Annotated in this window: 55 protein-coding genes (1 of these 55 running past the window's edge); 12 read left to right on the top strand and 43 right to left on the bottom strand. The window is 72.2% G+C overall.

The features are described 5' to 3' along the window. From pheT to infC, 7 genes are all read right to left on the bottom strand, one after another. Positions 1 to 683, bottom strand: partial view of a phenylalanine--tRNA ligase subunit beta gene (pheT, locus tag AC07FV_RS22400; protein WP_479089093.1) — the 5' portion only. 1,831 nt of this gene lie to the left of the window's left edge; the window shows 683 of its 2,514 coding nt (coding positions 1–683); the start codon lies at positions 681 to 683; the stop codon falls past the left edge of the window. After that, the gene (gene pheS, locus AC07FV_RS22395) at positions 683 to 1,804 is read right to left on the bottom strand and encodes a phenylalanine--tRNA ligase subunit alpha (RefSeq protein WP_479089092.1); all 1,122 of its coding nucleotides are present in this window, start codon (positions 1,802 to 1,804) and stop codon (positions 683 to 685) included. The genes pheT and pheS overlap by 1 nt, the downstream gene beginning before the upstream one ends. A 137-nt stretch (positions 1,805 to 1,941) precedes the next feature. Further along, entirely contained in the window at positions 1,942 to 3,081 is a 1,140-nt protein-coding gene (locus AC07FV_RS22390; RefSeq protein WP_479089091.1) for a sensor histidine kinase, read from the bottom strand. A gap of 50 nt (positions 3,082 to 3,131) precedes the next feature. Further along, complete coding sequence (locus AC07FV_RS22385) at positions 3,132 to 3,980, bottom strand: TrmH family RNA methyltransferase (protein WP_366768237.1); 849 nt, start codon at positions 3,978 to 3,980, stop codon at positions 3,132 to 3,134. Positions 3,981 to 4,162: 182 nt separating this feature from the next. Next, entirely contained in the window at positions 4,163 to 4,546 is a 384-nt protein-coding gene (gene rplT, locus AC07FV_RS22380; RefSeq protein ID WP_053128232.1) for a 50S ribosomal protein L20, read from the bottom strand. Between the two features lie 100 nt (positions 4,547 to 4,646). Continuing rightward, a complete protein-coding gene (gene rpmI, locus AC07FV_RS22375; protein ID WP_003977225.1) occupies positions 4,647 to 4,841 on the bottom strand; it encodes a 50S ribosomal protein L35 in 195 nt (64 codons plus the stop codon). Positions 4,842 to 4,949: 108 nt separating this feature from the next. Next, a complete protein-coding gene (gene infC / locus AC07FV_RS22370; RefSeq protein WP_356606209.1) occupies positions 4,950 to 5,612 on the bottom strand; it encodes a translation initiation factor IF-3 in 663 nt (220 codons plus the stop codon). A gap of 382 nt (positions 5,613 to 5,994) precedes the next feature. Between infC and AC07FV_RS22365 the strand changes: the two genes are divergently transcribed. Beyond that, the gene (locus AC07FV_RS22365) at positions 5,995 to 6,351 is read left to right on the top strand and encodes a DUF1844 domain-containing protein (RefSeq protein WP_053128235.1); all 357 of its coding nucleotides are present in this window, start codon (positions 5,995 to 5,997) and stop codon (positions 6,349 to 6,351) included. Between the two features lie 41 nt (positions 6,352 to 6,392). Here AC07FV_RS22365 and AC07FV_RS22360 read toward each other — a convergent pair whose 3' ends face one another. After that, positions 6,393 to 7,172 carry an SseB family protein gene (locus AC07FV_RS22360; RefSeq protein WP_479089090.1) on the bottom strand — a complete coding sequence of 260 codons (780 nt, stop codon included), beginning with the start codon at positions 7,170 to 7,172 and terminating at the stop codon, positions 6,393 to 6,395. Positions 7,173 to 7,267: 95 nt separating this feature from the next. Here AC07FV_RS22360 and AC07FV_RS22355 point away from each other — a divergent pair, with 95 nt between their 5' ends. Both AC07FV_RS22355 and AC07FV_RS22350 read left to right on the top strand, forming a co-directional pair. Further along, entirely contained in the window at positions 7,268 to 7,714 is a 447-nt protein-coding gene (locus tag AC07FV_RS22355; protein ID WP_479089089.1) for a TIGR03618 family F420-dependent PPOX class oxidoreductase, read from the top strand. Positions 7,715 to 7,773: 59 nt separating this feature from the next. Next, positions 7,774 to 8,520 carry a serine hydrolase gene (locus AC07FV_RS22350; protein ID WP_479089256.1) on the top strand — a complete coding sequence of 249 codons (747 nt, stop codon included), beginning with the start codon at positions 7,774 to 7,776 and terminating at the stop codon, positions 8,518 to 8,520. Here the strand turns inward: AC07FV_RS22350 and mycP are convergent. Together mycP and AC07FV_RS22340 are read right to left on the bottom strand one after the other, a co-directional pair. Next, a complete protein-coding gene (gene mycP / locus AC07FV_RS22345) occupies positions 8,505 to 9,722 on the bottom strand; it encodes a type VII secretion-associated serine protease mycosin (RefSeq protein WP_479089088.1) in 1,218 nt (405 codons plus the stop codon). The two genes, AC07FV_RS22350 and mycP, sit on opposite strands and share 16 nt — an antisense overlap. Continuing rightward, complete coding sequence (locus AC07FV_RS22340) at positions 9,719 to 11,584, bottom strand: hypothetical protein (protein ID WP_479089087.1); 1,866 nt, start codon at positions 11,582 to 11,584, stop codon at positions 9,719 to 9,721. Before AC07FV_RS22340 ends, mycP begins: the two co-directional genes overlap by 4 nt. 285 nt (positions 11,585 to 11,869) lie before the next feature. On the opposite strand from AC07FV_RS22340, the gene AC07FV_RS22335 reads away from it, so the two are divergent. Continuing rightward, positions 11,870 to 13,072, top strand: a complete 1,203-nt coding sequence (locus AC07FV_RS22335; protein ID WP_479089086.1) for an amino acid deaminase/aldolase — start codon at positions 11,870 to 11,872, stop codon at positions 13,070 to 13,072. Between the two features lie 10 nt (positions 13,073 to 13,082). Here AC07FV_RS22335 and AC07FV_RS22330 read toward each other — a convergent pair whose 3' ends face one another. The 4 genes from AC07FV_RS22330 to AC07FV_RS22315 are packed head-to-tail and all read right to left on the bottom strand — an operon-like array spanning position 13,083 to position 17,675. Beyond that, positions 13,083 to 14,051, bottom strand: a complete 969-nt coding sequence (locus tag AC07FV_RS22330; RefSeq protein ID WP_479089255.1) for a DUF2510 domain-containing protein — start codon at positions 14,049 to 14,051, stop codon at positions 13,083 to 13,085. A 37-nt stretch (positions 14,052 to 14,088) separates the two neighbouring features. After that, on the bottom strand, positions 14,089 to 14,871 hold the full coding sequence (locus AC07FV_RS22325) for a 3-oxoacyl-ACP reductase (RefSeq protein WP_479089085.1): 783 nt from the start codon (positions 14,869 to 14,871) through the stop codon (positions 14,089 to 14,091). 30 nt (positions 14,872 to 14,901) lie between these two features. After that, positions 14,902 to 16,302 (bottom strand): aldehyde dehydrogenase family protein, encoded by a 1,401-nt coding sequence (locus AC07FV_RS22320; RefSeq protein WP_479089084.1) that lies wholly within the window; start codon positions 16,300 to 16,302, stop codon positions 14,902 to 14,904. A gap of 8 nt (positions 16,303 to 16,310) precedes the next feature. Next, on the bottom strand, positions 16,311 to 17,675 hold the full coding sequence (locus tag AC07FV_RS22315) for a glutamine synthetase family protein (RefSeq protein WP_479089083.1): 1,365 nt from the start codon (positions 17,673 to 17,675) through the stop codon (positions 16,311 to 16,313). Between the two features lie 74 nt (positions 17,676 to 17,749). Between AC07FV_RS22315 and AC07FV_RS22310 the strand changes: the two genes are divergently transcribed. After that, positions 17,750 to 18,484 (top strand): FadR/GntR family transcriptional regulator, encoded by a 735-nt coding sequence (locus tag AC07FV_RS22310; RefSeq protein WP_479089082.1) that lies wholly within the window; start codon positions 17,750 to 17,752, stop codon positions 18,482 to 18,484. A 110-nt stretch (positions 18,485 to 18,594) separates the two neighbouring features. Beyond that, positions 18,595 to 19,287 carry a gamma-glutamyl-gamma-aminobutyrate hydrolase family protein gene (locus AC07FV_RS22305; protein WP_479089081.1) on the top strand — a complete coding sequence of 231 codons (693 nt, stop codon included), beginning with the start codon at positions 18,595 to 18,597 and terminating at the stop codon, positions 19,285 to 19,287. 119 nt (positions 19,288 to 19,406) lie between these two features. Here AC07FV_RS22305 and AC07FV_RS22300 read toward each other — a convergent pair whose 3' ends face one another. After that, the gene (locus AC07FV_RS22300) at positions 19,407 to 20,375 is read right to left on the bottom strand and encodes a LysR family transcriptional regulator (RefSeq protein ID WP_479089080.1); all 969 of its coding nucleotides are present in this window, start codon (positions 20,373 to 20,375) and stop codon (positions 19,407 to 19,409) included. A gap of 70 nt (positions 20,376 to 20,445) precedes the next feature. Between AC07FV_RS22300 and AC07FV_RS22295 the strand changes: the two genes are divergently transcribed. After that, entirely contained in the window at positions 20,446 to 21,624 is a 1,179-nt protein-coding gene (locus tag AC07FV_RS22295) for a TDT family transporter (protein ID WP_479089079.1), read from the top strand. Here the strand turns inward: AC07FV_RS22295 and AC07FV_RS22290 are convergent. From AC07FV_RS22290 to AC07FV_RS22275, 4 genes are all read right to left on the bottom strand, one after another. Then, entirely contained in the window at positions 21,551 to 22,276 is a 726-nt protein-coding gene (locus tag AC07FV_RS22290; RefSeq protein ID WP_479089254.1) for a helical backbone metal receptor, read from the bottom strand. The two genes, AC07FV_RS22295 and AC07FV_RS22290, sit on opposite strands and share 74 nt — an antisense overlap. A 24-nt stretch (positions 22,277 to 22,300) precedes the next feature. After that, on the bottom strand, positions 22,301 to 22,870 hold the full coding sequence (locus AC07FV_RS22285) for a helix-turn-helix domain-containing protein (RefSeq protein WP_356605885.1): 570 nt from the start codon (positions 22,868 to 22,870) through the stop codon (positions 22,301 to 22,303). Positions 22,871 to 23,298: 428 nt separating this feature from the next. Then, positions 23,299 to 25,914: an ABC transporter permease/substrate binding protein gene (locus AC07FV_RS22280; RefSeq protein WP_479089078.1), complete on the bottom strand. Its 2,616-nt coding sequence runs from the start codon at positions 25,912 to 25,914 to the stop codon at positions 23,299 to 23,301. Next, entirely contained in the window at positions 25,907 to 26,992 is a 1,086-nt protein-coding gene (locus AC07FV_RS22275) for a quaternary amine ABC transporter ATP-binding protein (RefSeq protein WP_479089077.1), read from the bottom strand. The genes AC07FV_RS22280 and AC07FV_RS22275 overlap by 8 nt, the downstream gene beginning before the upstream one ends. 274 nt (positions 26,993 to 27,266) lie before the next feature. On the opposite strand from AC07FV_RS22275, the gene AC07FV_RS22270 reads away from it, so the two are divergent. Next, the gene (locus tag AC07FV_RS22270) at positions 27,267 to 28,172 is read left to right on the top strand and encodes a 5'-3' exonuclease (protein ID WP_479089253.1); all 906 of its coding nucleotides are present in this window, start codon (positions 27,267 to 27,269) and stop codon (positions 28,170 to 28,172) included. A gap of 190 nt (positions 28,173 to 28,362) precedes the next feature. After that, a complete protein-coding gene (locus AC07FV_RS22265) occupies positions 28,363 to 29,208 on the top strand; it encodes a siderophore-interacting protein (protein WP_479089076.1) in 846 nt (281 codons plus the stop codon). Between the two features lie 128 nt (positions 29,209 to 29,336). Here AC07FV_RS22265 and AC07FV_RS22260 read toward each other — a convergent pair whose 3' ends face one another. Next, positions 29,337 to 29,918, bottom strand: coding sequence for a GNAT family N-acetyltransferase (locus AC07FV_RS22260; protein WP_479089075.1), 582 nt, complete (start codon positions 29,916 to 29,918; stop codon positions 29,337 to 29,339). A 78-nt stretch (positions 29,919 to 29,996) separates the two neighbouring features. Between AC07FV_RS22260 and AC07FV_RS22255 the strand changes: the two genes are divergently transcribed. Continuing rightward, on the top strand, positions 29,997 to 30,959 hold the full coding sequence (locus tag AC07FV_RS22255; protein ID WP_479089074.1) for an RluA family pseudouridine synthase: 963 nt from the start codon (positions 29,997 to 29,999) through the stop codon (positions 30,957 to 30,959). Here the strand turns inward: AC07FV_RS22255 and AC07FV_RS22250 are convergent. From AC07FV_RS22250 to AC07FV_RS22175, 16 genes are all read right to left on the bottom strand, one after another. After that, positions 30,953 to 32,437 carry a cytochrome P450 gene (locus tag AC07FV_RS22250; RefSeq protein ID WP_479089073.1) on the bottom strand — a complete coding sequence of 495 codons (1,485 nt, stop codon included), beginning with the start codon at positions 32,435 to 32,437 and terminating at the stop codon, positions 30,953 to 30,955. The genes AC07FV_RS22255 and AC07FV_RS22250 overlap by 7 nt on opposite strands. A 66-nt stretch (positions 32,438 to 32,503) precedes the next feature. Beyond that, the gene (locus AC07FV_RS22245) at positions 32,504 to 33,124 is read right to left on the bottom strand and encodes a GTP-binding protein (protein WP_479089072.1); all 621 of its coding nucleotides are present in this window, start codon (positions 33,122 to 33,124) and stop codon (positions 32,504 to 32,506) included. Beyond that, positions 33,105 to 33,521, bottom strand: coding sequence for a DUF742 domain-containing protein (locus tag AC07FV_RS22240; protein ID WP_479089071.1), 417 nt, complete (start codon positions 33,519 to 33,521; stop codon positions 33,105 to 33,107). The genes AC07FV_RS22245 and AC07FV_RS22240 overlap by 20 nt, the downstream gene beginning before the upstream one ends. Beyond that, complete coding sequence (locus tag AC07FV_RS22235; protein ID WP_370466402.1) at positions 33,518 to 33,895, bottom strand: roadblock/LC7 domain-containing protein; 378 nt, start codon at positions 33,893 to 33,895, stop codon at positions 33,518 to 33,520. Before AC07FV_RS22235 ends, AC07FV_RS22240 begins: the two co-directional genes overlap by 4 nt. A gap of 26 nt (positions 33,896 to 33,921) precedes the next feature. Then, entirely contained in the window at positions 33,922 to 35,544 is a 1,623-nt protein-coding gene (locus AC07FV_RS22230) for a sensor histidine kinase (protein WP_479089070.1), read from the bottom strand. Between the two features lie 373 nt (positions 35,545 to 35,917). Next, on the bottom strand, positions 35,918 to 38,770 hold the full coding sequence (locus AC07FV_RS22225) for a DEAD/DEAH box helicase (protein WP_479089069.1): 2,853 nt from the start codon (positions 38,768 to 38,770) through the stop codon (positions 35,918 to 35,920). Between the two features lie 91 nt (positions 38,771 to 38,861). After that, positions 38,862 to 39,815, bottom strand: a complete 954-nt coding sequence (gene tatC, locus AC07FV_RS22220; protein ID WP_383646215.1) for a twin-arginine translocase subunit TatC — start codon at positions 39,813 to 39,815, stop codon at positions 38,862 to 38,864. A 47-nt stretch (positions 39,816 to 39,862) separates the two neighbouring features. Continuing rightward, a complete protein-coding gene (gene tatA, locus AC07FV_RS22215) occupies positions 39,863 to 40,150 on the bottom strand; it encodes a Sec-independent protein translocase subunit TatA (RefSeq protein ID WP_356605909.1) in 288 nt (95 codons plus the stop codon). 278 nt (positions 40,151 to 40,428) lie between these two features. Then, positions 40,429 to 40,623: a hypothetical protein gene (locus tag AC07FV_RS22210; RefSeq protein ID WP_383646218.1), complete on the bottom strand. Its 195-nt coding sequence runs from the start codon at positions 40,621 to 40,623 to the stop codon at positions 40,429 to 40,431. 55 nt (positions 40,624 to 40,678) lie between these two features. Beyond that, a complete protein-coding gene (locus AC07FV_RS22205; protein WP_479089068.1) occupies positions 40,679 to 40,972 on the bottom strand; it encodes a hypothetical protein in 294 nt (97 codons plus the stop codon). After that, positions 40,969 to 42,015, bottom strand: a complete 1,047-nt coding sequence (locus AC07FV_RS22200) for a helix-turn-helix transcriptional regulator (protein ID WP_479089067.1) — start codon at positions 42,013 to 42,015, stop codon at positions 40,969 to 40,971. Before AC07FV_RS22200 ends, AC07FV_RS22205 begins: the two co-directional genes overlap by 4 nt. An 18-nt stretch (positions 42,016 to 42,033) precedes the next feature. Then, complete coding sequence (locus AC07FV_RS22195; RefSeq protein ID WP_458417382.1) at positions 42,034 to 43,011, bottom strand: helix-turn-helix transcriptional regulator; 978 nt, start codon at positions 43,009 to 43,011, stop codon at positions 42,034 to 42,036. A gap of 137 nt (positions 43,012 to 43,148) precedes the next feature. After that, positions 43,149 to 43,520, bottom strand: a complete 372-nt coding sequence (locus AC07FV_RS22190; protein WP_479089066.1) for an FKBP-type peptidyl-prolyl cis-trans isomerase — start codon at positions 43,518 to 43,520, stop codon at positions 43,149 to 43,151. Between the two features lie 60 nt (positions 43,521 to 43,580). After that, a complete protein-coding gene (locus tag AC07FV_RS22185) occupies positions 43,581 to 44,582 on the bottom strand; it encodes an FKBP-type peptidyl-prolyl cis-trans isomerase (RefSeq protein WP_479089065.1) in 1,002 nt (333 codons plus the stop codon). A 151-nt stretch (positions 44,583 to 44,733) separates the two neighbouring features. Continuing rightward, positions 44,734 to 46,095, bottom strand: a complete 1,362-nt coding sequence (pafA, locus tag AC07FV_RS22180) for a Pup--protein ligase (protein ID WP_052837743.1) — start codon at positions 46,093 to 46,095, stop codon at positions 44,734 to 44,736. A 9-nt stretch (positions 46,096 to 46,104) separates the two neighbouring features. Next, a complete protein-coding gene (locus AC07FV_RS22175; protein ID WP_479089064.1) occupies positions 46,105 to 47,364 on the bottom strand; it encodes an MFS transporter in 1,260 nt (419 codons plus the stop codon). 148 nt (positions 47,365 to 47,512) lie between these two features. Between AC07FV_RS22175 and AC07FV_RS22170 the strand changes: the two genes are divergently transcribed. After that, positions 47,513 to 48,532, top strand: coding sequence for a LacI family DNA-binding transcriptional regulator (locus AC07FV_RS22170; RefSeq protein ID WP_479089063.1), 1,020 nt, complete (start codon positions 47,513 to 47,515; stop codon positions 48,530 to 48,532). A 60-nt stretch (positions 48,533 to 48,592) separates the two neighbouring features. On the opposite strand, the gene prcA is transcribed toward AC07FV_RS22170, so the two are convergent. The 6 genes from prcA to arc all read right to left on the bottom strand — a co-directional run bounded on the left by prcA (position 48,593) and on the right by arc (position 54,759). Beyond that, the gene (gene prcA, locus AC07FV_RS22165) at positions 48,593 to 49,354 is read right to left on the bottom strand and encodes a proteasome subunit alpha (RefSeq protein WP_458417385.1); all 762 of its coding nucleotides are present in this window, start codon (positions 49,352 to 49,354) and stop codon (positions 48,593 to 48,595) included. 63 nt (positions 49,355 to 49,417) lie between these two features. Beyond that, positions 49,418 to 50,263: a proteasome subunit beta gene (prcB, locus tag AC07FV_RS22160; RefSeq protein ID WP_479089062.1), complete on the bottom strand. Its 846-nt coding sequence runs from the start codon at positions 50,261 to 50,263 to the stop codon at positions 49,418 to 49,420. After that, the gene (locus tag AC07FV_RS22155) at positions 50,215 to 50,808 is read right to left on the bottom strand and encodes an endonuclease VII domain-containing protein (RefSeq protein ID WP_479089061.1); all 594 of its coding nucleotides are present in this window, start codon (positions 50,806 to 50,808) and stop codon (positions 50,215 to 50,217) included. The genes prcB and AC07FV_RS22155 overlap by 49 nt, the downstream gene beginning before the upstream one ends. Before the next feature lie 44 nt (positions 50,809 to 50,852). Further along, the gene (locus AC07FV_RS22150) at positions 50,853 to 51,071 is read right to left on the bottom strand and encodes a ubiquitin-like protein Pup (RefSeq protein ID WP_043374843.1); all 219 of its coding nucleotides are present in this window, start codon (positions 51,069 to 51,071) and stop codon (positions 50,853 to 50,855) included. Positions 51,072 to 51,248: 177 nt separating this feature from the next. Then, a complete protein-coding gene (gene dop, locus AC07FV_RS22145) occupies positions 51,249 to 52,760 on the bottom strand; it encodes a depupylase/deamidase Dop (RefSeq protein ID WP_479089060.1) in 1,512 nt (503 codons plus the stop codon). Between the two features lie 232 nt (positions 52,761 to 52,992). Further along, positions 52,993 to 54,759, bottom strand: a complete 1,767-nt coding sequence (gene arc / locus AC07FV_RS22140; protein ID WP_479089059.1) for a proteasome ATPase — start codon at positions 54,757 to 54,759, stop codon at positions 52,993 to 52,995. A 245-nt stretch (positions 54,760 to 55,004) separates the two neighbouring features. On the opposite strand from arc, the gene AC07FV_RS22135 reads away from it, so the two are divergent. Beyond that, positions 55,005 to 55,310, top strand: coding sequence for a ferredoxin (locus tag AC07FV_RS22135; protein ID WP_383646248.1), 306 nt, complete (start codon positions 55,005 to 55,007; stop codon positions 55,308 to 55,310). A gap of 74 nt (positions 55,311 to 55,384) precedes the next feature. Here AC07FV_RS22135 and AC07FV_RS22130 read toward each other — a convergent pair whose 3' ends face one another. Then, complete coding sequence (locus AC07FV_RS22130; RefSeq protein ID WP_479089058.1) at positions 55,385 to 55,963, bottom strand: hypothetical protein; 579 nt, start codon at positions 55,961 to 55,963, stop codon at positions 55,385 to 55,387. Between the last annotated feature and the right edge of the window lie 329 nt (positions 55,964 to 56,292).

Here is a 56,292-nt window from a genome sequence, read left to right as displayed (position 1 = left end):
CGGGCGGTGAAGCGGTCGCAGCCGGTCGGGTCGGCGATCTTCACCGGGTAGCCGTAGGCGTTCGGGGCGGGCACGTCGAGCAGCGCCGGGTCGCGCAGCGGCAGGCCGTAGGCGATGGCGGTCTCGCGGGCGACGCCGCGGATGGACAGGCAGTCGCCGCGGTTGGCGGTGACGGCGATGTCCAGCACCTCGTCGACCAGTTCGAGCAGCTCGATGGCGTCCTTGCCGACCTCGGTCTCGGGCGGCAGCACGATGATGCCGTGGCTGCCGTCGTCGCCCATGCCCAGCTCGTCGCCGGAGCAGATCATGCCGTGGGACGTCTTGCCGTACGTCTTGCGGGCGGAGATCGAGAAGCCGCCGGGCAGGGTGGCGCCGGGGAGGACCACGACGACCTTGTCGCCGACCGCGAAGTTGCGGGCGCCGCAGACGATCTCCTGGGGCTCACCGGTGCCGTTGGCCTGGCCGACGTCCACGGTGCAGAAGCGGATGGGCTTCTTGAAGCCCTCCAGCTCCTCGATGGTGAGGACCTGGCCGACGACCAGGGGGCCCTTGAGGTCGGCACCGAGGTGCTCGACGGTCTCGACCTCGAGGCCGGCCGAAATCAGCTTGGCCTGCACGTCGCGGCCGGTCTGTGTGGCCGGCAGGTCGACGTACTCCCGCAGCCAGGAAAGCGGGACCCGCATCAGATCTCCATCCCGAACGGCCGGGTGAACCGGACGTCACCCTCGACCATGTCTCGCATGTCCTCGACGTTGTGGCGGAACATCAGCATCCGCTCGATGCCGAACCCGAAGGCGAAGCCGCTGTACTTCTCCGGGTCGACGCCGCAGGCGGTGAGCACCCGCGGGTTGACCATGCCGCAGCCGCCCAGCTCGATCCAGCCCTCGCTGGAGCAGGTGCGGCAGGGCCGGTCGGGGTTGCCGACGGACGCGCCCCTGCAGACGTAGCAGAGCATGTCCATCTCGGCGGACGGCTCGGTGAAGGGGAAGAAGTTCGGCCGCAGCCGGGTCTTCATCTCCGCGCCGAACAGCGACTGGACCATGTGGTCCAGGGTGCCCTTGAGGTCCGCCATGGTCAGGCCCTCGTCGATGGCGAGCAGCTCGACCTGGTGGAACACGGGGGTGTGCGTGGCGTCCAGCTCGTCGGTGCGGTACACGCGGCCGGGGCAGATCACGTAGACCGGCAGCTCGCGGTCGAGCGCGGAGCGGATCTGCACGGGCGACGTGTGGGTACGCAGCACCACGCCGGACTCGCTGCCGCCGTCGGGGCCCTGGACGAAGAAGGTGTCGGCCTCGCCTCGGGCCGGGTGGTCCGGGCCGATGTTGAGGGCGTCGAAGTTGAACCACTCGGCCTCGGCCTCGGGGCCCTCGGCGACCTCGTAGCCCATGGCCGTGAAGACGTCCTCGATGCGCTCGGAGAGCGTGGTGAGGGGGTGCCGGGCGCCGGCCGGTACCCGGTCGTAGGGCAGCGTGACGTCCACGGCCTCCTCGACCAGGACCCGCGCGTCGCGCTCGGCCTCCAGCTCCTCCTGGCGGGCCGCGAGGGCCTTGTTCACGGCGCCGCGGGCCATGCCGACGCGCTTGCCCGCCTCGGCCTTGGCCTGCGGCGGCAGGGCGCCGATCTCGCGGTTGGCCAGCGCCAGCGGGGAGGTGCCGCCGGTGTGGGCGACCTTCGCCTCCTGGAGCGCGTCGAGGGAGCCCGCGGCGGCGAAGGCGGCGAGCGCCTCGTCCCGCATGCGCTCGATCTCTTCCGGTTTCAACGCCTCGACCTCGACCGGGTCGTACGACTTATTCGGTGCCGACATCTCTTCCCGTGCTTCCGATTGGCTGGCTGGGACGCCCCGTCTACGGTCCGGAGACGATGGTCTGCGGAGCTGGACGCAAAGGTGCCAAAGTCCGAGTCTAACGGGGCTGTGGAACGCGACCGCGCCCGTGGGGCCGCTCAGGCCAGGTAGGCCGGGGCCGCCACGGGCAACGTAAATCGGAACTCGGCGCCGCCGCCGGGGGCGCGGCCGACCGTGATGGTGCCGCCGTGGGCCTCGACGATGCCCTTGACGATGTACAGCCCGAGGCCGGTGCCGCCGCGCTTGCTGCCCCGCCAGAAGCGGGTGAAGACGCGGTTCATGGACTCCTCCGGGATGCCTGCCCCTTCGTCGCTCACCGTGACCGACGTGCCGGTGTCCTCTCCCTCGCGGGGGGACGCCGTGGGCGTGACGTCAATGGTGACGGTTCCCTCGCCGTGGCGCACCGCGTTTTCCAGCAGGTTGCCCAGCACCTGGTCGACCTTGTCGGGGTCGGCCCACAGGTCGGGCAGCGGCTGGGAGACGCGGAGCAGGAAGCGGTCGGCCTCCTGGCCCGCGGCGACGTAGGCCTGGATGTGGCGGCCGACGGCGGCACCGATGTCGACGGGCTGGCGGCGGACCTCCAGCCGGCCCGAGTCGATGCGGGAGATGTCCAGCAGCTCGGCGATGAGCCGGGTGACACGGTCGGCGTCGGCGTCCACGGTCTCGAGCATCAGCCGCTTCTGGTCGTCGGTGAACCGCTCCCACTTGGCCAGCAGGGTGGCCGTGAAGCCCTTGACGGAGGTGAGCGGCGAGCGCAGTTCGTGGGCGACGGTGGCGATCAGCTCGGCGTGGCTGCGTTCGGTACGGCGGCGGGCCTCGGTGTCGCGCAGGGTGACGACGACGCGGTGGACGGGGCCGGTGGGCTCGGTGCGGACGTAGCGGGCGGAGACGAGGACCTCCCGGCCGGCGGGCAGCAGGAGGTTGCGTTCGGGCTGGCCCACGCGGATGGCGAGGCCGCCGTAGGGGTCGGTCAGCTGCCACCAGCGGCGGCCCTCCAGGTCCTCCAGGGGGAGGGCCTTCTCCAGCGGCTGCCCGAGGGCGTCGGCCGCGGCGACCGCCGTGATGCGCGCGGCGGCGGCGTTGAAGCAGACGACGCGGCCCCGCTCGTCCGCGACGACGAGGCCGTCGGGCAGCTGGTCGGGGTCGATGCCGAGGTCGGCGAGGTCGCCGGGCGCGCGGGGCGCGGGCGGACGCGGCGCCTGGCGTGCTCCCGGTGCGCTGCTCGTGCCGACGCTCATCCCCGTACCCCACCTCTCAACCGCTCAGGGGCCTTGAGCTGGTCACCCTACTAGTCCTTGGTGACGGAGCGGCACCCTCCGGCGGCGCGCTGTGCACGCGCCGACGCGTAGAGACATACGGCGGCGGCGGTCGCGAGGTTCAGACTCTCGGCCTTTCCGTGGATCGGGACACGCAGCACGGCGTCGGCGAGCGCCCGGGTCTCCTCCGGGAGCCCCCAGGCCTCGTTGCCGAAGACCCAGGCCGTGGGGCCGCCCATGGTGCCCTCGTCCAGTTCGGCGTCGAGGTCGTGCTCGCCCGCGCCGTCGGCGGCGAGGATCCGCACACCGGCGTCCCGGAGGCCGGCGACGGCGTGCTCGACGGGTACGCCCACGGCGACCGGCAGGTGGAACAGGGAGCCGACGGAGGCGCGGACGGCCTTGGGGTTGTACAGGTCGACGGAGGCGTCGGTGAGGACGACCGCCTCGGCGCCGGCGGCGTCGGCGCAGCGCAGTACGGTGCCGGCGTTGCCGGGGTCGCGGACGTGGGCGAGGACGGCGACCAGCTTCGGGCGGGCGGCGAGGATCTCGTCGAAGGGGGTGTCCAGGAAGCGGCAGACCCCGACCAGGCCCTGCGGGGTGACGGTGGTGGAGATGTCCTCGATCACCTGCTCGGCGGCGAGGTGGACCCGGGCGCCCGCGTCACGGGCGGCGCCGATGATGTCGGCGTAGCGCTCGGCGGCCTCGACGGTGGCGAACACCTCGACGAGGGTGTCCTCGTACCCCGCGGCCTCCCGCACGGCCTGCGGCCCCTCGGCGAGGAACAGCCGCTCCTTCCCCCGGAAGTTCCGCTTCGCCAGCCGCCGCGCGGCAAGAACCCGGGGGGAACGGGGGGAGATCAGCTCGGGGGCGGCGGGGCGCATGCGATTCTTCACCTTCACAAGTAGTCGACGCCGGGTGCGGGCGCGCCCCTCAGGGGCGCGGGGAACTGCGCGACCAGCCACGACGCACCCGCGGACGAGGACGGTGCGTCGGGCGGCAATCGAAGGACCCGCAGGCTCGAAGCCTGCGGGTCCTTCGACGTCGGCTCAGAGCCGGCGCAGCCTCACGCGGCCTTCGGCGCGTTCACGTCGCTCGGCAGCGCCTTCTGGGCGACCTCGACGAGCGCGGCGAACGCGGCGGCGTCGTTGACGGCCAGGTCGGCCAGGATCTTGCGGTCCACCTCGATGTTGGCGGCCTTCAGACCCTGGATGAAGCGGTTGTACGTGATGCCGTTGGCGCGGGCAGCGGCGTTGATGCGCTGGATCCACAGCTGGCGGAAGTCACCCTTGCGCTTCTTGCGGTCGTTGTAGTTGTAGACCAGCGAGTGGGTGACCTGCTCCTTGGCCTTGCGGTACAGGCGCGAACGCTGACCGCGGTAGCCGGAGGCCTGCTCGAGGATCGCCCGGCGCTTCTTGTGGGCGTTGACTGCCCGCTTGACGCGTGCCACTTGTTAACTCCTTGTAGCGGGGCCGCGGGGATGCTCACGCGGCCCGGTATCGATGGGGTCCCGGTCCAGACGTACGGCGCTCAGAGAGGGCGCCGTGACGTCACTTGCCGAGAAGCTTCTTGATCTTCGCGGCGTCGCCCGGGGCCATCTCGGCGTTGCCGGTGAGGCGACGCGTCACGCGGGACGACTTGTGCTCGAGCAGGTGGCGCTTGCCGGCGCGCTCACGGAGCACCTTGCCGGAGCCGGTGATCTTGAAGCGCTTGCTGGCACCGCTGTGCGACTTGTTCTTCGGCATAGCGCCGTTCTCTCCTCGTCGGTGGCGCTCCGGTGCCCGGTCGTGAAACCGGGCACGGTGGAGCGTCGCTTGTATCGGTTACGTCCTGGGGACCTGGGTCCCCCGGAGTCACGCCTCGGCGGGAGCCTCGGCCGGAGCCTCGGCGTCCACCTCGTCGACGTCGTCGGCCTCCGCGGCGTTCTGCGACTTGCCGGGGTTGGCCTTCGCGTCCGCCTTGCGGGCTTCCTGCGCCTGGCGAGCCTCGGCCATCGCCTCGGTCTTCTTCTTGTGCGGACCGAGGACCATGATCATGTTGCGGCCGTCCTGCTTCGGGTTCGACTCCACGAACCCGAGGTCGGCCACGTCCTCCGCGAGACGCTGCAGCAGTCGGTAGCCGAGCTCCGGCCGGGACTGCTCGCGACCACGGAACATGATCGTGATCTTGACCTTGTCGCCCTGCTTGAGGAACCGAACGACGTGACCCTTCTTGGTGTCATAGTCGTGCGGGTCGATCTTCGGCCGGAGCTTCATCTCCTTGATGACCGTGTGCGCCTGGTTCTTGCGCGCCTCACGGGCCTTCATGGCCGACTCGTACTTGAACTTCCCGTAGTCCATGAGCTTGCACACGGGCGGACGGGCGTTCGCCGCGACCTCTACGAGATCGAGGTCGTACTCCTGCGCAAGCTCCAGGGCCTTGGCAAGCGGGACAATCCCGACCTGCTCGCCGCTGGGACCGACAAGTCGCACCTCGGGAACGCGAATCCGGTCGTTGATGCGGGGCTCGGCGCTGATGGATCCTCCTCGGTAGCACCACGCGACGGTCTGGCGGACAGCCGCGTAACGTCTGTGTTCGATAGACCTAACCGCGCCGGCGCAACAAAAATGCCCCGGACGATCACAGGCGGGGCTCCTGGAACTACTACCGGAGCACCGCCGCGATGGCCGCGGGGCGCGATCTCGGGCTGGTCACCGCCGCTGGACGGGACCGCCTGACCGGTGACCCGCCGTCCTGAGGACGGCCAGGTGGGAGTTCGGAGCCTCCACTTGTGGGCCGGACTCGCTGCCGTGGGCGTGCGTGTCCGACCGGTCGTTACACAAGGTTAGCAGCTCGGCGGGGGAAGGGCTAACCGAGACCGGGTGGGGCCGGGTCGCGCGCTGCGCCTATCGTGGGCGCATGAGTGAGACCCCTCCTGAGACGCCCGACTTCGACGCCATGACCCGCGACATCGCCGAGGTCCCGGCGGTCGAGGTGATCGTGACGGTCGCCGTCAACCTGATGAGCGCCGCCGCCGTGAAGCTGGGGCTGACCGAGGAGGGCGACGCGCACAAGGACCTGGACGAGGCCCGGAAGCTGGTGCACGCGCTGGCCGGTCTGCTGGACGCGTCGGCGACGGAGATCAGCTCGTTCCACGCGGCGCCGCTGCGCGACGGGCTGAAGTCGCTCCAGCTGGCCTTCCGCGAGGCCTCGCTCGTCCCCGACGAGCCGGGCCAGGGCCCGGGCGAGAAGTACACGGGCCGGGTCTACGGCTGAGCTGCCCCCCGTGTGGCCCAGCTGTGCCGTACGCGGCCGGGCTACCCCCGCACGTACAAGGGCTCGCCCGGCGGCGTCGCCCCGGCCGGCAGCAGTGCCAGGTCGAGGCCGCGCACCAGGCGGGCCCTCAGCGTCTCGTCGGCGGCGAGACGCTCGGCGACGGCCCGGGCGGCCGTGGCCGGGTCGGCCCCGGGGTCCAGTTGCAGCGCGAGGGTGCCGTCGGCGCGCCCCGGCCCGAGGTGGGCCCGGAGCACGGCGGGCTCGGCGGCGACGGCGGTGCGCACCGCCTCCGCGACGGCCGGGTCGGCCAGCGGATCGGTCGTCGTACGCCCCTCGGCCAGCGCCAGCAGCACCGCGCCGGTCAGCTCGAAGGGCACCGGTCCGGCCAGGTCCAGGACCACCGTGTCCGCCTTCTCGTGCGCGGCCGCCTGCAAGGCCTGGTGCACGGGTACGGCGACGGGGCGGGCCGCGGGGTCCCAGCGGGCCAGCGACTCGGTGGAGGTGAAGGCGGGCAGGGCGGTGCGGTCGCCGGCCTTCAGCGTCGGGACCGCCATGTCGCTGGTCTTCTCCCGCCGCAGCCCGCCCCCCCGTCGCCCACCACCACCCTTCCAAGGGGCTTCGCGCCCTTCTTGACTGCCCTCCTCCACCTCACCGAGGACGGCCACGACGGGCACGAGCAGCCGGGCGCCCTTGAGGGCCTCCAGTACGGGGGCCAGGGCGGTCCGGTCCGCTGCCCAGGCGGCGAGCGCCGCGCTCAGCCGGGGGTCGGCCGAGCCGTCGTCGTCGGAGTAGCCGGAGTCGGGGATGTTCTTGTTCGCCACGGTCCCGACCCTAGTCGAGGGCCCGGACAGCTCGACGAGGCCCACCTCGCGAGCGTGCGGACCGGCCCGGTGATCATGGTTGGTAGCCTCGCCGGATGACCGCGACCTTCGACGACGCCGTCCGCGCCCGGCTGCGAGCTCCCCACATCTGGTACGTCGGCACCGTGTTCGCCGACGGAGCGCCGCAGGTCAGCCCCATGTGGGTGGACCTGGAGGGGGAGAACGAGCTGACCTTCAACACCTCGGCGGGCCGGGTGAAGGAGGAGAACCTGCGCCGCGACCCCCGGGTCTACCTCTCGCACGCGGACGCCGCCGACGCCTTCGACCGCGTGCAGATCAGCGGAGTGGTGTCCCGCTTCGTCGAGGGCCCGGAGGCGCACGACCGGATGGACCGGCTGGCCCGCAAGTACCTGGGCAGCGAGCGCTTCGAGTGGCTCATGCCCGGGGAGCGGCGGATCGCGGTGGTCGTGCGTCCGGTGAAGGTGCGGCACATCGTCGGGGTGGAGCGGTTCCGGCCCGGCGGTCCGGTCCCCGCTCCGTGAGGACGGGCGTCCGGCCGGGCGACCCGGTCGAGGACCGCGACGCGCTGCTGGCCTCGGCCATGGCGTCGGTGCCCGTGCCGGACGGCGCCGAGGTGTCGGTGGCGGTGTCCGACCCGGCCACGGGCGGGAGCGCCTCGTACGGCTCGGGCCTCTACGAGACGGCGAGCATCGTCAAGGTCGACATCCTGGCGGTGCTGCTGCTCCGGGCCCAGGACGCGAAGCGGGCGCCGACCGCCGAGGAGGAGGCGCACGCCGTCGCGATGATCGAGCGGAGCGACAACGACTCGGCGTCGGCGCTGTGGCGGGCGATCGGGGCCGCGGACGGGCTCGACGCCGGGAACGCGCGCTTCGGACTGACCCGCACCCGGGGAGGCGACGGCCCCCTGTGGGGGCTGACGCGGACCACGGCCGCCGACCAGGTCGCGCTGTTGCGGCAGGTGTTCGTGGCGGACGGCTCGGAGCTGAGCGAGGCCTCGCGGGCGTACGTGGGCGGGTTGATGGCGCGGATCACCGAAGGTCAGCGGTGGGGTGTGTCGGCCGCGGCCGACAATGCCGGTGGCTCGGCGTGGGCGTTGAAGAACGGCTGGCTGCGGCGCGGCACCACCGGGCTGTGGGTGGTCGACAGCATCGGGAGGGTCACGACGGGCGGCCGCGACCGTCTGGTGGCGGTCCTGTCCCGCGGCAGCGCGAGCCTGGCGGAGGGGATCGCGCTCGCCGAGGCGGCGGCGCGGACGGCGGTGTCCGTCTTCCGCGGGGCGGTCCCGCCCGGGGAGGACGGCGCGGCCTCCGGTCAGAAGTCCTCGTAGCGTCCGCGGCGGCCCCGCCACAGGACGACGGCCGCGACGATCATGACGCCGCCCGCGCCGCCCGCGAGGGGTGCCGCCCAGGCGGCGGTGGAGTCGTCGGAGGTGGCGGCCTCCGGCCCGGAGCCGAAGTACTCGTCACCGTGGGCCGCCGGCTTCAGGCCCCGCGGCTCCAGGCGTCCGGCCGCCTCGATGGCCGCGGCGGGGTCGACGAAGCCGTAGCCGCGGGAGTCGTCGCGGCCCTCTGCGGGGGCGTTGCGGGCCGTGTCCTCCAGGAGGGACTTGACCTGGGCGGGGGTGAGGTCCGGGTGGGCCGACTTGACCAGGGCGGCGGCACCGGAGACGAAGGCCGAGGCGGCGCTGGTGCCCCAGCCCTCGTAGTAGCGGTGGTCCGGGTCGGCGATGATCACGTCGACACCGGGGGCGCTGACCGTGGCGTACCAGCGGCGGGTGGAGAAGGAGGCGCGGGTGCCGTAGCGGTCGACGGCGGTCGCGGCGATCACGCCCGGGTAGGCGGCCGGGTAGGAGACGTGGTCGCCCTTCTCCCCTCCGTTGCCGGCCGAGGCGACGACGACCACGCCCTTCCTCAGGGCGTACTGGATGGCCTCGTCCTCGGCGGGTTCGGGGTGGGCGGAGGCGGAGTCGTCGCCCAGGGAGAGGTTGATGATGTCGGCGCCGTGGTCGGTGGCCCAGCGGATGCCCTCGGCGAGGGCGTTGCCGCGGGTCTTGCGGGCCTTGGCGCGGGAGGGGTCGCCGTCCTCCAGGATGACGCGCAGGGGCAGGATCTTCGCCTCCGGGGCGACGCCCATGGCGCCCTCCGCGTTGCCGGCGCCGTGGCCGTGACCGGCGATGATCCCTGCCATGGCCGTGCCGTGCCGGGCCCAGGCGCGGTCTCCCTCGCGCGCGCCGAAGCCGACCAGGTCCTTGCCGTCGAGGACGTTGCCCGCCAGGTCGGGGTGGTCGGCCTCGACCCCGGTGTCCAGGACGGCGACGGTGACGCCCGCGCCCCTGGTGGTGCGCCAGGCCTCGTCGGTGTGCAGGGCGTCCAGGGCCCACTGCTGGGCGCGGATGCCGTCGGCGTGCGCGGCGGGCGCCGGGACGAGGACCAGGGCGGCGGCGAGGAGGAGCCCCAGGGCGCCCTTCCCGCGGGCGCCGGTGTGCGGCACGGGGGCGGCGGGGCCCGCAGCGGGGTCGGCGGTCTTCACGACGGACGCTCCGTGGCCGGGCCGACGTTCTTGCGCAGGGCGCGTTCGACGCGGTCGGCGAGGCCCTGCGCCTCGTGGCCGAGGCCGGCCTGGGCGGGGGCCGAGCCCGCGCCGGACTCCATGGCCTCCTCGGCGGGCTCGGGCTCGTCGACGCCGCGGCCGTCGGCCCAGCCGGAGACGGCGTAGACGACGACGGGGCCGTCGGTGAGGACGGAGACGGTCCACGAGGCCCGCTGCCGCGCGCCGAAGCCGGCGGCGACGGTGCCCTCGGCGGCGTACGGCAGCGGCATGAGGTCCTCCCGGCGGCCCAGGTCCTCCTTCTCGAACCGGCCCGCCAGCGAGGTCATGGCGGCGGCGTCGGCCTTGGTGAAGAGCAGGCCGACGGTGGTGACGTGGCTCTGGGTGGCGTCGGTGTAGGTGGCGCGCAGCAGACGCCGGCAGCCGACGGGGTCGAGGAGCTTGGCCAGCAGCGGGTCGAAGGCGCCCTCGCAGCCGCTGTCCGGCGCGACGGCGACCCGCGTCCAGGTGCGGTCGGCGCCGCCGGGTCCGGCGCCCTGTCCCCGCACGGTGGGCGGGAACAGCTGGTCGACCGGCACGCTGTGCCACAGGTCTCCCGCCTCGGCGAACGCGCCGCGCGCACCGTCGTCGCCCGAGTCCCCGGCGAGCCAGCTGCCGGTGACGGCGCCCGTCACCAGTCCCAGCCCCAGCACGAGGCAGACGGCCGCGGCGAGGGCCTGCGCCCGCCCCCGGCCCCGTCCCCGCTCACCGAACGGGCGCGGGCGGGCGTGCTCGTCGTACCCCTCGGGCTCCCCGAACGACACCCGGGGCCGCCCCTCGCCGGTCGCCGTCGGAGCGCTCCAGGACCGCCCGGGGTCGGGGGCGGCGACCGTCCCGCCCGTCGGGCCGGACCCGGGGCGCGGCGCTGCCGCCCGTTCCGGTTCCGCCGGGACGGGGCGGAGGCGCCGGGTCGTCTCGGACGGGGCCTCCGGGGACGCCGAGGTGCGGTCGCGCGGGGTGTCGGCGGGTGCGCCCGGGCCGGCGGACGGGGGCGTCATCGGGCCGCGCCGGGACGGCCGCGTCGCGCCGGCGCCCGGCGAAGTCGCCGCGGAGGCGTCGGAGGCGGGTGTGCCGGGGCGGCGCGGTGCGGGCGGCGCCGGACGGTGGGCCCGCCGCACCCCGGCCTCCCCCGGGCCACCGCGGCCGACGGTGGGCGGGGTGTCGGGGAAACGGGCGGAGGCGCGGGGAGGCGGAGGCGCGGGCTCGGTGGCCCGGGGATCGCCGGGCCGCAGGCCCGGAAAACGCGGCCCGGCACCGGCGTCCGGGGCCTTGCGGTCGTCCTCCCGACGCGGGGCGGCCCGGCCTGTGTCCCGGCTGCCGGGCCCGTCTCCCGGGTCCTGCTCCCTCGCCGTGCGCGGTCCGGGGACGCCGTCGTCGGCGGCGGACGGGGACACGTCGTCGGCCGACGGGGACACGTCGGCGGCGCGGGACCCGTCGAAGCGCCGGGTGTTCGCGTCGCGTGCCTCCGTGTGCCGGGGGGCGGAGCGGGGCGGCGCGACCGGCGTACGCCGGTCCGTCCCGGCCGGGGCGCCGCCGGGCGCCGCCGACGGCTGTGCCGGCCGGGGCGGGCCCACGGGGCGCGGCGGAGCGGCGGGACGTCGCGGGACGCCCGCGTCCGGCGCGAGCGGCGGGGTGCCGGGGTGCGGCTGGGGCTCCGGGGCCGGCCGGGTGCCGGTGCGCGGTGGCGCGGACGGCGCAGGCGGCGTGGCGGGGCGGGGCGGGGTGCCGGGGGGCGGCGGGGTCTCCGGGCGGGGCGGGGTCCCCTGGTGCGGGGGGAGGGAGGCGCGGCGCGCTTCCGTGCTCATGCACCCCCCGTTTCCTCGGGCCCGGGCCGTTTCTCCGACGCGGGCCGGTGATGTGGTCTCCTGCCCCGGCCCGGCGTGGAGCGATCCGTCCCGGGCACGCATACCCGCACGGGAGGACCGCCACCCCGGCGCGGGCTCCGGAGCCCTGCCCCGGGGCCGTGCCGCCGTGCGTGCGCGTCACTCTACGGCGTGACCCCGCCCGGCGGGGAACCAGTCCGCGCCCCCGTGGCATTGGCCCGGAACGTCCCCCTACCCTGCGGTAATCCTGTCTGGCAGGCTGCGTCCATGACTGCGCGCGCCGCCGACCGGGCCCGTTACGACCGGGCCACCGCCCATCTGGACGCCCCCGTGGCGATCGTGGACCTGGAGGCCTTCGACGCGAACGCGGACGACCTGCGCCGCCGGGCCGGGGGGAAGCCGATCCGGGTCGCCAGCAAGTCCGTACGCTGCCGGGCCCTGCTCGAACGGGTCCTGGCGCGGGACGGTTTCGCGGGTGTCATGTCGTTCACCCTGGCCGAGTCCCTGTGGCTCGCACGCTCGGGTTTCGAGGACGTGCTGCTCGCCTACCCGTCGGCGGACCGCGCCCGGTACGCCGAACTGGCCGCCGATCCCAAGCTCGCCTCCGCCGTGACCGTGATGATCGACGATCCGGCGCAGCTGGACCTCATCGACGCGGCGCGCGACGGCGGCCGGGAAGTCGTGCGCGTGTGCCTGGAGTTGGACACCTCGCTGCGGCTGCTCGGCGGGCGCGTGCGGGTCGGGGCCCGGCGCTCCCCGCTGCACTCCCCCGCCCAGGTCGCCGACCTGGCCCGCGCGGTGGTCCGCCGGCCGGGGTTCGAGGTCGTCGGCATCATGGCGTACGAGGGGCATGTCGCCGGGGTCGGGGACGCGGTGGCGGGACGGCCGCTGCGGTCGCGGGCGGTACGGCTGATGCAGGGGGCCGCCCGCCGGGAACTCGCCGAGCGGCGTGCCGCGGTGGTGCGGGCGGTCCGGGCCGTGGTGCCCGGCCTGGAGTTCGTCAACGGCGGCGGCACGGGCAGCGTGCAGCACACCGCCGCGGAGGACGCGGTCACGGAGATCGCCGCCGGCTCCGGGCTGTACGTGCCGCGGCTGTTCGACAACTACACGTCGTTCCGCGGGCGTCCGGCGGCGCTGTTCGCCCAGCCCGTGGTCCGGCGTCCGGGGGTCGGCGTCGTGGCCGTGCTCGGCGGCGGCTACCCCGCGTCCGGCGCGCCCGGCGCCGACCGGCTGCCGGAGCCGTATCTGCCCGAAGGACTGCGCTACGACTCCCAGGAGGGGGCCGGCGAGGTGCAGACACCGCTGCTCGGCACGCCCGCCGACGACCTCCTCATCGGCGACAAGGTGTGGTTCCGGCACGCCAAGGCCGGTGAGCTGTGCGAGCGGTTCGACGCGCTGCACCTGGTCGAGGGGGACGCGGTGACGGCGACGGTGCCGACGTACCGGGGCGAGGGGCACACCTACCTGTAGGCGCGCCGGGTCAGTCCGAGGGGCCGATCCCGCTGCCCACGCCGCCGCCCGTGTCCGCGTCGCCGACGGGCCGGATGCCCTCGGTGATCCGCTCCATGTCGGCCAGGGGCGGACCGTCCTCGCCGGCGTCGAACACGTAGCGGACGAGGATCGGGGACTCGGTGCCCACGGTGGAGGGGAACACCATCGACTGCACGTAGCCGCCGGGGCCCTCGGCCGTCGTCACCCGCCAGCGCACGTAGTGGCCGGCGCGTCCGGCGACGGCGACCGGCCCGGCCGCGACCTCCTGGTGGGACTCGATGCCGCCGAAGGGCTTGTTGCCGACCAGGTCGCGGTCGTAGGCGTCGTCGGCCGCGTCCTTGATGTCCTGCTCGGCGAGGGTCTTCGGGGAGGACTCGGCGTTCGCGGTGACGGTGCGCGAGACGACGAGGCCGTGCCGGCACACCCCGCCGTCGGCGGGGCAGTCGTAGGTGCCGTCCGTGGTCATCACGACGTCGTCCTCGGCGACGTTCTTCGGCGGGACCCAGCCGTCCGGCAGCGGGAAGGTGACGCCGTTGAGCTGGTCCTCGACCGTGGTCGTGGACCCGGTCGGGGTCGGCGAGGGGGTCGGCGTCGCGGTCACCGGCGACGGGCCGGTGGGAGCGGCGGAGGACGGCGGGGTCCCGGTCCGCGGGCCGGCGTCGTCCTCGCCGAGGAAGAACGCGCCGCCGACGATCGCCGCGACCAGCACGGCCCCGGCGGCGGTGAGGGCGACGGCCCTGCCGCGGGCGGTGCCGTCCGCGGACCGCCCCTGCCCCGGGTGGCCGCCCGTGAGGAGCGGCACGGTCGACGGCTGCCCGGGCACCGGCTGCTGCGCCGGCGGCGCCCCGTACCCGGCGGGCCCGGGTGCCCGCCGGTGCTCTGTCCAGGCCGTTCCGTCCCACCACCGTTCCTGGTGCGGGGCCGACGGATCGGGGTACCAGCCGGGCGGCGGCGTCATGCTCATCCCGGCACTGTAGGACGCCGCCCGCGGTCGTCTACAGCGGTGTGACGTACGCCCCGGAGATCCCGCCGTCCACCAGGAAGTCGGTGGCGTTCACGAAGGAGGAGTCGTCGCTGGCCAGGAAGGCGACGGCGGCGGCGATCTCCTCGGCCTCGGCGAAGCGCCCGAGCGGAATGTGCACGAGGCGGCGCGCGGCGCGCTCCGGGTCCTTGGCGAACAGCTCCCGCAGGAGCGGGGTGTTGACCGGTCCGGGGCACAGGGCGTTGACACGGATGCCCTCCCGCGCGAACTGCACGCCCAGTTCCCGGGACAGGGCGAGGACGCCGCCCTTGGAGGCCGTGTACGAGATCTGCGAGGTGGCCGCGCCCATGCGGGCCACGAAGGAGGCGGTGTTGATGATGGACCCGCGGCCCTGGCGCAGCATGTGGGGGAGGGCGGCCTTGCAGCACAGGTAGACGGAGGTCAGGTTGACCTCCTGGACGCGCTTCCACGCCTCCAGGCCGGTCTCCAGGATGGAGTCGTCGTCGGGCGGCGAGATACCGGCGTTGTTGAACGCGACGTCGACGCTGCCGTAGGTGTCGTACGCCGCCGCGAACAGCGCCTCGACCTGCTCCGGGTCGGTGACGTCGGCCTTGACGAAGGTGCCGCCGATCTCGTCGGCCGCCGCCTTGCCGCGGGTCTCGTCCACGTCGCCGCAGACCACGTGCGCGCCCTCGGAGGCGAGCCGGCGGACGGAGGCGAGGCCGATGCCGCTGCCGGCCCCGGTGACGACGGCGGTGCGGCCGACGAGCCTGCGGCAGACGATGTCTTCGCTCACTGTGCGGGGTCCTCCGTGCTCGGCGGGACGTTACGGGGCGGTGCTGATGAAGACGTTCTTGGTCTCGGTGAAGGCGGTCAGCGCGTCCGGGCCGAGTTCGCGGCCGAGGCCGGACTGCTTGAACCCGCCGAACGGCGTCGCGTAGCGGACGCTGGAGTGGGAGTTGACGGACAGGTTCCCGGCCCGCACCGCCTGGGAGACGCGCAGGGCGCGGCCGACGTCCCGGGTCCAGATCGAGCCGGACAGCCCGTAGTCGGTGGCGTCGGCCAGGCGGACGGCGTCGGCCTCGTCCTCGAAGGGCAGGACGACGGCGACGGGCCCGAAGACCTCCTCGACCGCCACGCGCGCGTGCGCGTCGACGCCGGTGAGGACGGTGGGCGGGAACCAGAAGCCGGGGCCGCCCTCGGGGGCCTTGCCGCGGATGCCGTCGGCGTCCTCGGGGACGTAGGAGCGGACGCGGTCCAGCTGGGCCCGGGAGATGAGCGGGCCCATGTCGGTGCGTTCGTCGGCCGGGTCGCCGACGAGGACGGACTCGATCGCCGGGGCGAGGAGGCCCAGGAAGCGGTCGTACACCGTGCGCTGGACCAGGATGCGGGTGCGGGCGCAGCAGTCCTGGCCGGCGTTGTCGAGGAAGGACAGGGGCGCGGCGGTTGCGGCGGCCTCGATGTCGGCGTCGGCGAAGACGATGTTGGGGCTCTTGCCGCCGAGTTCCAGGGTGACGGGCTTGAGGAGCGCCGCGCCCTTGGCCGCCACCTGCCGGCCCACCGCCGTCGACCCGGTGAAGACGATCTTGGCGACGCCCGGGTGGGTGACGAGCGCGTCGCCCGCGACGGCCCCGTGTCCGGGCAGCACCTGGAGGAGTCCTTCGGGAAGCCCGGCCGCGAGGGCCAGTTCGGCCAGGCGCAGTGCGGTCAGCGGGGTCGTCTCGGCCGGCTTGAGGAGGACCGCGTTGCCCGCCGCCAGCGCGGGCGCGGTGCTCCAGGCCGCGATCGGCATGGGGAAGTTCCAGGGGGCGATGACGCCGACGACGCCGAGCGGTTCGAGGAGCGTCACGTCCAGGCCGGCGGCGACCGGGATCTGCCGGCCGGTGAGCCGCTCCACTCCCCCGGCGGCGTAGTCGAGCAGGTCGCGGACGTTCCCCGCCTCCCAGCGGGCGTTGCCGATGGTGTGCCCGGCCTCGCGGACCTCCAGGCGGGCCAGTTCCTCCAGGTGGTCGTCGACGGTGGCGGCGAACCGGCGCAGGAGCCGGGCGCGGTCGCCGGGGGCGAGGGCGGCCCAGGTCGGCTGCGCCCGCGCGGCCCGTGCGACGGCGGCGTCGACGTCGGCCGCGGTGGCCGCGGGGACGGTGGCGAGGACCTCTTCGGTGGCGGGGTTCAGCACCCGCAGGTCCTGTGCCCCCGTCGCCTCTGGTGCGGGTGCCTGGTGGGACAAGGGGGGCCTCACATGCGTTCGAAGGAGCGGCGCAGCTCCCAGTCCGTGACGGCGGCGTCGTAGGCGTCGAGTTCGACCCGCGCCATGTTGCGGTAGTGGGCGACGACCTCGTCCCCGAAGGCGGCCTTGGCGAGGGCGCTGGTCTCCCACAGCTCGGCGGCCTCGCGCAGGGTGGTCGGCACGTGCGCGTAGTCCGCCGCGTAGGCGTTGCCCGGGCACGGCTCGGGCAGCTCCAGCCGCTGCTCGACCCCGTGCAGTCCCGCCGCCACCATGCCGGCGACCGCGAGGTACGGGTTGACGTCGCCGCCGGGGAGGCGGTTCTCGAAGCGCAGGGACGGGCCGTGTCCGACGACCCGCAGGGCGCAGGTGCGGTTGTCGCGTCCCCAGGCGACGGCGGTCGGGGCGAAGGAGCCCGGCTGGAACCGCTTGTAGGAGTTGATGTGGGGTGCGTGGAGCAGGGCGAACTCGCGCAGCGCCACCAGCTGCCCGGCCAGGAAATGCCGCATGACCTCGGACATGCCGCCCTCCCCGTCCCCGGCCATGGCGCTGGTGCCGCTCTCGTCGGCGAGGGAGAGGTGGATGTGGCAGGAGTTGCCCTCGCGCTCGTTGTACTTGGCCATGAAGGTGAGGGACATGCCCTCCTGGGCGGCGATCTCCTTGGCCCCGGTCTTGTAGACGGCGTGCTGGTCGCAGGTGACCAGGGCCTCGTCGTAGCGGAAGACGATCTCGTGCTGGCCGGGATTGCACTCGCCCTTGGCGGACTCGACGGTGAGGCCCGCGCCGGCCATCTCGTTGCGGATGCGGCGGAGCAGGGGCTCGACGCGGCCGGTGCCGAGGACGGAGTAGTCGATGTTGTACTGGTTGGCCGGGGTCAGCCCGCGGTAGTTAGCGTCCCAGGCCTGCTCGTAGGTGTCCCGGAAGACGATGAACTCCAGTTCCGTGCCGACCAGCGCGCTCAGGCCGTGTCCGGCGAGGCGTTCGAGCTGGCGGCGCAGGATCTGGCGGGGCGCGGCGGGCACCGGTGAGCCGTCCTCCCAGGCCAGGTCGGCGACGACCATCGCGGTGCCCTCGTTCCAGGGCAGCCGGCGCAGGGTCTCCTGGTCCGGGCGCATGGCGAAGTCGCCGTAACCGCGGTCCCAGGAGGACATCGCGTAGCCGTCGACGGTGTTCATGTCGGCGTCGACGGCGAGGAGGTAGTTGCAGCCCTCGGTGCCGTGCCGGAGGACCTCGTCCAGGAAGAAGCGCGCGGCGAACCGCTTGCCCTGGAGGCGTCCCTGCATGTCGGGGAAGGCCAGGACGACGGTGTCGATCTCACCGCCGGCGACGAGTGCGTGCAGTTCCTCGACCCCGAGGGGGGGTGTGCGGTCTGGCACGGGGAGAGCCTCCTTGTGACCGGGAGCCATAAGGTATTGCGGACGACCATTGCTTGGGAAGGGGGCGCGGCCGCATGCCGGAGGGAAACGGGGGGAGCGTGACGGACCGGCTCGCGCCGGTGCTGCGGACGGTGCGGGCCGGCAACGGCTTCGAGGAGGCACTGGAGCAGATCCTCCAGGTCGTGCGGCTGGGCCTGGTGTCGGGGGGCGAGCGGCTGCCGGCCGAGCGGGAGCTGGCGGAGCGGCTGGGGATCAGCCGGGTCACGCTCCGCGAGGTGCTGCGGGTACTCCAGGACCAGGGGCTGGTGGAGGCCCGACGCGGCCGGTACGGCGGGACGTTCGTACGGGCGAGGGCGGACGCCGGCGGCGAGGACGAGCTGCGGCGCCGGGTCGCCGGGGTCGACATCGAGGACGTGCTGCGCTTCCGGGAGGTGCTGGAGGTGGGCGCGGCCGGGCTGTGCGCGGCGCACGGGCTGACGGAGCCGCAGGCGGCGCGGCTGCGCGAGGCGCTGGCCGGGACGCGGGACGCGCCGCTGGCCTCCTACCGGCGGCTGGACACGCGGCTGCACCTCACCCTCGCCGAGCTGTCCGGCTCACCGGCCCTGGCCGGGCAGTACGCCGCCGTCCGGGCCGGTCTGAACGACCTGCTGGACTGCATCCCGCTCCTGGTGCGCAACCTGGAGCACTCGCAGCGGCAGCACACCGCGCTCGTGGCGGCGGTGCTCGACGGGGACGCCGACGGGGCGCGGGAGATCGCTCGGGAGCACTGCGCGGGGACGGCGGCGCTGCTGCGCGGGTTCCTGGCCTGACTGGCCCGACTGGCCCGACTGGCCCGACGCGCGTCCGCGTCTTGCCGTGACGCCGGTGCCCGGCAAAGGTATGGGAACGAGCCATTGCGAGCCGTGACGAAGGAGGTCGGATGGCGGGCATGCCGCTGGTCGGCGTCAGTACGTACCTGGAGACCGGGGCGCGCTGGGGCGTGTGGGAGCTGGAGGCGGCGCTGTTGCCCGCCGGGTACCCGCGGCTCGTGCAGCGGGCGGGCGGACTGGCTGTGATGCTCCCGCCGGACGCGCCGGAGCGGGCCGCCGCCACCGTCGCCCGCCTGGACGCGGTGGTGATCGCGGGCGGCCCGGACGTGGACCCGGTCCGCTACGGCGCCGAACGGGACCCGCGCACCGGACCGCCCGCCCGCGCCCGGGACACCTGGGAACTGGCGCTCATCGAGGCGGCCCTGGACGCGGGCGTCCCCCTGCTGGGCGTCTGCCGGGGCATGCAGCTGCTGAACGTCGCCCTGGGCGGCACCCTCGTCCAGCACATCGAGGGCCACGCCGAGGCGGTCGGGGTCTTCGGCGGCCACCCGGTCACGCCGGTGCCGGGAACGCGGTACGCCGGTGTCGTGCCCGAGGAGGTGTTCGTGCCGACCTACCACCACCAGGCGGTGGACCGGATCGGTACCGGGCTGGTCCCCTCGGCCCACGCCGCGGACGGCACCGTCGAGGCCCTCGAACTGCCGTCCGGCCGGGGCTGGGCCCTCGGCGTGCAGTGGCACCCGGAGATGGGCGAGGACGTACGGGTGATGGCGGCGCTGGTGAACGCGGCGGCGCCGGGCTGAGCCACCCGGCCCCGGCGCCCACGGCGCGTGCCGCACGCCCTGGCCCGCCACCGCCACCAGGTCTCCCGCCTGCCACCGGGTCCCGCGTTACGACCGCGTCCCGTGCCCGCCCGCGCGGCCTACGCCCGCGTCAGCGACAGCAGGTGCCGGGCCGGGCCGGTCGGGCGGTGGCCCGTGGGCCAGACCGCCCGCAGGTCGCGGGCCAGGGCGACGTCCGCCACCGGCACGCTCACCAGGCGCCGGGTCGTGAGTTCCTCGCCGACGGCGAGTTCGCTGAGGACGGAGGGGCCGGCCCCGCTCACCGCGGCCGCCTTGACGGCGGTGGTCGACGACAGCTCGATCAGGGGGCGGGCCAGCCCGCCCAGCGCCGCGTCCAGGACCTGCCGGGTGCCGGAGCCCTGCTCCCGCAGGATCAGCGGGGTGGCGGCCAGCTCCGTCGCCTCCAGCGGGCGCCGGCGACGGGCCCAGGGATGGCCCGGAGCCGCCACGACGAGCAGGCGGTCGTGGGCGATGACGGCCGAGTCGAGACCCGCCGGGACGCTCACGCCCTCCACGAAGCCCAGGTCGGCCTCGCCGGACAGCAGGCGCTCCGCCACCGCCGCGGAGTTCCCGGCGAGCAGCGACACCGCGGTGTCCGGCAGTTGGGTGCGCAGCGCGACCAGCCAGCCCGGCAGCAGGTACTCGGCGATCGTCATGCTCGCCGCCACCCGCAGCCGCGAGTCCCGCCGGTCCCGCAGCGCCTGCGCTCCCGCGTCGAACGCCTCGGCGGCCTCCACGATCCGGCGCGCCCAGTCCGTGACCAGTGCCCCGGCGTCGGTGAGCCGCGAGCCGCGCGGCGACCGGTCCACCAGGGCGACCCCCAGCTGGCGCTCCATCGACCGGATGCGGCTGCTGGCGGCCGGCTGGGTGATGCCCAGCTCGCGCGCCGCCCCGCCGAGGCTGCCGAGCCGCGCCACGGCCAGCAGCAGTTCCATGGCGCCGAGGTCCGGCACCCGGTGTGCCAGGGAGCCCGCCACGTGCCGCCCCCGTGCGTCCTGCCCGCCCTCCGCACCGCCCGTGTCGCCCGCGCTGCCCGTACCGCTGCTCATAACCCCAGCTTATGCCCTCATAGAGGAATGGTCCCTGGTCAGGGCTTTCGGCCACCGGGACCGTGGACGCATGGTCACCGCAGCCCACTCCCGCCCCGTCACAGCGGAGCCGCCCCTGTCCCCCACAGCCGCCGCCCGCCGGGCCCCCTGCGTCCGTCACCTCGGGCCCAACTGGTACGCCTGCGTCATGGGCACCGCCGTCGTCGGCACCGCGGGGGCCGCACTGCCCTGGCACGTACCCGGCTGGCGCACCCTGTGCACCACGGTCTGGGCGCTGTCCCTCCTCCTGCTCGGGGCGCTGCTGGTGGCCCGCTCCCTGCACTGGCTCCACCATCGCGACCAGGCCCGTGCCCATCTCCTCGACCCGGCGGCGGCCCCGTTCTACGGCTGTCTGTCGATGGCACTGCTGGCCGTCGGCAGCGGGTCCGTCACCCTGGGCCGCGACTGGATCGGCGCCTCCGCCTCGGTCGCCCTGTGCGCCGTGCTGTTCGCCGCGGGCACGGCCGTCGGGCTCACGGTCGCGGTCGCGGTGCCGTACCTGATGGCGGTGCGGCACCGGATCGAGCCGGGGCAGGCGGGCCCGGTGTGGCTGCTGCCGCTGGTCGCGCCGATGGTCTCCGCGGCCGTCGGACCGCTCCTGGTCCCGCACCTCCCGCCGGGACAGCCGCGCGCGACGCTGCTGCTCGCCTGCGTCGCCCTGTTCGGGATGAGCCTGCTGGCGACGCTGGTGACGCTGCCCCTGATCTTCGGCCGGCTGCTCACCGGCGGTCCGCTGCCGCTCGCGCTGACCCCGACGCTCTTCCTGGTGCTGGGCCCGCTCGGGCAGTCGACGACCGCGGTGGGGCAGTTCGCGGAGGTGGCCCCGGGCGTCCTCCGGGGCCCTTACGCCACGGGGTTCGAGGTGTTCGGCGTCCTGTACGGCGTTCCCGTGCTGGGCTTCGCGCTGATGTGGCTGGGGCTCGCCGCCGCGCACGTCGTGCGGGCCCGGCGCGAGGGCATGGGGTTCTCGATGACGTGGTGGTCGTTCACCTTCCCGGTGGGCACCTGCGTCACCGGCTCCGAGGCACTGGCCCGGCACACGGGACTGGCCGCCTACGACGCCCTCACCGTCGTCCTGTACGGGGTCCTCGTCGCCGCCTGGGCCGTAGCCGCCGTGCACACCGCGCGCGGCGTGGTCAGCGGCGCGCTGCTCGCAGGGCCGCGTCCAGTACCCGGGGCGCCTCGGCCAGCGACGGCCCGTACCAGGTGAGGAACCGGCCGTCGACGAGGGCGCAGGGCACGCCGGGGAAGGCCTCGGGTCCGTCCTCGGCGGTGAAGCGGTACGGCTCGTCCGGCAGCACGACGAGGTCCGGGCGGGCCGCACGGAGCTCCTCGACGGGCACCTTCGGGTAGCGCTCGGCGTGCCCGGCGTACAGGTGGTCGACGCCGAGGCGGGCCAGCACGTCGCCGGCGAAGGTGTCTCGGCCCAGCACCATCCAGGGCCTGCGCCAGACCGGGACGACGGCGCGGCGGCGCCCCTCCCGGAAGGCGCCCGGCGACGCCGCCCAGGCCGCCTCCGCCTCGTCCAGCCACCGGGGCCGGGCCGGCGCGCCGCAGGCCGTCAGCACCCGGTCCAGTTCGGTGAGGGCCTGCGGCACCGTACGCACCTCGGTCACCAGCACCTCGACGCCCGCCGCGCGCAGGGTGTCCAGGTCGGCCGGGCGGTTCTCCTCCTCGTTGGCGATCACGAGGTCGGGTGCGAGGGCGAGGATCCGGTCGGTCCTCGGGTTCTTGGTGCCGCCGACCCGGACGACGTCGAGCCCGGCCGGGTGCGTGCACCAGTCGGTGGCCCCGGCCAGCACGCCCGGGAGCGTCACGGCGACGGCCTCGGTCAGCGACGGGACCAGGGAGACCGCCCTCACCGGCACGCCCTCACCAGCACGGCCTCACCGGCGGGGCCCTTCCCGGACCGCCTCGATGTGCTCGGCCACGGCGACCACGACCAGCCGGGTGTCGGGCACCGTGGCCCGCCACCGGTGCCGCACCCCGCCGGTGAGGTACAGCGTGTCGCCGCGCCCCAGCCGGTAGGCGCGGCCCTCCGCCTCGATCTCGACGGCGCCCTCGGTGACGAACATCAACTGGTCGTTGCGGTACTGCAGTTCGCGTCCGGCGTCATGGTCGCCGGTGAACTCGGAGGCGTGCATCTGGTGGTGTCCGCGCACCAGGGAGCGCACCCGGGGCGCCAGCTCCGGATCGGGGTCCTCGGCCCGCACCACGTCCACGCTGCACGCGGGGTCGGCGGCGGCGAGCAGCTCCACGGCGGTGGTGCGCAGCGCGTCGGCCACCTTCTCCAGGGAGGTCTGACTGGGCCGCGCCCGGTCGTTCTCGACCTGGCTGAGGAAGGGCACGGACAGGCCGCTGCGCTCGGAGACGACGGCGAGGGTGAGCTCCAGGGCCCGGCGCCGACGCCGCACGGCCGCGCCCACCCGCAGGTGCTGATCCTTGTGGTCGCCCATCGCTCCGGCTCCCTCCTTCACCCGTCGCCGTACCGCCGCGGCACCCCGCACCGGACGCCGTTCTCCTGTTGAGTTCTCTGCACCCTACGCATGTTCGGCAAACCGTTTCATGCGGCCGTCACATCGGTGTCACGGTGCGGTGGCCGCGACCTCACAGTTCTCGCCATCGCGCGGCCCGCCCGTCCGCGGTCGCGGACGCCTTACCGGTTCAAGGCGCGGGCGGCCCTCCGTGTTCCCGCCAGTCCCCGCGACCCCCGCGGGCGGAGGCCAGGGCAGGGGGTGGCGCTCCGTGGTTGGCCAGATCTTTGCCGTGCCCCGGCGGACACGGCCGAGGGGTGGGTCCGGTCGCGTCTCCTGACGGAGCGCGGCGGGACCCACCCCTCGGGGCGGCCGGTTCGGCGGTGCCGGACCGGTGTCGTGCCGACGTACTACTGCGGGGTCATCCGGCCGACCATGTCCGGGTGCTCCTCGAGCCAGGCCGCGACGGCTTCCTCCTCGTGCCCCTGCCCGCGGTCCTTGATCTCGGCCTCCAGGGTGCCGAGCTCGTCCTCGGTCATGTGGAAGTCCTTGATCCACTCGGTGAGCTGCGGGTACTGCTCGGGGAACTTCTTGCTGGAGATGGTGCGGATCGTGTTGCCCTCGCCGAAGGCCTTCTTGGGGTCCTTCAGCTTGGTCAGCTCGTAGTCGCTGTAGGCCCAGTGCGGGGACCACAGGGTGACCGCGACCGGCTCCTTCTTGGCGTAGGCCCGCTTCAGCTCGGCCAGCATGGCCGGCGTGGAGCCGTCCACGACCTCGTACTCGTCCTCCAGGCCGTAGCCCGGCAGCACCTCGTTCTTGGCGAGCTGCATCTCACCGGTGCCGGGCTCGATGCCGATGATCTTCCCGTCGAAGAGGTCGCCCTTGCCCTTGAGGTCCGCGAGGGACTTGACGTCCTTCACGTAGGAGGGGACGGCGATCTCCAGGGAGGTCGGCTCGTACCAGGTACCGAGGTCGGTGAGGTTGTCCTTGTTCTTCTCCCAGTAGTTCTTCTGGGCGTGCGGCAGCCAGGCGTCGAAGTTGAGGTCGAGGTCGCCGGAGGCCAGACCGGTGTAGACCGGTCCGACGTCCATCTGCTTCAGGTTCATCTTGTAGCCGCGGCGCTCCAGGACGTTCTTCCACAGGTAGGTGACGGCGACGTCCTCCTCCCAGGGGAACCAGGCCACGTCCAGGGTGCGCTTCGCCTCGGCCGGGGTGCCGCCGGCGGCGCCCTCGACCGGGGCGAGCTTGTCGACCAGCCCCGGGTTGCCCTTCAGCCAGGTGCGGACGGCGTCCTGCTGCTTGCCCTTGCCGGCCTTGTTGATCTCGGCCTCCAGGCTGGTGAGCTGCTTCTCGTCCAGCGTGAAGTCCTTCATCCACTTCGCGGCCGTCGGGTCGTCCCCGGCGAAGCCCTTGCGGGACAGCGTGTGCACGCCGTCGCCCTCGCCCCAGGCGCCCTTCGGGTCCTTGAGCTTCTTCAGGTCCAGGTCGTTGTACGCCCAGTGCGGGGACCAGAGCGTGACGACGATCGGTTCCTTCTTGCTCATGGCCCGCTTCAGCTCGGCCAGCATCGCCGGCGTCGAGCTGTCGACGACCTTGTACTCCTTGTCGAGGCCGTACGCCTTGGCGACCTTGTCCTTCAGCAGGGCCATCTCGCCGGCGCTGGACTCGATGCCGGTGATCTTGCCGCCGAACAGGTCGGCCTTGCCCTTGAGGTCCGCCAGCGTGTTGACGTCCTTCATGTACGCCGGGACGGTCAGCTCCAGCGAGGTCTCGTCGTACCAGGAGCCCAGGTCGTCGAGCCGGTCGCCGTACTTCTTCCAGTACTGCTCGTGGGTGGTCGGCAGCCAGGAGTTGGTGACGATGTCGATGTCGCCCTGCGCCAGCGAGGTGTAGAGCGGGCCGGCGTCGAACTGCTTGGCCTCGACCTCGTAGCCGCGCTGTTCGAGGATCTCCTTCCACAGGAACGTGGAGGCGACGCCCTCGTCCCACGGGACGTAGCCGAGGGTGACCTTCTTGCCCTCACCGACGTTCTTGCCGTCGGCGACGGACTCGGAGTCGCCGGAGCCGCCGAACATCCCCATGCCGCCGGCCACCAGGGCCAGGATCACGACGCCGACCACGGCGACCTGCGGGCGGGGACGGTAGGACCAGATCTTGAGGCCACCCGCGGCCCGCGCCTTGGCGGCGGCGCGCCGGCCCAGCGGCGAGACCTGGGTGCCCAGGGCGCTGGTCATGCGGTCCAGGTAGATCGCCAGGATCACGATGGCGACACCGGCCTCGGAGCCGAGGCCCACGTTGAGCTGGCCGATGGCCTCGTTGACGTCGCCGCCGAGGCCGCCGGTGCCGACCATGCCGGCGATCGCGGCCATGGACAGGCCGAGCATGATGACCTGGTTGACGCCCGCCATCACCGTCGGCAGGGCCAGCGGGAGCTGGACGCGCAGCAGGGTGTTGCGCGGGGTGGTGCCGAAGGCCTCGGCGGCCTCGACCAGCTCCTTGTCGACCTGGCGGATGCCCAGCTCGGTCATGCGCACGCCCGGGGCGAGCGCGAAGATCAGGGTGGCGACGATGCCCGCGGAGGCGCCGGTGCCGAAGAACAGGATCGCCGGGATGAGGTAGATCATCGCGGGCAGCGTCTGCATGAAGTCCAGCACCGGCCGCACCAGGCCGCTGACCCGGTCGGAGCGGGCCGCCCAGATGCCGACGGGCACCGCGATCACGAGCGCGATGATGGTGGCCACCAGCACCAGCGCCAGGGTGATCATCGCGTTCTCCCACAGCTCCATGGAGATGATGAACGCGAATCCCAGGAAGGTGAGGACACCGGCGACCGTGCCGCGCAGCCAGAAGGCGATGATCGCGAAGATGCCGACGAGGAGCAGCGGTTCGGGCGCCTGGAGGACGGCGTTGATGCCGTCGTAGGTGCCGGTGAAGACGGTCTTGAGGAAGTCGAAGAGCCAGGAGACGTGGCCGAGCAGCCAGTCGACGGCGTCGTTGACCCAGTCGCCGAGCGGAATCCTAGGCACGGGCCATCACCTTCTCGCCGCCCTTGTCGCGCGGGGAGTCGCAGGTGCCGGCCTCGGCCTGCTCGTCGCCGAGGAAGCCGACGAGGCGCCGGGAGGGGACCACTCCGACGAGGTCGCCGTCCTTGACGACGGCCACGGCGTGCGGCACGCGCGCGCTGATGGCGCACAGCTCGGTGAAGGGCGTGTCGGGCGTCGCCGTCTCGCACGTGCAGTCGGCCTCGTCGCCGCGCACGTCGGTCTCCATGACCGCGCGGGCGGTGAGGACGCGCGAGCGGTCGACGTCCTGGGTGAAGGAGGCGACGTAGTCGTTGGCGGGGCGTATCAGGATGTCCTGCGCGGTGCCTATCTGCACGATGCTGCCGTCGCGCATCACGGCGATGCGGTCGCCCAGGCGCATGGCCTCGTTGAGGTCGTGGGTGATGAAGACGATGGTCTTCTTCAGGGTCTTCTGCAGTTCGAGCAGCTGGTCCTGCATGTCCCGGCGGATCAGCGGGTCGAGGGCGCTGAAGGACTCGTCCATGAGCAGCAGGTCGGCGTCGGTGGCGAGCGCGCGGGCGAGACCGACGCGCTGCTGCATACCGCCGGACAGCTCGTCCGGCCAGGACTTCTCCCAGCCGGCCAGGCCGCACAGGGCGAGCGCCTCGTCGGCGCGGCGTTCGCGCTCGGCGCGGGGCACGCCCTGCACTTCGAGGCCGTAGGCAGCGTTGTCACGGACGCTGCGGTGCGGGAAGAGCGCGAAGTGCTGGAAGACCATGCTGATCTGCTTCGAGCGGACCTCGCGCAGTCCGCGGTCGCCCAGCTCCGTCAGGTCCTGGCCGCCGAAGCGGACGTGCCCGGCGGTCGGCTCCAGCAGACCGTTGAGCATGCGCAGCAGCGTCGACTTCCCGGACCCGGACAGTCCCATGACGACGAAGATCTCGCCGGGCTCCACGGTGAAGGACGCGTCGATGACGGCGGCCGTGGTGCCGTCGGCCCGCAGTTCCTCCCGGTCGACCCCTTGGCGCAGTCGTTCGACCGCCTGGTCCGGTTTTCTGCCGAAGACCTTGTACAGGTTCTCGGCCTCTAGCCTCGCTGACACGCTTACCTCTTGGCTCGGGGGCAGGGACAGGGGCACGAGGACTCGTCGGCACAAGGAACCGTCGGAGCGGGCGCCCGTCGACACGGGCACCCGTCGGTCCGAAGACTCTCTGATCCGAAGACTCGCTAACAGTTGAATGCATCAACCAGCTTCGGCCCGGGAGCGCGCCTGCCCCCTTCCCCCCGACCCAAACACAACCGTGACCCAGTTCACACGGCCTCCCCCGTGCACCCGCACCGCCTGCGGCATGATGCGAGGCGTGACCGGACGACTGATGCTCCTCGACACCGCCTCCCTCTACTTCCGCGCCTACTTCGGGGTGCCCGACTCGGTGAGGGCCCCCGACGGCACGCCCGTCAACGCCGTGCGCGGCCTCCTCGACTTCATCGACCGCCTGGTGAAGGACCACCGGCCCGACCAGCTGGTCGCCTGCATGGACGCCGACTGGCGACCGCACTGGCGGGTGGAGCTGATCCCCAGCTACAAGGCGCACCGGGTGGCCGAGGAGACCCCGCAGGGCCCGGACACCGAAGAGGTGCCCGACACGCTCTCGCCGCAGGTGCCGGTCATCGAGGCCGTCCTGGACGCCCTCGGCATCGCCCGCGTGGGCGTGGCCGGGTACGAGGCGGACGACGTCATCGGCACCTACACCGCACGGGCGAAGGGCCCGGTCGACATCGTCACCGGCGACCGGGACCTGTACCAGCTGGTCGACGACGCCCGGGGCGTGCGCGTGCTGTACCCGATCAAGGGCGTCGGCACCCTCGCCCTCACCGACGAGGCCGTCCTGCGCGAGAAGTACGGCGTGGACGGCCGCGGGTACGCCGATCTGGCGCTGCTGCGCGGGGACCCGAGCGACGGCCTGCCCGGCGTCGCGGGCATCGGCGAGAAGACGGCGGCCAAGCTGCTGGCCGAGTTCGGCGACCTGGCGGGCATCCAGGCGGCGGTGGACGACCCGGGGGCGAAGCTCACGCCCTCGCAGCGCAAGCGGTTGACCGAGGCGCGGCCGTACCTCGCCGTGGCCCCGAAGGTCGTGCGGGTCGCCGACGACGTCCCGCTGCCGGACGTCGACACGACGCTGCCCGGCGCCCCGCGCGACGCCGGGGCACTGGACACCCTCGCGGCCCGCTGGGGCCTGGGCGGCTCGCTGCAACGGCTGCTGACGACGCTCGCGGCCTGAGCCGGGCCGGCCGTGCGCCCGAGCCGTCGGGGCGCACGGCGAACCGGCCCCCCGGCCTGGGAGACCGCACGCCGCGTCCGGGGTACGCGGGTCCCGGGGGCACCGTCCACGAGGCGGCGAAGAGGGTGGGGATGCTAACTTAGGTAAACCTAAGTCACGATGCCCTCACGTAGGGAGCAGGGAGGCCGTCATGGCAGACCGAGCGGGACGCAAGCCGCGCACGCCGCACACCGCCCAGGTCGTCCGCACCGAGCGGCTGACCCCGCACATGCAGCGGGTGGTGCTCGGCGGTGAAGGGCTCGCCGGGCTCCCGGCGGACACCTGCACCGACCACTACGTGAAGCTGCTGTTCGCCCCCGAGGGCGTGACCTACCCCGAGCCCTTCGACATGGAGCGGATCCGCGAGGAGTTCCCCCGGGACCAGTGGCCGGTGACCCGGACGTACACCGTGCGCCAGTGGGACGCCGAGCACCGCGAGCTGACCCTGGACTTCGTGATCCACGGCGACGAGGGACTGGCCGGCCCCTGGGCGCGGCGCGTCCAGCCGGGCGAGACCGTCCGGTTCATGGGCCCCGGCGGCGCCTACGCCCCCGATCCCGCCGCCGACTGGCACCTGCTCGCCGGTGACGAGAGCGCACTGCCCGCCATCGCGCGGTCCCTGGAGGCGCTGCCCGACGGCACCCGCGCCTTCGCGTTCATCGAGGTCGAGGACGCCGAGGAGGAGCAGAAGATCGACTCCGACGTGGAGGTCGTCTGGCTGCACCGCGGGGGCCGTCCGGTGGGGCAGGCCCTGGTCGAGGCCGTACGCGGCCTGGACTTCCCCGAGGGCCGGGTGCACGCGTTCGTGCACGGCGAGGCGGCCTGCGTGAAGGAGCTGCGCAAGTTGCTGCGGGTGGAGCGTGAGATCCCCCGCGAGGACCTCTCCATCTCCGGCTACTGGCGCCTCGGCCACAACGAGGACGGCTGGCAGGCCTCCAAGCGGGACTGGAACGCCCGTATCGAGGCCGAGCAGGAAGGCGCCGCACCGGCCGCGTGACACCCCGCCGGCACGCACCGCCTCGGCGCGTCCGGCGGTGCGGGCGCGCGGCGTCCGGCGCGCAGGCGTGCGGCGTGTCCGGCCCGCGGGCGTGCGGGCGTGCGGAGAGTCCGGCGCACGCCCGGCGCTCAGTCCCCGCGTACGCGCGCGTGCAGGTGCATGTCGTGCCAGCCGTCGGGATGGAGCAGGGCGCTGCGCTTGGTGCCCTCCAGGGCGAAGCCGGCCTTCCGGGCGACCGCGCAGGAGGCCTCGTTGGCGACGGCGTGGCTGAGTTCCAGGCGCTGGAAGCCGATCCCGTCCAGGGCCCAGCGGGCGAGCGTCCGCGTGGCACGGGCGGCGACGCCCCGGCCGCGGGCCGCAGCCGTCGTCCAGTAGGCGACCTCGGCCACCCCGTCGCCGAGCTGTATCTCCCGCAGCGCGACCCGGCCGAGCAGCCGTTCGCCGGCCGCGTCGGCGACGGCCCACTGGACGGCCCGCTCGTGCTCCCAGGCCTGCTGCCACTCGGCGATCCAGCCGCGCACCTCCTCCTCGGAGTCGGCGGTACGGATGTGCCACTGGTGCATCACCGGGTCCTGGAACGCCGCGTGGACGGCGGGCGCGTCCTCGGCGCGCCAGGGGCGCAGCACCAGTCCGTCGCCGGTGGGAAGGGTGGGCTGCGGGCCACGGGAGAGGGTGCCGACGGGCAGTACCGGGCGGGTCAGATAGGGCATGGCCGCATCCTGCCAAGGCTCCGGACGCCTGGCCCGGCATTTTCCGGTGCCGCCCGCCGCCTCGTACGCTGGCAGACGATGAGACGCCGTACCCCTCCCCCGCCCTCACCCCTTCCGCAGCGCGACGGAATCGATCCGGTGCGGGTGCGGCTGCCCCCGGCCGGACCGTGGGCCACGGTGCGCGAGCACCTGGCCGAGCGGCTCTCCGGTGCGGGCGCCGACGTCGTGGACGGGATGTTCGACGCCGGGCTGTTCGTGGGGGCGGACGGACGGGCGGTGCCTCCCGACGCGCCGTACGAGGCGGGGCTGTTCGTCTGGTTCCACCGCGACCGGCCGGCCGAGGTACCGGTCCCGTTCCCCCTGGAGATCGTCTACCGCGACGAGCACATCGTCGTCGTCGACAAGCCGCACTTCCTGGCCACCACTCCGCGCGGCGGCCACGTCACCGAGACCGCGCTCGCCCGGCTCCGCAGAGAGCTGGGCATCCCGGCGCTCGGCGCCGCGCACCGCCTGGACCGGCTCACCGCCGGCCTCGTCCTGTTCACGGTGCGCCCCGAGGAGCGCGGCGCCTACCAGGGCCTCTTCCGTGACCGGCGGTTGCACAAGGAGTACGAGGCCGTCGCGCCGTACGAACCCGCGCTCGCCCTGCCCCGGACCGTGCGCAGCCGCATCCTCAAGGTGCGCGGGGTGCTGGCCGCACAGGAGGTCGAGGGGGAGCCGAACGCCGTGAGCCGCGTCGAGCTGGTCGCCCACCGTCCGGCTCCGGACGGGGAACTGGGGCGGTACCGGCTGGTGCCCGGCACCGGGCAGACCCACCAGCTGCGCGTCCACATGACCTCGCTCGGCGTGCCGATCCTCGGCGACCCCCTCTACCCCGAGGTGACCGCCGCCGTGCCGGCCGGTGACTTCCGGCGCCCGCTGCAACTGCTGGCGCGGGAACTGGGCTTCACCGATCCGGTCACGGGGCGCGAGCACCGCTTCCGCAGCGCACGGTCCCTCGGCGCCTGGACCGCGTACGGGGACTGGGCGGGCCGTCAGTAACCGCGCCACCAGAGCAGGAAGCGCTGCCAGGCACCGCGCGGCCGGGCAGGCACCGGCTGGGGCTGCGCGGCCGCCACCGACACGGGCTCGGGCGGTCGCGGCGGGGCCTGCGGCGCGGGCCGCTCCTCCGCGCGCGGGGTGCCGACCTGCCAGGCGGTGCGCTGGGCCGGGGCCGGGGCGTGGCTCGGCTGCTGCCTGATGTCCTGCTGCGCCTTGGGCTCGAACCGGACCGGCAGCTCCACCAGGTGCCGCGACGCGATCGACGACCGCCACTGGAGCTCGTCCTCGGCGCAGTCGAGCTGGACGTCCGGCAACCGCATCAGCAGCGCGTCGATGCCGGCGTCGGCGATGGCCCGCCCGATGTCCTGGCCGGGGCACTCGTGCGGGCCGCCGCCGAAGGCGAGGTGCGCGCGGTTGCCCTGCATGCTCGCCGCCAGGTCGGGACGGATGCGCGGGTCGACGTTGCCGGGCGCGATGCCGAGCAGCAGCCCGTCGCCGGCCCGGATGCGCTGGCCGCCCAGCTCGGTGTCCTGCTTGGCGAAGTAGGCGAAGACGGTGCTGAACGGCGGCTCGTCCCACAGGGACTGCTCGACCGCCTCGAACACCGTCATCTGGCCGCCGCTGAGCTGGGCGCGGAAGCCCGGGTGGGTGAGCACCACGCGCAGCACGTTGCTGATGAGGTTGACGGTCGCCTCGTAGGCGGCGAGGAGCACCAGCCGCAGGTGCTCCCTGACCTCGTCGTCGCTGAGCCCGGCCGGGTGGGTGACCAGCCTGCCGGCGATGTCGTCCTCGGGCCGCTCCCGGCGCTCGAGGCTGAGCCGCCCCAGGGACTCCATCAGGTAGGCGTGGCTGGCGATGGCGGTGTCGGTGCCCTTGAGCGTGTCCCGCGCCGCCTCCACCATCCGGTCGTTGTACTCCTCCGGCATGCCGAGGAGGTGGCACATCACCCCCATCGGCAGGTGCTCGGCGAACTGGCCGACGAGGTCGGCGTGGCCCTCCTCGCAGAACCGGTTGACGAGGCGCTGGGTGTGGCGCTTGATGTGGCGGCGCAGTTCCCGGTAGTCGAGGCCGGACATGGCGCCCATGACGGCACCGCGCAGCCGCTTGTGCTCCTCGCCCTCGGCGTGCGAGCAGATGGGCTGCCAGGCGATGTGCGGCATGAGCGGGTGGTCGGGTTTGACCATGCCCTCGTTGAGCGGCGTCCAGATGCGGCTGTCGCGGCAGAACTGGGCGGGTGTGCTCACCATGTGCAGGTTCTCGGCGTGGCCGAGCACCACCCACATCGGCACGTCGTCGTGGAGCAGCGCCGGCGCCACCGGTCCGTGCTGCTCGCGCAGCTTCTCGTACAGTTCCTCCAGGTCGTCCGACTCGTGCAGCCGGTGCAGTCCGCCCGGTCCGAGGCCGTGCGCGGGACAGCCGGGCGGCGGTTCGAGCAGGGGTTCGCCCGTTCCGGTCGGGGAGTGGCGTTCAGGCGTCACAGTGTCGCTCCGCAACAGAAGTATGGGTTCAGGGGTGGGGGTCCGGGTGGGGTCGGCCGCGCCCGGTCAGGTGAGCGCGCCCTTCATGGCGAGGGCGTGCAGGAGGCGCATCAGGGTGAGCAGGACGTCGCGGCTGGAGGCCCGGCGCCGTACGTCGCAGTCGAGGATGGGGATCTCCTCGGGCAGGTCCAGGGCCGTCCGCAGCTCGGCGACGGGGTAACTGGGTGCGTCGGGGAAGGTGTTGACGGCCACCACGAAGGGCACGCCGCGCTCCTCCAGGCGCCCCATGACGTCGAAACTGACCTCCAGGCGGCGGGTGTCGACGAGCACCACCGCGCCGAGGGCGCCTTCGAACAGGCCGTTCCACAGGAACCAGAAGCGCTCCTGGCCGGGCGTGCCGAAGAGGTACAGCACCAGTTCGTCGGTGATGCTGATGCGGCCGAAGTCCATGGCCACCGTGGTGGCCGTCTTGGACGCGGAACCGTAGTTGTCGTCCACCCCGATGCCCGCCTGGGTCATCGTCTCCTCGGTGGTCAGTGGTCTGATCTCACTGACCGAGCCGACCATGGTGGTCTTGCCGACTCCGAAGCCGCCCACGATGACGATCTTCACGGCGGCCTCGGCCGTGTGCGGCAGCCGGTCCTCCGTCCGCGGGCCCGGGACCGTGTCAGAGTTTTTGAAGTCCATGCATCACCGCTTCGAGGAGGGTTCGGTCGGCGACCTTCTGGCGGACGATCGGGGCGCGGGCCTGCACCAGTTCGATGGCCAGGAGGTCGGTGAGCAGCACGGACACCACACTGAACGGCAGGTTCAGGTAGGCCGACAGCTCGGCTACGGACAGCGGGGCGACGCACAGCCGCAGCAGGGCGGCCTGTTCCGGGGTGGCGGACACCGGCGGTTCGGCGCGTGCCACGATGAGCGTCACCAGGTCGAGGTCGGCGCGCTCGCCGCCCCCCTCGCCGCCGATGACGAACAGCCGCTCGGGGTTGGGTGTCGCGCCTTGCTCGGGAGGCGGGTCGGGGGCGGAGGCCGCGGCGGACGGCTGCTGACCCGGGGATCGCCTCTGGCGTCGGGGAGGCGTCATACGGTCTGCCCGTTGCGCCGGGCGGGACTGGTGAGATGGGGTCCGATCCGGGCGACCAGGTCCGCCATGCTGAGGCCCATCCGGCCGGGCTCGCAGCGGACGTCGGAGAGCACGGCGAGGTAGGCGTTGGGGCCCGCGGCCATCAGGTAGAAGTAGCCGCCGTTCATCTCGATCAGGACCATCTTCATGTCGCCGTCGCTGGTCGGGATCTCCTGGGCGACCGCGCCCGCCAGGCTCTGCAGGCCCGCGCAGGCGGCGGCGACCCGGTCGGCCGCGTCCGGGTCGCCGGAGTAGCGCGCGATGCGCAGCCCGTCGGCGGACAGCACCACGATCATCTCGATGCCCGGAACACCGTCGTAGAGATCCTTGAGCATCCAGTCGAACTTGCCTTGCTGCTCGATCACTTGAGGTTCCCCTCGTCGTCGGCCGGGGCATGGGCCGGCTCGTTGCTGCTGGACTGCTGGTGGGCCTGGGTGATGCCCGGGTACTGCTTGAGGCCCTCCCAGAAGGCCCCGATCCAGTGCCCCGGCGGGAGCTGCTCGGTCTCCTCCTGCGCGGGCTCCGGGGCCGCGGGTGCCGGGATGCCCTTGCGGGCCCGCTCGGCGGCCAGCCGGGCCTCGCGCTCGGCGTCCTCCCGCTCCCACTGCGCCTGTTCGGCGAGGCGCTGACTGAGCGGCATCTTGACCCGGCTGCGGCGCTGCGGCAGGCCGCCCGCGGTCCACTCGGTGACCTCGGGAACGTCGTCCTCCAGGGAGACGCCGGCCGGGATACGGGGGCTGGTGGGGCGGCGCTTCTTGGGCCGCCGCTCGGGGCCGGGCAGGGCGTCCGGGCCGGGGGTGGGGATCGAGGTGGCGCCGATGCCGTGGGCGAGTCCGACGCCGGGCTCGGTCGTCATCATCTTGCTCGGCACGATGAGGATGGCCCGGACCCCGCCGTACGCGGAGGCGCGCAGCGAGACGTCCATACCGAACTGCGTGCACAGCCGGCCGACGACGGACAGGCCCAGGCGCGGGTGGTGGGCGAGGTCCTGCACGTCGGTGCCGCGCTTGGCGTCCTCCAGCAGGCCCTCGATGCGGGCCCGGGACTCCTCGCTGAGGCTGACGCCGGCGTCCTCGATCTCGATGCACACGCCGCTCTGCACCTCGGTCGCCGTGACGTGCACCTTGGCGCCGGGCGGCGAGTAGCGGGTGGCGTTGTCGAGGAGCTCCGCCGCGGCGTGGATGACCGGCTCGACGGCGGTGCCCTTGATGTTGACCTTGGCGATGGAGGCCAGGTTGATCCGGCCGTACTGGAGGATCCGGGACATCGCGCCGCGCAGCACGCTGTAGAGCGCCACCGGCTGGGGCCACTGGCGTCCGGGCCGGCCGCCGCCGATGACGGAGATCGAGTCGGCGAGGCGGCCGATCAGCGCGGTGCCGTGGTCGATGCGCAGCAGGTCGTCGAAGACCTCGGGGTTGCGCCCGTGGTCCTCCTCCATCTCGCGGAGTTCCTTGTTCTGCTGGTGGACGATCGCCTGGACGCGTCGGGCGATGTCGACGAAGGAGCGCTCGGCGGACTCGCGCATGGAGTCCTGGTGGTCGACGATGTCGCACACCATCCGGATCAGCTTGCGCTGGGGCTGGCCGAGTTCGACGTAGGCCGGGTTGACCTCGGGGAGGCGGCGCATCACCTCTTCGGGTGTGCTCCCCGTGCGCATGAAGTCCAGGATGTCCGGCAGGACCACCTCGCCGAGGTACACCATCTCCTCGTGGTGGCTCGCCGCCCGGTGTTCCAGATACGCGGTGTGACGGGCGTGCTCGGCACGCAGGGTGCGCAGCGCACGGCCCCGGCGCACCGCCTCCGCCGCCGCCACGATCACCAGCAGCGTGGCGAGGACGCCGCAGAGGCCGACGGCGAGCCGGGCCGGTTCCGTCACCAGGGCGACGGCGGCCCCGGTGGCCGCGGCCATCAGTATGGCCGGCAGCAGGAGCGTGCGCGCGTACGGAAGTTCGCTGCGACCTGGAGGGGAATCGACACTCACCATGTAGGCCCTCTGAAAACGAATCGGCGGGGATGGGGGAGCTTGCGGCGGGGTATCTCTGGGAGTTGTCGGTACCTTCGGTGCATTGGGAACAAGCACGCGAATACACCTCAACTCGGTGCGCTGCGGGCGAGCTTAGTCCGGGGGGATCATCGCCGTGTCATATTCAGCAAGCACCTGAAACGGGCACCGGAGCTGGAGTAGCCTCGGACCCATTTACACGCCCCGACATCATTCGAACACATGGAGTAATGCCCTCCCGGTGTGCGAAGGCGACTCACCGTGACAGGTGAAAGAGGTGTCGCGGGGCCTTGCCCGGGACGCGAAGAGGCCCGGCGGAGAACCGCCGGGCCTCGGATGCGCTTCGGCGCTTCGGTCAGCCCACGGACGAGTAGGCGACCACCCCGCGCAGCAGTTCGTCGACCGCCTTGCGCGCGTTCTTCGGCACCGTCGAGCCCTCCCGGGGCGCGGCGGCCGAGATCTGGCCGAGGACGTCGATGACCTGCTTGCACCAGCGGACGAAGTCACCGGCGGGCATCTCCGCCTCGCGCAGCACCTCGTCCAGGCCCTTGCCGGACGCCCACATGTACGCGGCCCAGGCGAAGCCGAGGTCGGGCTCGCGCTGGCCGACGCCCTCGGTCTGGCTGATCCGGAAGTCCTCCTCCAGGGCGTCCAGGCGACCCCAGATGCGGACGGTCTCGCCGAGCGCGGCCTTGGCCTTGCCGGAGGGCAGCTTCGGAGCCGTGGCGTCGTCGGCGGCCCGCGACTCGTAGACCAGCGCGGAGACGCAGGCGGCCAGCTCGGCCGGAGAGAGCCCCTCCCAGACGCCCTCGCGCAGGCACTCGCTCGCGAGCAGGTCCAGCTCGCCGTAGAGCCGGGCGAGGCGCTTGCCGTGCTCGGTGACCTCGTCGCCGCGCAGGTAGTCCATCTCCGTCAGCAGCGCCACGATCCGGTCGAAGGTGCGGGCGATGGTGTTCGTCCGGCCCTCGATGCGGCGCTCCAGCTGCGAGGTGTCACGCATCAGCCGGTGGTAGCGCTCGGCCCAGCGGGCGTGGTCCTCGCGGTCGTCGCAGCCGTGGCAGGGGTGGGCGCGGATCGCCTTGCGCAGCTGGGCGATCTCCCGGTCGTCGGCTGCCTGGGCGCGCTTCTTGCGGGCGCGCTCCGGCGGGATGTGCCCGGCCTTGGTGCGCAGCGCGGAGGCGAGGTCGCGACGGGACTGCGGCGAGCGCGGGTTGAAGGACTTCGGGATGCGCATCCGCTCCAGGGCCTCGACCGGCACCGGGAAGTCCATCGACGCCAGCCGCTTGACCTGGCGCTCCGCCGTCAGCACCAGCGGGCGGGGCCCGTCGTGGTGCTCGAAGCCGCGGTGGCCGTTGGACCGCCCGGCGGGCAGCCCGGGGTCCAGCACCAGGGCGAGGCCCGCGTACTTGCCGGTGGGGACGTGGATGACGTCGCCGGGCTTGAGCTTCTCCAGCGCGACGGCGGCCTCGGCGCGCCGCTCGTTGGCACCCTGCCGGGCCAGCTCGTTCTCCCGGTCCTTCAGCTCCCGGCGCAGCCGCGCGTACTCCTCGAAGTCGCCGAGATGGCAGGTCATGGAGGCCTTGTAGCCGTCGAGTCCCTCCTCGTTGCGCTGCACCTGCCGGGAGATGCCGACGACCGACTTGTCCGCCTGGAACTGCGCGAAGGACGTCTCCAGCAGCTCCCGGGAGCGGTGCCGGCCGAACTGCTCGACGAGGTTGACCGCCATGTTGTACGACGGCCTGAAGCTGGAGCGCAGCGGGTACGTGCGGGTACCGGCCAGTCCGGCGAGGTGCTCGGGGTTCATGCCGCGCTGCCACAGCACGACGGCGTGGCCCTCGACGTCGATGCCGCGCCGCCCGGCCCGGCCGGTGAGCTGCGTGTACTCGCCGGGGGTGATGTCGGCGTGCTGCTCGCCGTTCCACTTGACGAGCTTCTCGAGCACCACCGAACGGGCGGGCATGTTGATGCCGAGGGCGAGGGTCTCGGTGGCGAAGACGGCCTTCACCAGACCTCGGACGAACAGCTCCTCGACGACCTCCTTGAAGGTCGGCAGCATGCCCGCGTGATGGGCCGCGATGCCCCGCTCCAGGCCCTCCAGCCACTCGTAGTACCCCAGGACGTGCAGGTCCTCGGCCGGGATGGAGGACGTGCGCTCCTCGACGAGGGAACGGACCCGCTCCCGGGCGTCCTCGTCGTTGAGCCGCAGCCCCGCGAAGAGGCACTGCTGGACGGCGGCCTCGCAGGCGGCGCGGCTGAAGATGAAGGTGATCGCGGGCAGCAGCCCCTCGGCGTCGAGCCGCTCGATGACCTCCGGCCGGCTCGGCGTCCAGATGCGGGAGCGCTGCCGGCGCTCGCGCTCCCGGTCGGCCTCCTTCATGGCGCGGCCGCGCCTGCGGTCCTGGTAGGACGGGCGGCTCGCCTCCAGACGCGCCATCCGCGTGAGGTCGGGGTTGACGGCCCTCTTGCGGCCCTCGCCCTCCTCGAACAGGTCGTACATCCGGCGGCCGGCGAGCACGTGCTGGAACAGCGGCACGGGCCGGTGCTCGGAGACGATCACCTGGGTGTCGCCGCGCACGGTGTCGAGCCAGTCGCCGAACTCCTCCGCGTTCGACACGGTCGCCGACAGGGACACCAGGGTCACGGATTCGGGGAGGTGGATGATCACTTCCTCCCACACGGCGCCGCGGAAGCGGTCGGAGAGGTAGTGCACCTCGTCCATGACCACGTACCCGAGACCGAGGAGGGTCTGGGAACCGGCGTACAGCATGTTCCGCAGGACCTCGGTGGTCATCACGACGACCGGGGCGTCGGAGTTCACGCTGTTGTCGCCGGTGAGCAGGCCCACGCGGTCCGCTCCGTAGCGGCGGCACAGGTCGGCGTACTTCTGGTTCGACAGGGCCTTGATGGGTGTCGTGTAGAAGCACTTCTTGCCCTGCTCCAGGGCGAGGTGGACGGCGAACTCGCCGACGATCGTCTTGCCGGAGCCGGTGGGCGCGGCCACCAGCACGCCCTTGCCCGCCTCGAGCGCCTGGCAGGCCTCGATCTGGAAGGGGTCGAGGCCGAAGTCGTACATCTCGCGGAAAGCAGCGAGCGCGGTGGCCTGCTCGGCGGCCCGCTGACGGGCTGCCGCATACCGCTCGGCCGGAGAGAGATCCTCTGTCATCGTGCTTTCGAGCGTACCGGGCCGCACTGACAACAGGACGATCATTATCGGGATCGGTCCTGTGAGGGGTTCCGGGGGAGATTCCGCAGGCCGTGCCGCGGGGCGGCGACGCGCGCCGTCACCGCCCCGGTGTGCCTCAGGTCACGTCGTCGTAGCCGTTGACCCGGTCCTTCGTCGTCTGCTCGGGCAGTGCGCGGGCCGTGGTCACGGGCTCGATCTCACCGATCGCCTCGGGGGTGAGGTCCAGCTCGGAGGCCTCGTCGTCGTCGGGCTCCAGCGCCTCGCGGCGGGCCCTGCGGCGGTCGTTCAGCAGCGAGACGGCGACCGCGACGAAGTACAGGACCCAGATCGGCCCGGCCAGCGCGATCATGGTCAGCGGGTCCGTGCTGGGCGTGGCGATGGCGGCGAACAGCGTGATGCCCATGATCATGCCGCGCCACCAGCCGACCATGCGCTTGCCGGTCAGCACGCCGGTGAAGTTGAGCATCACCAGCAGCAGCGGCAGCTCGAAGGAGAGGCCGAAGACGACCACCATGCGCGTGACGAGGTCGAGCAGGTCGTCCAGCGGGAGGAGGTTGTCGACACCGAACGGCGTGAACTCGATCAGCACCTTCGCGGTGGTGGGCAGCACCACGTAGGCGAAGTAGGCGCCGAAGAGGAAGAGCGGGGCGCCCGTGGCCACGAAGGCGTAGGCGTACTTCTTCTCGCTCCTGTGCAGGCCCGGGGCGACGAACGCCCAGAGCTGGTAGAGCCAGACCGGCGAGGCCAGGACGACGCCGGCCATCAGGGACACCTTCAGCGCCAGTGTGAAGGGGCCCAGCAGACCGTTGATGGTGATCTGCGCGCACGGCTCGGAGTCGGCCGACGACCTGGCCAGCTCTTCGAAGGTCTTCGTGCAGCCGACCGAGTCGAGGACCGGGTCGGTGAAGAAGTTGATGATGTCGTTGTAGAAGAAGGCGGCGACGACGGTGACGGCGACGATGGCCAGCAGCGCCTTCGCGAGCCGGTTGCGGAGCTCACGAAGGTGCTCCGCGAGGGGCATCCGCCCCTCGGGGTCCCTCTCCTTGGTGGTGCGGGCAGACTTCAGCAACCCACGATCCCATCTCGTGCGGCGGGCCGGAGGTCACCGGCCCTGTGTCAGCGCTTGGTCGTGTCCGTCGGCTCGGTGACCGGCCGGGAGCTGGTCACGTCGCCGGGGGCGGCCTGGATGGTGCGCTGTGCCGCGGCCTGCTCGGGGGTGGGCGGGTCGGCGGGGGCGGCGTCGTCGGACTTGCCCTCGCTCTTCATCGCCTTGGCCTCGCTCTTGAGGATGCGCGCCGACTTGCCGAGCGACCGCGCCATGTCCGGAAGCTTCTTCGCGCCGAACAGCAGGATGATGACGACGAGGATGAGAATGATCTCGGGGGCGCCGAGCCTTCCGAACATAAGTCTTTACCTTCTCACCGAGGCGGCTGGGTGGGGGTGCTGTCCGACCGGTCGGACATACGTCCGATCGATCGCCTTGTGCAGCGATCGTAACGCTCCGGGGTAAACGTGAGGCAATCCCCGTGCGTACTCCCGTCCGCGGCCGGGCCTCGTTTTCCGGACCGCGACCAGCAGCGTACCTCCCGGTACCTGTGGGGTGACAGGGCGAAGTGCCCCGAAACGCGACGCGCACGCGTCCGTCCGGCCACCCCCGCGGGTCCTCGCCGGCGCTCAGCGCCTCACAGCGCGTCCACGGCGCGGGCGGCACTCTCGGTCGCGCGCTCCAGGTCGTCGGCGGCCCGTCCGATCCGGCGGGCCGAGTCGGTCACCTGCCGTCCCAGGCGCTCCGCCTCCACGAACACCTGCACGGCGAGCACCGCGAGAACGGCGAGACCCAGGAAACCCACGGCAACCGCGAACATCGGCCAGAACATGGAGTCGAGCCTAGACCGTCGCGCCTCGGGTCCCGAAACGCCGGTACCGGAGCCGCTAGACCCTGGGATGCAGTCGCAGGGTCCTGACCCCGCCGCCCGTCAGCAGTTCCACGACCCGCTCCCCCGCCGGCTTGCGGACCGAGGAGCCGCACTCGGGGCACGTGAACGAGTAGAAGGTGGTGCGGCTCGTGGCGCCGATGGCGAGGCGCAGGGCGCTCGCGGCGAGTTCGAAACGGCCGCGGCAGTCGGGGCAGCCCGCCTTGAACACGACCGGGGACACCCGCCGCATACCGGCGAAGGCGGACGCCGCCGTGATACCCGGCACCGCCGGCCCAGCGGACTCGCTCACAGCGCTCGCTCCTGCCTGTCGTGGTCCCCGGCCCCCGGTCCGTCGTGCACCCCGGCCGCCTCGATCCCGTCGTACGCCGCCAGCGCCTCGCGGGCCACCCGCCGGGCACTGTCGGCCAGCTCGGGCGGGGAGACGATCCGCCCCTCGCGCCCGAGCCGCAGCGCCAGCCGCCGCAGGGACGCCGGGTCGGGGGTGCGCAGGGTGATGCGCAGTCCGCCGTCGGCCAGCTCCTCCGCACTGTCGTGGGGGTAGTACTCGGCGACCCAGCGCCCGCCGGGGCCGACCTCCACCACGACCTCCGGGTCCTCCGCGGCGGGCTGCACCAGGCCTTCGGAGAGGTCCCGCAGCTCCACCTCGGGCGGCGCGGACGGCTCGTCCAGGATGCGGATCTCGGCGACCCGGTCGAGCCGGAAGGTACGCCGGGCCTCGGACCGGCGGCACCAGGCCTCCACGTAGGTGTGCCCCACACTGACCAGCCGGATCGGGTCGATCTCACGCTCGGTCAGCTCGTCGCGCGCCGGTGAGTAGTAGCGGATCCACAACCGGCGGCGCTCGGAGATCGCCCGGTCCACGTCGGCGAAGACACCACCCTCGGACTCGAAGGTGACGGACAGCCGCGAGCTGGCGCCCGCGGCCTCACCGGCCGAGGTCTCCACCTTGGCGGTCGCCCGCAGCAGCGCCTGCCGGTCGCTCTCGCGCAGGCCGGGCAGGGTCGTCACCGCCCGGGCCGCGACGAGCAGCGCGGTGGCCTCGTCCGCGGCCAGCCGCAGCGGCTCGGCGGCGTCCGCCCCGAGGGCGGCGGGGTTGTGCCACCAGATGCGCTCGCCGTCGGTGTCGATGTCCAGCAGGTCACCGCCGCGGAAACTGGTGCCGCACATGGGCAGCACGTCGAGGTCGGAGACCAGCTCGTCCTCGGTGATGCCGAAGGCGCGCGCGACGTCCTCGACGCGGGCGCCGGGGCGCTCCCGCAGATACGTCACCAAAGACAGCATCCGTCGGGTCTGGTCGATGGCGTTCACGGGCCTGACCGGTTTGCCTGCCACTGTGTTGTCCGCTCCCCCTCAGCCCTTGGCCACGGCACGCAGCCGGTCCACCACGTCCGCGCGCAACTCCGCGGGCTCCAGCACCACCACGTCCGGCCCGAACTCCACCAGCCAGGCGTCCAGACCGTGCCCGTACGGGATCTCCAACTCGTCCCAGCCGTCGCCGAGTTCCCGCACCGCCGTGGCCTTCGCCCGAAGGGGGTAGCCCGCGCCCGCGCGCAGCCGGATCCGCGCGGAGCGGTCGGCGGTCTCCCCCGCCCAGCTCGCGACCGTCTCCCGGACGGTGACGACGTCGGGCACGGGGGCGGTGAACCGCGCGCCGCGCGAACGGACCTTGCCGGTGATCCGGGACAGCCGGAAGACCCGCTCGGCGCCGCGGTCGCTGTCGAACCCGGCCAGATACCAGTGACCGCGCCAGCACTCCAGCGCCCAGGGCTCCACGTGCCGGACCTCGGGCTGGGCCGCGTTGGCCTTGCGGTAGTCGAAGACGACCGGACGGCGGTCCCGACAGGCCAGCATCAGCGGCTCGAAGGCGGCCTCGTGCACCGGGATGCGCGGCTCCAGCGCGCTGTGCGCCTCGTACGGGTCGACGTCCTCGGGCAGCCCGGCCGCGCGCAGCTTCTGCAACGCGCCGCTCGCGGCGCCGGCCAGCCTGGCCTGCTGCCACACCTTGGCGGCCAGACCGAGCGCGGCGGCCTCCTCGGCGTCCAGGGTGATGGGCGGCAGGCGGTTGCTGTCGCGGCGGGCCAGATAGCCGACCTCGCCGTCGAGGCTCTCGACGGTCTCGATGACGAGCCCCAGCTCCCGCAGGTCGTCCTTGTCCCGCTCGAACATGCGGTTGAAGGAGTCGTCGGAACCCGCCGTGCCCTGGCCCGACCGGGACGCCTCGACGTAAGCCTCGATGGAGTCACGCAGCTCACGCTTGCTGAGGGGCCGCCGCGTCCCGAGCAGACACAGCGCCAGGTTCATCAGCCGCTCGGCCTTGGCAATGGCCATCGACGCCCTTCTCCCTATGGTGCTTACGACGGATGACCGTACCGCCCCGGAGCGGCGCGGCAAAAGCCGAGGGCCCATGCCCGAGCAGGCATGGACCCTTGATGACCGGCTCTGATCACCGTCCGTTCGGACGTGGATCAGACTCCGAGCAGATCGACCACGAAGATCAGCGTCGAGCCGGGCGGGATCGCCGGGGTCGGGCTCTGGTCGCCGTAGGCGAGGTGCGCCGGGATGGTCAGCTGGCGGCGCCCGCCGACCTTCATGCCCTGCACGCCCTTGTCCCAGCCCGCGATGACACGGCCGCCGCCGAGCGGGAAGCGGAACGGCGCACCGCGGTTCCAGCTGGCGTCGAACTCCTCGCCCGTGCTGAAGGTCACGCCCACGTAGTGGACGGTCACGGTCTGACCGGCCTCGGCCACCGGGCCGTCGCCCTCCCAGATGTCCTTGATCTCGAGGTCCGCCGGCGGCTCGCCGCCCGGGAAGTCGACCTCGGGCTTGTCGATGCTCACGTGTTCAGCTCCTGCTTGTGTACGGAAAGGCAACGGGCCAAGTCTTACATCACCGAGGGGTCACATCTTCGCCAGGATGTCGACGGAGAAGACCAGCGTGGAGTCCTTCTCGATGCCGCTGCCCTGCGGCGGGTTGTCGCCGTACCCCAGGTCCGGCGGGATGACGATGAGAACGCGGCTGCCGACCTTCTTGCCGGTCAGACCCTGCGACCAGCCCTTGACGACCTGCTGGAGCGAGAACGACGTCAGCTGCTTCCTGGCGTACGTGGAGTCGAACTCCTTGCCGCCGTCCCACACCACACCCTTGTACTGCACGAGCACACTGTCCTGGGCGCCGACCTCGGGTCCGTCGCCCTCCAGGACGTACTCGGCCACGAGCTTCTTCGGCGCGTCGGCCTTGGGCACCTCGATCGAGGGCGCCTTGCCGTCGGTGTTGGTGCCCACCTGGGGCAGGGCCGCGTCGTCCTGGGGGACCTTCTCGCCCTTGGCGGAGCTGTTGGCGTTGAAGGTGTCCTGGACGTCGACCACGAACACCAGGGTGTCGGTGCCCTTGATGCCCGCCTCCTCGTTGCCCTGCTGGCCGTAACCCCAGGTGGGGGGCACGGAGAACTGGACCCGGCTGCCGGTCTTCCGGCCCGCGAGCGCGTACCGCCAGCCCTCGATGATGCTGCCCTGGGCGAGCTGGATGACCAGCGGCGTCTTGCGGTCGTAGGAGTTGTCGAAGACCTTGGCGCTGCTCCAGATCTGGCCGAGGTAGTTGGCGATCACGAAGTCGTTCTCGGCGACCGCCTTGCCGCCGCCGGCGATGACGGTCTTCACCGCGAGGTCCTTGGAGGGGTCGCCGCTGCCCTTGGCCACGATCGGCTTCTCGCCGAACTTCGTGCCCGCGGTGATCGCCGGCAGCGGGCCGTCGACGATCTTCGGGGACGGTGGTGCCGACGTGCCCGAGGCCTCGGGCGAGGCGCTCTCGCCGGTGCTGCTCGAACCGGAGTCGTCGTCGCCGCACGCGGCGAGTGTGACCAGTCCGGCGGGGACGGCGATGAGGAGTGAGCGTCGGCGCACGGTGGGGGCCTCGTAATCGGTGTCGGGTCGATCCTGCGGGACGGGGTGCGCGCAACTCTACGACGCGAGAAGGGCACCGTACGGTTAACGTACGGTGCCCGTGTGGCGTTCCGCTGGCTCCCGCGGGGTGCCCGCCTCGCCCTCGTCCGGCCTACATCCCGGCGATCAGCTTCTCCACCCGGTCGTCCACGGAGCGGAACGGGTCCTTGCACAACACGGTGCGCTGCGCCTGGTCGTTGAGCTTGAGGTGGACCCAGTCGACGGTGAAGTCCCGGCGCTGCTCCTGGGCCCGCCGGATGAAGTCGCCGCGCAGCCGGGCCCGAGTGGTCTGCGGCGGGACCGACTTGCCCTCGAAGATCTTCAAGTCGTTGGCGACCCGGGCCGCCTGGCCCTTCTTCTCGAGCAGGTAGTACAGCCCACGACGCCGGTGGATGTCGTGGTAGGCGAGGTCTATCTGCGCCACCCGGGGGTGCGACATGGTCATGTTGTGCTTGGCCCGGTACCGCTCCAGGAGCTTGTACTTCATGACCCAGTCGATCTCGGTGCCGATGCGGTCGAGGTCCTCGGCCTCGATCGCGTCCAGCGTGCGGCCCCACAGCTCCAGCACCCGCTCGACGGTGCCGGTCCGGATGCCGCGGCGCTCGCAGAAGTCCACGGCCTTCTCGTAGTACTCCCGCTGCACCTCCAGCGCCGACGCCTCCCGGCCGCTGGCCAGGCGCACCTTGCGCCGGCCGGTGATGTCATGGCTGACCTCGCGGATCGCCCGGATCGGGTTCTCCAGGGTCAGGTCGCGCATCACCGTGCCCGCCTCGATCATGCGCAGCACCAGGTCGGTGGCGCCGACCTTGAGCAGCATGGTCGTCTCGGACATGTTGGAGTCACCCACGATGACGTGCAGCCGCCGGTAGCGCTCGGCGTCCGCGTGCGGCTCGTCGCGGGTGTTGATGATCGGACGGGAGCGGGTGGTCGCGGAGGAGACGCCCTCCCAGATGTGCTCGGCCCGCTGGCTGACGCAGTACACCGCACCGCGCGGCGTCTGCAGCACCTTGCCGGCCCCGCACAGCAGCTGCCTGGTCACCAGGAACGGAATGAGGATGTCCGCGAGGCGGGAAAACTCCCCGTGCCGGGCCACCAGGTAGTTCTCGTGGCATCCGTAGGAGTTTCCCGCGGAGTCGGTGTTGTTCTTGAAGAGGTAGACGTCGCCCGCGATTCCCTCCTCGTGCAGGCGTCGTTCGGCGTCCACCAGGAGTCCTTCGAGAATGCGCTCGCCCGCTTTGTCGTGGGTGACGAGCTCGATCACGTTGTCACATTCGGGTGTGGCGTATTCCGGATGCGATCCCACGTCGAGATAGAGGCGGGCGCCGTTGCGCAGGAAGACATTGCTGCTGCGGCCCCATGACACGACACGGCGGAAGAGGTACCGCGCCACCTCGTCAGGCGACAGGCGGCGCTGTCCCCTGAACGTGCACGTGACGCCGTACTCGTTCTCCAGCCCGAAAATGCGGCGGTCCATGACTGAACATTACGCCTGATGACCCGAACTGAAACGGGGTTCGACGGCACGGTTTGGATCATTTTCCGATGAAGCCGCAACCACCGCCTGCCGGGCGGGAACTGCGAGGACCCGCCCGGTGCACGCCAGGACGAGCAGCGAGACGACCCCGGCCGCCCCGGGCAGGGCGAAGCCCCACACCGCCCCGCCGTGCTCGACCACCGGCCCCGCGAGGCCCGTCCCCACCGACGCGCCCACGGTGAAGGTCGTCACCAGCCAGGAGAAGGCCTCCGTCACCGTGCCCCGCGGCGCGTGCCGGTCGACCAGGACGAACGCGCAGGCGATGCACGGCGCGAGGAAGACACCGGCGACCACCGTGAGCAGCACCATGGCGACCGCGCCGGGCATCAGCAGCAGCGGCAGGTAACACACCGCCAGCAGCGCCACCAGCACCCGCAGTCGCCGCGCCGGGTCACCGGTCCACTGCCGGGCCCCGTACACCGCCCCGCCCACGAGCGCGCCGAGCCCCAGCGCGGCCATCAGCCAGCCGTAGACCGCGTCCCCGCCGTGCGTGTCCGCATAGGACACCGAAGCCACCGTGATGGACCCCAGCGCCATCCCGACGAACAGGAAGGCACCCAGCAGCGCCAGCAACCCGGACGAGCGCAACGCGCCCAGCCAGTGCGCCTCGCGCGGCGCCGACCGCCACGCGCGCGAAGGCGGCGAGACCACCACGGACAGCGCGCCGAGCACACCCACCGCGTTCAGCACGAGCAGGGCCACCAGCGGCGACCACAGCGACACGCACACCGTCACCAGCAGCGGCCCGACGGTGAACATGACCTCCTGCGCGATGGCGTCCATGGCGTACGCCGTGTGCACCTGGCCCTCCTTGCCGAGCACGCTGGGCCACAGCGCCCGCAGCCCGCCCTCCAGCGGCGGTGTGAACAGCCCCGACACCCCGACCGCCGCACAGGCGAGCCAGGCCGTCCCGGTACCGACGAAGGCGAACACCCCCATGGCGAGACCCGAGACCACGGCGGCCGGCAACTGCACCCGCGGCTGCCCGTGCAGGTCCACCAGCCGCCCCAGCACGGGCTGGCCGACGGCGTTGGCCACCCCGTACACGGCGGCCAGTGCTCCCGCGAGGCTGTACGTGCCGCCCTCGGCCCGCACGAACAGCACGATCGCGATCGCCGCGGTGGCGTTGGGCAGCCGCCCCACCAGCGTGCCGACGAGCAGCCGCACGGCGTGCCGCGCCCGGAGGATGTCCAGGTAACCGGCGACCACGGCCGCCCCCCTTCCCAGGAACCCGCGAGGCCCTGCCCCAAGCAGGTTTTACGTATAACTACCTGTGCCATACGTACCATGTCGCCTGTCCACGAGTCCAGACGAACAAGTCCAGACGAACCAGTCCACACGAAAGCGCAGGCGCACGGTGGCACGAGGCAGCACCCGCCCGACCAGCCGGGACGTCGCCCAGGCCGCGGGCGTCTCCCAGGCCGCGGTCTCCCTGGTGCTCGGCGACAAGTGGCGCGGCCGCGTCTCCGAACCCACCGCCCAGCGCGTCCGCGAGGCCGCCGCCGAACTGGGCTACCGCCCCAACCTCGCCGCCCGCAACCTCCGCCTCGGCCGCACCCGCACCGTCCTCCTGGTCGTCCCCGCACTCACCACGGAGTTCTTCGCGGAGGTCTACACGGGCGCCGCACGGGTCGCCGCCGAACACGGCTTCGGCGTGGTGCTCTACCCCTCCCCCGAAGGCGTGGGCCCGGCCAGGGACCCCTTCGCCTCCGCCCCGGCGGCCCTGGACGGCGTCATCGCCTCGTCCATGGCGGCCGACGCGCTCACCGCGATCCGCGGCGACCAACTGCCGCTGGTGATGCTGGACAGCGACCCGCAGGGCAGCCTGGGGGCCGCGACCGTCAACCTGGACATCGCCGACGGCATCCGCCAGGTCACCGAACACCTGGTGTCCCTCGGGCACCGCCGCTTCCTCCACCTGGCGGCCGACGTACCGTCCTGGACCTTCGAGATCCGCGCCCGGGAACTGGCCGCACGCCTGTCCACCGTCACCGGCACCGAACTCCGCACCGCGCACGCCCCCATCTCCATCGAGGGCGCCCTGGCCGCCACGCAGGCCGCTCTGACGACGCCGGGCCCCCGGCCCACGGCGCTCGTCTGCGACGACGACAAACTGGCCGTCGGCGCCTACAAGGCAGCCCGGCGTGCCGGACTACGCGTCCCCGACGACCTCTCGATCACCGGCCTGGACGACCTCGGCCTGGCCACCGCCGTCGACCCCGAGCTGACCACCGTCCGCCTGGACGCCGAGCTGTTCGGCGAGCGCGGAATGCGGGCCCTGCTGGCGGTGATGGAAGGCCACACCCCCGAGGAGGGGGACATCCCGGTGCACCTGGTGGTACGGGGCTCCACGGCACCGCCACCGGAGAAGAACTGAGCGGCGCCGGGGCCCATGGCACCCGGCGCCGCTCGAAAGGTCTCGCGCAGCGGCAGCCCGCTACTTCTCGCCCTCGTCCCCGCTCTCGTCCTCGTCCGGCAGAGCCAGGTCCTCGGCACCCGCCCCCGCATCCAGCAGCCGCGAGAGCTGACCGCCCACGATGCGCTTGAACTTCCGCTTCTGCGGACGGGTACGGTCCAGCACCGCCACCTCCAGCCGCTCCGCCGGGATCTCCCGCTCGCTGCCATTGGTGTCCCGGGACAGCGCCTGGACCGCGAGCTTCAGCGCCTCGGCCAGCGTCATGTCATCACGGTGCCGCTGATCCAGGTAGCCACTGATCTGCTCGGCGTTGCCACCGACCGCGACCGAGCCGTGCTCGTCCACGATCGAGCCGTCGTGCGGCAGCCGGTAGATCTGATCGCCGTCGGCACTCTCGCCGACCTCCGCGACCACCAACTCCACCTCGTACGGCTTCTCCGCCTGGCTGGAGAAGATGGTGCCCAGCGTCTGGGCGTACACGTTGGCCAGGCCCCGTGCCGTCACGTCATCGCGGTCGTACGTGTAACCGCGCAGATCGGCATAGCGCACGCCGCCGATCCGCAGGTTCTCGTACTCGTTGTACTTGCCGGCGGCCGCGAAACCGATCCGGTCGTAGATCTCGCTGAACTTGTGCAGCGCACGGGACGGGTTCTCGCCGACGAACACGATGCCGTCGGCGTACTGCAGCACGACCAGGCTGCGACCACGGGCGATGCCCTTGCGGGCGTACTCCGCCCGGTCGGCCATCGCCTGCTGGGGTGAGACATAGAACGGCGTCGACACCGGTTATCCATCCCTTTCTGAAGAAGTCACCGCACCACCTGACAACACGACCGACCGCGCCCGCTACAGCAGCGCGGCCCGCGGACCGTCGGGCTGCTCCAGCCGCCGCTCCAGCACCGACCGGGCCAGCTCCGCGGCCTCGTCGTCGCCGAGCCGGCGGAAACCGTCCTCGGTGATCACAGTGATGATCGGGTAGATCCGGCGGGCGACATCGGGACCACCGGTCGCCGAGTCGTCGTCTGCCGCGTCGTACAGCGCCTGGACCACGAGAGTGGTGGCCTGCTCCTCGGTCAGGTCCTCACGGAACAGCTTCTTCATCGCCCCTCGGGCGAAGATCGACCCCGACCCGGTGGTCGCGTAGCTCTGCTCCTCGGAACGCCCACCCGTCACGTCGTACGAGAAGATGCGCCCCCGGCCGCGGTCCACGTCGTACCCGGCGAACAGCGGCACCACCGCCAGCCCCTGCATCGCCATGCCCAGGTTCGAGCGGATCATCGTGGACAGCCGGTTCGCCTTGCCCTCCAGCGACAGCTGCGCACCCTCGACCTTCTCGAAGTGCTCCAGCTCCAGCTGGAACAGCTTCACCATCTCCACCGCCAGACCCGCCGTACCCGCGATACCCACCGCGGAGTACTCGTCGGCCGGGAAGACCTTCTCGATGTCGCGCTGGGCGATCATGTTGCCCATCGTGGCCCGGCGGTCACCGGCCAGGACGACACCGCCCGGGAACGTCACCGCCACGATCGTCGTGCCGTGCGGCGCCTCGACGACCCCCTGCACCGGCGGCAGCTGCCGGTTGCCCGGGAGCAGCTCCGGCTGGTGCTCACCGAGGAAATCCATGAAGGAGGCGGATCCGGGCGTCAGGAAGGCAGCTGGTAGACGCCCGGTGCTACGAGTGTTGGCTTCCACGCGATTCCTTCCACGTAAGCGGCAGCCCGCCTTATGGCATCGGGCCGATCCTTGAACTGCCCCAGCGCTGCGTTGCAGCTGAAGCACAGTACGCCACGGACCCTACCCGTCTCGTGGCAGTGATCCACATGTGCGGCGGGAGCCGCAAGACATATGCAGCAGACGCCGCCCTGGTCGGCGACCAACTGATCGCGCTCAGCTTCGGTGAGGTTGTACTTGCGCTTGAAGTAGCTCGCCCGGTTGCGTTCCGCACGACACTCACGGCAGTAACTCGACCAACCGTCGGAGGTGGTCTTGTTTCGCTCCCACTCGGCGTGCGGCTTTATCTCGCTGCACTGCGGACATCGCTTGTGCCCCGGGGGGACGGGAACCTTGACGCGCACCTTCTTGCCCTTGGCCTCCTGACGCCGCCGGTAGTACTCGGCGGAGCACTCTCGGCAGTACGCCTGGAGACCATCGAACACGGACTTGTTGCTGGCGAACGCCGCCCGCGGCAAGTGTTGCTTACACCGCGAGCAGCGCTTCACCGCCACTTCTTCAATCACTCATCCGCCCCCGATTTCACCTTCACTTCGAAGGTGAAATCACCTCATTCCCCACCCTTCTGCACGAACGACCTCACGAAATCCTCAGCATTCTCTTCGAGTACATCATCGATTTCGTCGAGGACGGAGTCCACATCGTCGTTCAGCTTTTCCTGGCGTTCCTTGAGGTCCTCCGATGCCTGCGCGTCCTGCGCCTGCTCCTCGACCTCCTCGGTGGAACGCGTGGCCTTCTGCTGCCCGCCGCCGGTGTCCTTGGTCGCCATAACCCTCACCCCGCTCGGTTCGCCCGACACAGTTGCTCGGTCAAGATCAGACCCTACAAGCCGGGTCCGACATCGGCCCCGCGTTTCTCCAACGAACGGGGGCCATCTCGATGGTTCCCGGACCGGGTGGCTTTCCACCCTGCCCGGCGGTCTCCTCCGTGTACCCGCTCGCCGCGCCTATTGGCCGGCCAGGACCTTGACCAGGTCTTCCGCGGTCCGGCAGCGGTCCAGGAGCTCCTTGACGTGATTACGCGTTCCGCGAAGCGGTTCCAGGGTTGGCACCCGCTGGAGCGAGTCCCGGCCCGGCAGATCGAAGATCACCGAGTCCCAGGAAGCCGCCGCGACGTCGTCCGCGTACTGCTCCAGGCAGCGTCCGCGGAAGTAGGCGCGCGTGTCCTCCGGCGGCTTCGTACGGGCCCGCTCGACCTCCGACTCGTCCAGCAGCCGCTTGATGCGCCCGCGGTCCACCAGGCGGTTGTAGAGACCCTTGTCGGGCCGTACGTCGGCGTACTGGAGGTCCACGAGGTGCAGGCGGGCCGCGTCCCAGTCCAGGTCGTCGCGGCGCCGGTAGCCCTCCATGAGCTCGCGCTTGGCGACCCAGTCCAGTTCGCCGGCCAGGCTCATCGGGTTGTTCTCGAGCCGGTTGAGGGTGTCCTCCCAGCGGCCCAGGACGTCCTTGGTCTGGTCGTCGGCATCCGCGCCGTAGCGATCCTCGACGTACTTGCGGGCCAGCTCGTAGTACTCCATCTGGAGCTGGACCGCGGTCAGCGTCCGGCCGCTGCGCAGCGTGACCAGGCGCTTCAGCGTCGGGTCGTGCGAGACCTGGTGCAGCGTCCGCACCGGCTGGTCGACGGCCAGGTCGACGGCGATGAAGCCGTCCTCGATCATCGAGAGCACGAGCGCGGTCGTGCCCAGCTTCAGATAGGTCGAGATCTCCGACAGGTTCGCGTCGCCGATGATCACATGGAGGCGCCGGTACTTCTCGGCGTCCGCGTGCGGCTCGTCGCGGGTGTTGATGATGGGCCGCTTCAGCGTCGTCTCCAGGCCGACCTCGACCTCGAAGTAGTCCGCGCGCTGACTGAGCTGGAAGCCGTGCTCGTGCCCGTCCTGGCCGATGCCGACGCGGCCGGCTCCGGTGAAGACCTGGCGGGAGACGAAGAAGGGCGTCAGGTGGCGCACGATGTCCGAGAAGGCGGTCTCCCGCTTCATCAGGTAGTTCTCGTGCGTGCCGTAGGAGGCGCCCTTGTTGTCGGTGTTGTTCTTGTAGAGGTGGATCGGTTGTGCGCCGGGAAGCTGGGCCGCGCGCTCGGCGGCCTCGGCCATGATCCGCTCGCCGGCCTTGTCCCACAGCACGGCGTCGCGCGGGTTGGTGACCTCCGGAGCGCTGTACTCGGGGTGGGCGTGGTCGACGTAGAGCCGTGCCCCGTTGGTGAGGATGACGTTGGCCAGGCCGATGTCCTCGTCGGTGAGCTGGCTGGAGTCGGCGGCCTCGCGGGCGAGGTCGAAGCCTCGCGCGTCCCGCAGCGGGTTCTCCTCCTCGAAGTCCCAGCGGGCCCGGCGGGCCCGGTGCATCGCCGCCGCGTAGGCGTTGACGATCTGGGACGAGGTGAGCATGGCATTGGCGTTCGGGTGGCCGGGGACGGAGATCCCGTACTCCGTCTCGATGCCCATTACTCGCCGTACGGTCATGCGGCCCTCCTTGCCCGGCGGCGCCCGTCCTGGGTGCCGCTCGCGTACCGCTGGCGCTCCGATGCGTGTGCGGTGCCCGTCCCCGCACTGCGCGACTCGGCGGTACGGAAGAGCCTAGAACGCCTTTGCGCTGGTGGGGAGATCATTTGCGGCATTGCCTTGCTCCAGTCGGGGCTCCGGAAAACAGTCGGCTGCGGGTACCCGGTGAGGGCACCCGCAGCCGCCCCGCCTTTTAGAGGTATTGACCGGTGTTCGCCACCGTGTCGATGGAGCGTCCGGTGTCCGCGCCCTGCTTTCCGGTGACGAGCGTACGGATGTACACGATCCGCTCGCCCTTCTTTCCGGAGATGCGGGCCCAGTCGTCCGGGTTGGTGGTGTTGGGCAGGTCCTCGTTCTCCTTGAACTCGTCCACGCAGGCCTGGAGGAGGTGGGAGACGCGGAGGCCCTTCTGGTTCTTGTCGAGGAAGTCCTTGATCGCCATCTTCTTGGCACGGCCCACGATGTTCTCGATCATGGCGCCGGAATTGAAGTCCTTGAAGTAGAGGACTTCCTTGTCACCGTTGGCGTAGGTGACTTCCAGGAAGCGGTTCTCCTCGGATTCGGTGTACATGTGTTCCACCGCCGTCTGGATCATGCTCTGGACGGTGGCCGCCTTGTCCTTCTCGTGTTCCGAGAGGTCGTCGACGTGGAGCGGGAGGCGCTCGGTGAGGTACTTGCCGAAGATGTCCTTGGCCGCCTCGGCGTCCGGACGTTCGATCTTGATCTTCACGTCGAGCCGGCCGGGCCGCAGGATGGCGGGGTCGATCATGTCCTCGCGGTTGGAGGCTCCGATCACGACCACGTTCTGCAGGCCTTCCACACCGTCGATCTCGGCCAGCAGCTGCGGGACGATGGTGTTCTCCACGTCCGAGCTGACACCGGAGCCGCGGGTGCGGAAGAGGGACTCCATCTCGTCGAAGAAGACGATGACGGGGGTGCCCTCGCTGGCCTTCTCACGGGCCCGTTGGAAGACCAGGCGGATCTGCCGCTCGGTCTCACCGACGTACTTGTTGAGAAGCTCCGGGCCCTTGATGTTGAGGAAGAAGCTCTTGCCGGCGGCCTGGCCGGTCACCTCGGCGACCTTCTTGGCCAGTGAGTTGGCGACCGCCTTGGCGATGAGTGTCTTGCCGCATCCGGGGGGCCCGTAGAGCAGGACGCCCTTGGGCGGGCGCAGCTCGTGCTCCTTGAAGAGGTCGGGGTAGAGGTAGGGGAGCTCGACGGCGTCGCGGATCATCTCGATCTGTCCGCCGAGGCCGCCGATCTGCTCGTAGCCGATGTCGGGGACTTCTTCGAGGACGAGTTCCTCGACCTCGCTCTTGGGCACGACCTCGTAGACGTAGCCGGAGCGGGGTTCGAGCAGGAGGGCGTCGCCGGGGCGGATGGTGATGCCCCGCAGCGGCTCGGCGAGCCGCACCACCCTCTCCTCGTCGGTGTGACCGAGCACGAGGGCCCGCTCGCCGTCCTCGAGGATCTCCTTGAGGGTGACGATGTCACCGACGCTCTCGTACTCCATGGCCTCGACCACGTTGAGAGCTTCGTTGAGCATCACTTCCTGGCCGCGTCGGAGCTCCTCGAGCTCGACGCTCGGGCTGACGTTCACCCGGAGTTTGCGGCCGCCGGTGAAGATGTCGGCGGTGCCGTCCTCGTTGGCCTGCAGGAAGACGCCGAAGCCCGCCGGTGGCTGGGCCAGCCGGTCGACCTCCTCCTTGAGGGCCACGATCTGGTCGCGGGCCTCGCGGAGCGTACCGGCGAGTCGCTCGTTCTGGGCGGACACGCCGGCCAGATTGGTCTGCAGTTCGACGATCCGCTCTTCGAGGATCCTCGTGTGCCGCGGAGATTCGGCGAGCTTGCGTCGCAGGACGGCGATCTCCTGCTCAAGGTAGGCCACCTGCCCGGCCGGGTCCTCGGACCCGCGTCCCGGGCGGATGCCGCGGTTCATGTCGTCGTCGTGGGCTGCCACGGTCCTCACCTCCTCCAAGGGGAGCTGGACGCTTCCAGACCCTACCTGGGTGGGTGTCGATTGAAACCCCTAGATCACAAAGACTGTCGGGGTGTGTCCGATCTTCACCCTTGCGCTCTCCCTCACGCCAGGGGAATACCCACCGAACGTGAATGGAACCCAGCCGGAGGTAGGGTCGAAGCGTTCAACACCCGTCAGAGCTGGCCGGATTCCCGAAGGGCTCGACGCAGCAAACGGCAGGAGAGATGAGCGTGCAGCAGGAGGCCGGAGTCCACGGCGAGGCGCTCGAGGTCTGGATCGACCAGGATCTGTGTACCGGTGACGGCATCTGCGCGCAGTACGCGCCCGAGGTGTTCGAGCTGGACATCGATGGTCTGGCCTACGTCAAGGGCGCGGACGACGAGCTTCTCCAGGCCGAGGGGGCGACAACGCCCGTGCCGTTGCCGCTTCTCACCGACGTGGTCGACTCCGTGAAGGAGTGTCCGGGCGAGTGCATCCATGTGCGTCGCGTTTCGGACAGGGTCGAGGTCTACGGCCCAGACACAGAGTGACCGAACCGTTACTCGTTCTGCACGCTGCGTGACCGGCGACGGTCGGGGCGCACCCTGCGTCGCGGGGTCGCCGGTCAGACGGTGCGCGCCTGGGACGGCGTGTCGCGGACGAACGTGCCGTTCTTCCACTGCCACTTCACGTCCTGCGTGACGTCGGGGCAGCAACTGGGCACGTCGGCCGAGGAGTAGCCGAGGAGCGTGGCGCGGACGACACCGGCGCGCACCGTGAAGTCGGTGACCGTCCGTCGGTCCCCGGGGTCGACGAGGGTGGCGACGACGCGGGGCGGGCCGTCGTCGGCGCCGGGCGTGACGACGTACACCCCGTCGGGCGGGGTGCCCATGGGCGCGTCGCAGTGGACGACGGTCACCGTCTCCGGTCGGCCGTCGCCGTCGAGGTCGCCGGAGGCCTTCTTCTGCACCACCGCCTTGACCGGTCCGCACTCCAGGGGGAAGGCGACGGCGGCCGGGTCGGGGGGCGTGCTGTGGGCCGGCGCGTTCTTCTTCTCGGGCACGGCGGTCTGTGCCGCGGTCGCGGCGTCGGGTTGCAGGACCGAGGACAGGGCGACCACCCCGGCGAGGGCCGTGGCGGTGGCGACCCAGTGGATGGGGCGGGTGTGCGTGTGCGACAGGTCCGGAACGGCGGGGTGCTGCACGAGGAGTGTCTCCTGTGAGGGCTGTACCGGCGGGTGTGGCCAGCATCGTGCCACACGTCACAGTGCGGGGGAACGGTGGGGTGGGTACCGGGTGGGGTTGCGCTGTTCCGCGGGTCCTGTCCGGTTCGGTCCACCGGCGCGGCGGTGGGTTTCGTGCGTCCCGTGCCGCGTGGCCCCGGCCCCCGTTCGCGTCGCCTCGGTGGGCCAAGACGACGGCGCCGGGGGGGGGGGGGGGGAGGGGGGGGGGGGAGGGCACCAACAGATGGGGGGGGGGTGGGGGGGGGGGGGGGGGGGGGGGGGGGGAGTGGGGGGGGGGGGGCTACCCCTGA

It is taken from the genome of Streptomyces sp. NPDC045956, from assembly GCF_056430705.1.
This window is presented reverse-complemented; position numbering and strand designations above follow the sequence as displayed.

Bases quoted from the DNA above. Each gene is read 5' to 3' on its own strand.
- pheS (WP_479089092.1), bottom strand. From the start codon at position 1,804: ATGTCGGCACCGAATAAGTCGTACGACCCGGTCGAGGTCGAGGCGTTG.
- AC07FV_RS22390 (WP_479089091.1), bottom strand. From the start codon at position 3,081: ATGAGCGTCGGCACGAGCAGCGCACCGGGAGCACGCCAGGCGCCGCGT.
- AC07FV_RS22385 (WP_366768237.1), bottom strand. From the start codon at position 3,980: ATGCGCCCCGCCGCCCCCGAGCTGATCTCCCCCCGTTCCCCCCGGGTT.
- rpmI (WP_003977225.1), bottom strand. From the start codon at position 4,841: ATGCCGAAGAACAAGTCGCACAGCGGTGCCAGCAAGCGCTTCAAGATC.
- AC07FV_RS22365 (WP_053128235.1), top strand. From the start codon at position 5,995: ATGAGTGAGACCCCTCCTGAGACGCCCGACTTCGACGCCATGACCCGC.
- AC07FV_RS22355 (WP_479089089.1), top strand. From the start codon at position 7,268: ATGACCGCGACCTTCGACGACGCCGTCCGCGCCCGGCTGCGAGCTCCC.
- AC07FV_RS22350 (WP_479089256.1), top strand. From the start codon at position 7,774: ATGGCGTCGGTGCCCGTGCCGGACGGCGCCGAGGTGTCGGTGGCGGTG.
- AC07FV_RS22340 (WP_479089087.1), bottom strand. From the start codon at position 11,584: ATGAGCACGGAAGCGCGCCGCGCCTCCCTCCCCCCGCACCAGGGGACC.
- AC07FV_RS22335 (WP_479089086.1), top strand. From the start codon at position 11,870: ATGACTGCGCGCGCCGCCGACCGGGCCCGTTACGACCGGGCCACCGCC.
- AC07FV_RS22330 (WP_479089255.1), bottom strand. From the start codon at position 14,051: ATGACGCCGCCGCCCGGCTGGTACCCCGATCCGTCGGCCCCGCACCAG.
- AC07FV_RS22310 (WP_479089082.1), top strand. From the start codon at position 17,750: ATGCCGGAGGGAAACGGGGGGAGCGTGACGGACCGGCTCGCGCCGGTG.
- AC07FV_RS22305 (WP_479089081.1), top strand. From the start codon at position 18,595: ATGGCGGGCATGCCGCTGGTCGGCGTCAGTACGTACCTGGAGACCGGG.
- AC07FV_RS22300 (WP_479089080.1), bottom strand. From the start codon at position 20,375: ATGAGCAGCGGTACGGGCAGCGCGGGCGACACGGGCGGTGCGGAGGGC.
- AC07FV_RS22295 (WP_479089079.1), top strand. From the start codon at position 20,446: ATGGTCACCGCAGCCCACTCCCGCCCCGTCACAGCGGAGCCGCCCCTG.
- AC07FV_RS22285 (WP_356605885.1), bottom strand. From the start codon at position 22,870: ATGGGCGACCACAAGGATCAGCACCTGCGGGTGGGCGCGGCCGTGCGG.
- AC07FV_RS22270 (WP_479089253.1), top strand. From the start codon at position 27,267: ATGCTCCTCGACACCGCCTCCCTCTACTTCCGCGCCTACTTCGGGGTG.
- AC07FV_RS22265 (WP_479089076.1), top strand. From the start codon at position 28,363: ATGGCAGACCGAGCGGGACGCAAGCCGCGCACGCCGCACACCGCCCAG.
- AC07FV_RS22260 (WP_479089075.1), bottom strand. From the start codon at position 29,918: ATGCCCTATCTGACCCGCCCGGTACTGCCCGTCGGCACCCTCTCCCGT.
- AC07FV_RS22255 (WP_479089074.1), top strand. From the start codon at position 29,997: ATGAGACGCCGTACCCCTCCCCCGCCCTCACCCCTTCCGCAGCGCGAC.
- AC07FV_RS22245 (WP_479089072.1), bottom strand. From the start codon at position 33,124: ATGGACTTCAAAAACTCTGACACGGTCCCGGGCCCGCGGACGGAGGAC.
- AC07FV_RS22240 (WP_479089071.1), bottom strand. From the start codon at position 33,521: ATGACGCCTCCCCGACGCCAGAGGCGATCCCCGGGTCAGCAGCCGTCC.
- AC07FV_RS22235 (WP_370466402.1), bottom strand. From the start codon at position 33,895: ATGCTCAAGGATCTCTACGACGGTGTTCCGGGCATCGAGATGATCGTG.
- AC07FV_RS22230 (WP_479089070.1), bottom strand. From the start codon at position 35,544: ATGGTGAGTGTCGATTCCCCTCCAGGTCGCAGCGAACTTCCGTACGCG.
- AC07FV_RS22225 (WP_479089069.1), bottom strand. From the start codon at position 38,770: ATGATCGTCCTGTTGTCAGTGCGGCCCGGTACGCTCGAAAGCACGATG.
- tatA (WP_356605909.1), bottom strand. From the start codon at position 40,150: ATGTTCGGAAGGCTCGGCGCCCCCGAGATCATTCTCATCCTCGTCGTC.
- AC07FV_RS22210 (WP_383646218.1), bottom strand. From the start codon at position 40,623: ATGTTCTGGCCGATGTTCGCGGTTGCCGTGGGTTTCCTGGGTCTCGCC.
- AC07FV_RS22195 (WP_458417382.1), bottom strand. From the start codon at position 43,011: ATGGCCATTGCCAAGGCCGAGCGGCTGATGAACCTGGCGCTGTGTCTG.
- pafA (WP_052837743.1), bottom strand. From the start codon at position 46,095: ATGGACCGCCGCATTTTCGGGCTGGAGAACGAGTACGGCGTCACGTGC.
- AC07FV_RS22150 (WP_043374843.1), bottom strand. From the start codon at position 51,071: ATGGCGACCAAGGACACCGGCGGCGGGCAGCAGAAGGCCACGCGTTCC.
- dop (WP_479089060.1), bottom strand. From the start codon at position 52,760: ATGACCGTACGGCGAGTAATGGGCATCGAGACGGAGTACGGGATCTCC.
- AC07FV_RS22135 (WP_383646248.1), top strand. From the start codon at position 55,005: ATGAGCGTGCAGCAGGAGGCCGGAGTCCACGGCGAGGCGCTCGAGGTC.